This is a genomic window from Streptomyces cyaneofuscatus, assembly GCF_042718795.1.
GTDB lineage: Bacteria > Actinomycetota > Actinomycetes > Streptomycetales > Streptomycetaceae > Streptomyces > Streptomyces cyaneofuscatus_A.
Genome location: NZ_JBHXOX010000044.1, coordinates 1 through 50,331, shown reverse-complemented (window position 1 = coordinate 50,331; position 50,331 = coordinate 1). Strand labels below are relative to the sequence as shown.

At 68.4% G+C, this 50,331-nt stretch carries 43 protein-coding genes and 10 pseudogenes; 33 read left to right on the top strand and 20 right to left on the bottom strand.

Annotated features, from left to right (window positions below; all coding sequences use genetic code 11):
* The 3 genes from ACFWRT_RS35170 to ACFWRT_RS35160 all read left to right on the top strand — a co-directional run.
* On the top strand, positions 1-954 hold a 954-nt coding region (locus tag ACFWRT_RS35170; RefSeq protein WP_381121413.1), incomplete at its 5' end, for a helicase associated domain-containing protein.
* Between the two features lie 643 nt (positions 955-1,597).
* Positions 1,598-2,497 (top strand): replication initiation protein, encoded by a 900-nt coding sequence (locus ACFWRT_RS35165; RefSeq protein ID WP_380955003.1) that lies wholly within the window; start codon positions 1,598-1,600, stop codon positions 2,495-2,497.
* Positions 2,494-2,805 (top strand): hypothetical protein, encoded by a 312-nt coding sequence (locus tag ACFWRT_RS35160; RefSeq protein WP_380955001.1) that lies wholly within the window; start codon positions 2,494-2,496, stop codon positions 2,803-2,805. The genes ACFWRT_RS35165 and ACFWRT_RS35160 overlap by 4 nt, the downstream gene beginning before the upstream one ends.
* A gap of 13 nt (positions 2,806-2,818) precedes the next feature.
* Here the strand turns inward: ACFWRT_RS35160 and ACFWRT_RS35155 are convergent, their stop codons facing one another.
* The 5 genes from ACFWRT_RS35155 to ACFWRT_RS35135 all read right to left on the bottom strand — a co-directional run bounded on the left by ACFWRT_RS35155 (position 2,819) and on the right by ACFWRT_RS35135 (position 5,747).
* A complete protein-coding gene (locus ACFWRT_RS35155; RefSeq protein WP_380954999.1) occupies positions 2,819-3,343 on the bottom strand; it encodes a GNAT family N-acetyltransferase in 525 nt (174 codons plus the stop codon).
* Positions 3,337-4,221: a protein kinase domain-containing protein gene (locus ACFWRT_RS35150; RefSeq protein ID WP_380954997.1), complete on the bottom strand. Its 885-nt coding sequence runs from the start codon at positions 4,219-4,221 to the stop codon at positions 3,337-3,339. Before ACFWRT_RS35150 ends, ACFWRT_RS35155 begins: the two co-directional genes overlap by 7 nt.
* Positions 4,137-4,835, bottom strand: coding sequence for a DUF6875 domain-containing protein (locus ACFWRT_RS35145; protein WP_380954995.1), 699 nt, complete (start codon positions 4,833-4,835; stop codon positions 4,137-4,139). The genes ACFWRT_RS35150 and ACFWRT_RS35145 overlap by 85 nt, the downstream gene beginning before the upstream one ends.
* On the bottom strand, positions 4,832-5,236 hold the full coding sequence (locus tag ACFWRT_RS35140) for a hypothetical protein (RefSeq protein WP_380954993.1): 405 nt from the start codon (positions 5,234-5,236) through the stop codon (positions 4,832-4,834). Before ACFWRT_RS35140 ends, ACFWRT_RS35145 begins: the two co-directional genes overlap by 4 nt.
* A gap of 112 nt (positions 5,237-5,348) precedes the next feature.
* Positions 5,349-5,747, bottom strand: coding sequence for a DUF6415 family natural product biosynthesis protein (locus ACFWRT_RS35135; protein ID WP_380954991.1), 399 nt, complete (start codon positions 5,745-5,747; stop codon positions 5,349-5,351).
* Between the two features lie 178 nt (positions 5,748-5,925).
* Between ACFWRT_RS35135 and ACFWRT_RS37665 the strand changes: the two genes are divergently transcribed.
* Genes ACFWRT_RS37665 through ACFWRT_RS35125 form a run of 3 tightly spaced genes read left to right on the top strand, consistent with a single transcriptional unit; the run spans position 5,926 to position 7,577 of the window.
* Entirely contained in the window at positions 5,926-6,030 is a 105-nt protein-coding gene (locus tag ACFWRT_RS37665; protein ID WP_463288403.1) for a helix-turn-helix domain-containing protein, read from the top strand.
* 27 nt (positions 6,031-6,057) lie between these two features.
* Complete coding sequence (locus ACFWRT_RS35130; RefSeq protein WP_380954989.1) at positions 6,058-6,990, top strand: XRE family transcriptional regulator; 933 nt, start codon at positions 6,058-6,060, stop codon at positions 6,988-6,990.
* Between the two features lie 14 nt (positions 6,991-7,004).
* The gene (locus ACFWRT_RS35125; protein ID WP_380954987.1) at positions 7,005-7,577 is read left to right on the top strand and encodes an HD domain-containing protein; all 573 of its coding nucleotides are present in this window, start codon (positions 7,005-7,007) and stop codon (positions 7,575-7,577) included.
* Between the two features lie 109 nt (positions 7,578-7,686).
* On the opposite strand, the gene ACFWRT_RS35120 is transcribed toward ACFWRT_RS35125, so the two are convergent.
* The gene (locus tag ACFWRT_RS35120; protein WP_380954986.1) at positions 7,687-8,226 is read right to left on the bottom strand and encodes a hypothetical protein; all 540 of its coding nucleotides are present in this window, start codon (positions 8,224-8,226) and stop codon (positions 7,687-7,689) included.
* A 306-nt stretch (positions 8,227-8,532) separates the two neighbouring features.
* On the opposite strand from ACFWRT_RS35120, the gene ACFWRT_RS35115 reads away from it, so the two are divergent.
* Positions 8,533-9,009: a hypothetical protein gene (locus ACFWRT_RS35115; RefSeq protein ID WP_380954984.1), complete on the top strand. Its 477-nt coding sequence runs from the start codon at positions 8,533-8,535 to the stop codon at positions 9,007-9,009.
* 27 nt (positions 9,010-9,036) lie between these two features.
* Here the strand turns inward: ACFWRT_RS35115 and ACFWRT_RS35110 are convergent, their stop codons facing one another.
* The 6 genes from ACFWRT_RS35110 to ACFWRT_RS35085 form a co-directional block, all read right to left on the bottom strand.
* Positions 9,037-10,503 carry an NF041680 family putative transposase gene (locus ACFWRT_RS35110; protein ID WP_380954983.1) on the bottom strand — a complete coding sequence of 489 codons (1,467 nt, stop codon included), beginning with the start codon at positions 10,501-10,503 and terminating at the stop codon, positions 9,037-9,039.
* A 178-nt stretch (positions 10,504-10,681) separates the two neighbouring features.
* Entirely contained in the window at positions 10,682-11,164 is a 483-nt protein-coding gene (locus ACFWRT_RS35105; RefSeq protein WP_380954982.1) for a hypothetical protein, read from the bottom strand.
* A 29-nt stretch (positions 11,165-11,193) separates the two neighbouring features.
* Positions 11,194-11,472: a hypothetical protein gene (locus ACFWRT_RS35100; RefSeq protein ID WP_030594074.1), complete on the bottom strand. Its 279-nt coding sequence runs from the start codon at positions 11,470-11,472 to the stop codon at positions 11,194-11,196.
* A gap of 179 nt (positions 11,473-11,651) precedes the next feature.
* A complete protein-coding gene (locus ACFWRT_RS35095; RefSeq protein ID WP_380954980.1) occupies positions 11,652-12,464 on the bottom strand; it encodes a P-loop NTPase family protein in 813 nt (270 codons plus the stop codon).
* 105 nt (positions 12,465-12,569) lie between these two features.
* Positions 12,570-14,468, bottom strand: a complete 1,899-nt coding sequence (locus tag ACFWRT_RS35090; RefSeq protein WP_380954979.1) for a P-loop NTPase family protein — start codon at positions 14,466-14,468, stop codon at positions 12,570-12,572.
* A gap of 682 nt (positions 14,469-15,150) precedes the next feature.
* Entirely contained in the window at positions 15,151-15,312 is a 162-nt protein-coding gene (locus ACFWRT_RS35085; protein WP_380954978.1) for a hypothetical protein, read from the bottom strand.
* A gap of 131 nt (positions 15,313-15,443) precedes the next feature.
* On the opposite strand from ACFWRT_RS35085, the gene ACFWRT_RS35080 reads away from it, so the two are divergent.
* The 3 genes and pseudogenes from ACFWRT_RS35080 (at position 15,444) to ACFWRT_RS35070 (ending at position 18,811) form a co-directional block, all read left to right on the top strand.
* Entirely contained in the window at positions 15,444-15,836 is a 393-nt protein-coding gene (locus ACFWRT_RS35080; RefSeq protein ID WP_381121411.1) for a hypothetical protein, read from the top strand.
* Complete coding sequence (locus ACFWRT_RS35075; RefSeq protein ID WP_380954976.1) at positions 15,833-17,896, top strand: hypothetical protein; 2,064 nt, start codon at positions 15,833-15,835, stop codon at positions 17,894-17,896. The genes ACFWRT_RS35080 and ACFWRT_RS35075 overlap by 4 nt, the downstream gene beginning before the upstream one ends.
* A gap of 44 nt (positions 17,897-17,940) precedes the next feature.
* Positions 17,941-18,811 (top strand): annotated as a pseudogene (locus ACFWRT_RS35070) (IS5 family transposase).
* On the opposite strand, the gene ACFWRT_RS35065 reads toward ACFWRT_RS35070, so the two are convergent.
* Both ACFWRT_RS35065 and ACFWRT_RS35060 read right to left on the bottom strand, forming a co-directional pair.
* The gene (locus ACFWRT_RS35065; RefSeq protein ID WP_380954975.1) at positions 18,766-19,194 is read right to left on the bottom strand and encodes a cupin domain-containing protein; all 429 of its coding nucleotides are present in this window, start codon (positions 19,192-19,194) and stop codon (positions 18,766-18,768) included. The pseudogene ACFWRT_RS35070 and the gene ACFWRT_RS35065 overlap by 46 nt on opposite strands.
* Positions 19,195-19,264: 70 nt before the next feature.
* A protein-coding gene (locus ACFWRT_RS35060) for an IS5 family transposase (RefSeq protein WP_380955014.1) occupies positions 19,265-20,177 on the bottom strand; the annotation gives its coding sequence in 2 pieces (ribosomal slippage) (positions 19,265-19,831 and positions 19,833-20,177; 912 coding nt in all).
* Between the two features lie 36 nt (positions 20,178-20,213).
* Here ACFWRT_RS35060 and ACFWRT_RS35055 point away from each other — a divergent pair.
* The 6 genes and pseudogenes from ACFWRT_RS35055 (at position 20,214) to ACFWRT_RS35030 (ending at position 24,697) form a co-directional block, all read left to right on the top strand.
* Positions 20,214-20,843, top strand: a complete 630-nt coding sequence (locus ACFWRT_RS35055) for a class I SAM-dependent methyltransferase (RefSeq protein WP_380954973.1) — start codon at positions 20,214-20,216, stop codon at positions 20,841-20,843.
* Positions 20,844-20,927: 84 nt separating this feature from the next.
* Positions 20,928-21,110: pseudogene (locus ACFWRT_RS35050) on the top strand (hypothetical protein); the annotation flags it as partial.
* Between the two features lie 436 nt (positions 21,111-21,546).
* Entirely contained in the window at positions 21,547-21,735 is a 189-nt protein-coding gene (locus tag ACFWRT_RS35045; RefSeq protein ID WP_380954972.1) for a hypothetical protein, read from the top strand.
* Between the two features lie 304 nt (positions 21,736-22,039).
* Positions 22,040-22,582 (top strand): nucleotidyltransferase domain-containing protein, encoded by a 543-nt coding sequence (locus ACFWRT_RS35040; RefSeq protein WP_380954971.1) that lies wholly within the window; start codon positions 22,040-22,042, stop codon positions 22,580-22,582.
* 36 nt (positions 22,583-22,618) lie between these two features.
* The gene (locus ACFWRT_RS35035; protein ID WP_380954970.1) at positions 22,619-23,752 is read left to right on the top strand and encodes an IS630 family transposase; all 1,134 of its coding nucleotides are present in this window, start codon (positions 22,619-22,621) and stop codon (positions 23,750-23,752) included.
* Positions 23,753-24,247: 495 nt separating this feature from the next.
* Positions 24,248-24,697 carry a hypothetical protein gene (locus tag ACFWRT_RS35030; RefSeq protein WP_380954969.1) on the top strand — a complete coding sequence of 150 codons (450 nt, stop codon included), beginning with the start codon at positions 24,248-24,250 and terminating at the stop codon, positions 24,695-24,697.
* A 70-nt stretch (positions 24,698-24,767) separates the two neighbouring features.
* Here the strand turns inward: ACFWRT_RS35030 and ACFWRT_RS35025 are convergent, their stop codons facing one another.
* The gene (locus ACFWRT_RS35025) at positions 24,768-29,150 is read right to left on the bottom strand and encodes a nucleic acid/nucleotide deaminase domain-containing protein (RefSeq protein WP_380955013.1); all 4,383 of its coding nucleotides are present in this window, start codon (positions 29,148-29,150) and stop codon (positions 24,768-24,770) included.
* Between the two features lie 410 nt (positions 29,151-29,560).
* Here ACFWRT_RS35025 and ACFWRT_RS35020 point away from each other — a divergent pair.
* The 6 genes and pseudogenes from ACFWRT_RS35020 to ACFWRT_RS34995 all read left to right on the top strand — a co-directional run.
* Positions 29,561-30,088, top strand: a pseudogene (locus ACFWRT_RS35020) (esterase); the annotation flags it as partial.
* Positions 30,089-30,225: 137 nt separating this feature from the next.
* Positions 30,226-31,480 (top strand): annotated as a pseudogene (locus tag ACFWRT_RS35015) (IS256 family transposase).
* Positions 31,477-32,010, top strand: a complete 534-nt coding sequence (locus ACFWRT_RS35010) for an HAD domain-containing protein (protein ID WP_380954968.1) — start codon at positions 31,477-31,479, stop codon at positions 32,008-32,010. The pseudogene ACFWRT_RS35015 and the gene ACFWRT_RS35010 overlap by 4 nt, the downstream one beginning before the upstream one ends.
* Before the next feature lie 86 nt (positions 32,011-32,096).
* Entirely contained in the window at positions 32,097-33,353 is a 1,257-nt protein-coding gene (locus ACFWRT_RS35005) for an IS256 family transposase (RefSeq protein WP_380954966.1), read from the top strand.
* A 51-nt stretch (positions 33,354-33,404) separates the two neighbouring features.
* The gene (locus tag ACFWRT_RS35000; RefSeq protein ID WP_380955011.1) at positions 33,405-34,184 is read left to right on the top strand and encodes an alpha/beta fold hydrolase; all 780 of its coding nucleotides are present in this window, start codon (positions 33,405-33,407) and stop codon (positions 34,182-34,184) included.
* 64 nt (positions 34,185-34,248) lie between these two features.
* Complete coding sequence (locus ACFWRT_RS34995) at positions 34,249-34,503, top strand: hypothetical protein (RefSeq protein ID WP_380954964.1); 255 nt, start codon at positions 34,249-34,251, stop codon at positions 34,501-34,503.
* Here the strand turns inward: ACFWRT_RS34995 and ACFWRT_RS34990 are convergent.
* Together ACFWRT_RS34990 and ACFWRT_RS34985 are read right to left on the bottom strand one after the other, a co-directional pair.
* Complete coding sequence (locus ACFWRT_RS34990; RefSeq protein ID WP_380954962.1) at positions 34,475-35,041, bottom strand: GNAT family N-acetyltransferase; 567 nt, start codon at positions 35,039-35,041, stop codon at positions 34,475-34,477. The genes ACFWRT_RS34995 and ACFWRT_RS34990 overlap by 29 nt on opposite strands.
* 97 nt (positions 35,042-35,138) lie before the next feature.
* Positions 35,139-35,925, bottom strand: a pseudogene (locus tag ACFWRT_RS34985) (transposase family protein).
* A 161-nt stretch (positions 35,926-36,086) separates the two neighbouring features.
* Between ACFWRT_RS34985 and ACFWRT_RS34980 the strand changes: the two are divergent.
* From ACFWRT_RS34980 to ggt, 4 genes and pseudogenes are all read left to right on the top strand, one after another.
* Positions 36,087-36,209: pseudogene (locus ACFWRT_RS34980) on the top strand (IS5/IS1182 family transposase); the annotation flags it as partial.
* 146 nt (positions 36,210-36,355) lie between these two features.
* Complete coding sequence (locus ACFWRT_RS34975; protein ID WP_380954960.1) at positions 36,356-38,020, top strand: L-lactate permease; 1,665 nt, start codon at positions 36,356-36,358, stop codon at positions 38,018-38,020.
* 42 nt (positions 38,021-38,062) lie between these two features.
* Positions 38,063-38,254, top strand: coding sequence for a hypothetical protein (locus tag ACFWRT_RS34970; RefSeq protein WP_380954958.1), 192 nt, complete (start codon positions 38,063-38,065; stop codon positions 38,252-38,254).
* A 124-nt stretch (positions 38,255-38,378) separates the two neighbouring features.
* Complete coding sequence (gene ggt, locus ACFWRT_RS34965) at positions 38,379-40,034, top strand: gamma-glutamyltransferase (protein ID WP_380954957.1); 1,656 nt, start codon at positions 38,379-38,381, stop codon at positions 40,032-40,034.
* A gap of 291 nt (positions 40,035-40,325) precedes the next feature.
* Here ggt and ACFWRT_RS34960 read toward each other — a convergent pair whose 3' ends face one another.
* Positions 40,326-41,381: an AI-2E family transporter gene (locus ACFWRT_RS34960; RefSeq protein ID WP_380954955.1), complete on the bottom strand. Its 1,056-nt coding sequence runs from the start codon at positions 41,379-41,381 to the stop codon at positions 40,326-40,328.
* Positions 41,382-41,546: 165 nt separating this feature from the next.
* Entirely contained in the window at positions 41,547-42,914 is a 1,368-nt protein-coding gene (locus ACFWRT_RS34955; RefSeq protein ID WP_380955009.1) for a PP2C family protein-serine/threonine phosphatase, read from the bottom strand.
* A 498-nt stretch (positions 42,915-43,412) separates the two neighbouring features.
* Between ACFWRT_RS34955 and ACFWRT_RS34950 the strand changes: the two genes are divergently transcribed.
* The 5 genes and pseudogenes from ACFWRT_RS34950 to ACFWRT_RS34930 all read left to right on the top strand — a co-directional run bounded on the left by ACFWRT_RS34950 (position 43,413) and on the right by ACFWRT_RS34930 (position 47,400).
* Positions 43,413-44,426: an asparaginase gene (locus ACFWRT_RS34950; protein ID WP_380955007.1), complete on the top strand. Its 1,014-nt coding sequence runs from the start codon at positions 43,413-43,415 to the stop codon at positions 44,424-44,426.
* A 92-nt stretch (positions 44,427-44,518) separates the two neighbouring features.
* Positions 44,519-45,391 carry a polysaccharide deacetylase family protein gene (locus ACFWRT_RS34945; RefSeq protein ID WP_380954953.1) on the top strand — a complete coding sequence of 291 codons (873 nt, stop codon included), beginning with the start codon at positions 44,519-44,521 and terminating at the stop codon, positions 45,389-45,391.
* Between the two features lie 42 nt (positions 45,392-45,433).
* Positions 45,434-45,529: pseudogene (locus ACFWRT_RS34940) on the top strand (telomere-protecting terminal protein Tpg); the annotation flags it as partial.
* 258 nt (positions 45,530-45,787) lie between these two features.
* Positions 45,788-46,187, top strand: a pseudogene (locus ACFWRT_RS34935) (transposase); the annotation flags it as partial.
* 404 nt (positions 46,188-46,591) lie between these two features.
* A protein-coding gene (locus ACFWRT_RS34930; protein ID WP_380954951.1) for an IS5 family transposase occupies positions 46,592-47,400 on the top strand; the annotation gives its coding sequence in 2 pieces (ribosomal slippage) (positions 46,592-46,939 and positions 46,942-47,400; 807 coding nt in all).
* Positions 47,401-47,435: 35 nt separating this feature from the next.
* Here ACFWRT_RS34930 and ACFWRT_RS34925 read toward each other — a convergent pair.
* Positions 47,436-47,981 carry a DUF3885 domain-containing protein gene (locus ACFWRT_RS34925; protein WP_380954950.1) on the bottom strand — a complete coding sequence of 182 codons (546 nt, stop codon included), beginning with the start codon at positions 47,979-47,981 and terminating at the stop codon, positions 47,436-47,438.
* 457 nt (positions 47,982-48,438) lie between these two features.
* Here ACFWRT_RS34925 and ACFWRT_RS34920 point away from each other — a divergent pair.
* Both ACFWRT_RS34920 and ACFWRT_RS34915 read left to right on the top strand, forming a co-directional pair.
* Positions 48,439-49,543 (top strand): annotated as a pseudogene (locus ACFWRT_RS34920) (MerR family transcriptional regulator).
* A 375-nt stretch (positions 49,544-49,918) separates the two neighbouring features.
* Positions 49,919-50,331 (top strand): annotated as a pseudogene (locus tag ACFWRT_RS34915) (helix-turn-helix transcriptional regulator); the annotation flags it as partial.

The window sequence follows — 50,331 nt, the reverse complement described above, 5'->3', positions numbered from 1 at the left end:
GCCAGGATGGTGGAGTACAACCTGATCGAGCCGGAGCACGCGAACTGGCGGGCGGGACACCGCGCGGCGGTCGCGTACCGGAAGCGGGAGGGTGATCTCGCCGTCCCCTACAACTGGATTGAAGGCGGAGACGAGCGAGGTGAGGGCGGGTTCCCGCTGGGGCGGTGGCTGTCCGACCAGCGCCGCTCCATGCGGGCCGGGACGATGCTGCCCGAGCGGGCCGAGGACCTGGAAGCACTGGGCGTTGTGTGGGACCCGGCGGACGCGGCGTGGGAGGAGAACCTCGGCGCGGCCCGTGCGTACTTCGAGGCGTACGGGACGCTCGCGGCCCCGGTCACGGCGATGATCATGGACCGCCCGGTGGGGCAGTGGCTGGCCAACGCCCGCAAGAAGAACGGGCTCGGCAAGGACCCGCAGCGGGCGCAGCGGCGGGCGGCGGCGCTGGCCGCGATCGATCCGGACTGGAACCCGGACTGGCCCGTCGACTGGCAGCGGCACTGCGCCGCTCTGAAGGGTGCTGTGGCCCCGGGGAGCGTGCTCGCGTACGTGGAGCCAGGGGCGATGGTGAACGGGCTCGACGTGGGCACGTGGCTGGCCGCCCAGCGGGATGGGTGGGGGCGGCTGTCCGCAGGGCAGCGCGAGCGCCTGGTGCAGCTCGGCGTCCGGCCGCCGGAGAAGCCGGCCGCCGTCGGGGCGAAGGCGCGGCCGCGGCGGGCGGGCGGTACCCGGGCGGGGGCGTTCGAGCGGGGGCTCGCCGCGCTCGCCCAGTACACGGAGCGGGAGGGGACGGTGGTGGTGGCGCGGTCCTGGTCGGAGGAGTTGCCCGACGGGACGTCGGTGCGGCTCGGGGTGTGGCTGTCGAATGTGAAGAGCCGGCGGGCGGCGCTGACCGGTGAGCAGCTTGGGCGGCTGGCCGCTCTGGGGCTGGAGTGGGCGGAGGCGGAGGTGGCGTGAGCGGCGACGGCTTCGGGGAGGCGCGGGTCCGTACGGCGGCCGCCGGGCATGCTCGGCGGGATCGGCAGCTCACCGGACGCCGACTGAATCGGGCTGACGCCGGAGCGGGGCCGCGTGTCAGGGCCCCGCTCTCTCCTGACGGCATGTCAGGAATTGCGCATCGTACTGGCATGCGAGTGGGATCCCGAACCCGGCCCGACCACCGGGTCGGACACCTGCTCGCCGCCGCAGCACCGGCCGCCAACCACGCCCTCCGGCGGCGGTGGAGCGGCGACAGGACCCCGAGCGCACGGGTGCTCGGGGTCCTTCGCTGTCCGGGGCCAGCGGGGCCGCTCCCGCGGTGAGCTAAGCCGTGGCCCGGGTGGGTTAGGGGGTCGGCGGCTTGAGCCGGGGGGGGCTGGACGCGGGCTTTCAGCACTTCAGTTCCCACCGCGCGGGTGAGGACTGCGGGCGGGTGAGCTGAACCATCTGACTTGGTTGCTGACGGACTTTGAAGATGCGCTCATGGTCAAGTCCGTTTGCAGCGGGTGGGGGGTGTAGCAGGCGGGGGTGGATCAACCATCTGACTTGGTCTGTGACGGACTTTGAAGAATGTGCGGCGTGTCCAGCCCTTTCGGCTTGGCTGGCCCGGGATGATCAGCGCATGAACGTGGAGTTGCCCGGGGTGCAGTGGGATGAGTTGTGGCTGCCGTTGCGGCCGTACGCGACGAACTGGCTGCAGGAGGGGATCCGGTGGGAGCGGCGGCCGGTAGCGATGACGCGTCGGTACGTGGAGGCGAATCCGTCGGCGGTGAGCAATCTTCTCGTCGTGGACGTGGACCATTCCGACGCGGTGTTGCGGGCGCTTTCGTCCGTAGGGTCGCACCCGCTGCCCAACGCGGTCGTGGAGAACCCGGCGAATGGGCATGCTCATGCGGTGTGGGCTCTGGCGGAAGCGGTGACGCGGACCGAGTACGCCCGGCGCAAGCCACTGGCCTACGCTGCCGCTGTCACCGAGGGCCTGCGCCGCGCGCTGGACGGCGATGCGGCGTACTCGGGGCTGATGACGAAGAATCCGCTGCACGGGGACTGGAGCACCGAGTGGCTCCACGGCGGACTGCACACGCTCGGCGGCCTGGAGGAGGCGCTGAGCGGCCACATGCCGCCCACGCGCTGGCGGGAGACCAAGCGGTTCCGCACCAGCATCACAGGGCTGGGGCGCAACTGCTCGATCTTCGAGACGGCCCGGACCTGGGCGTATCGCGAGGTACGCCACCACTTCGGCAGCCCCGACACCCTCCACACCGCCATCCACACGGAAGTGCACACCCGGAACGCCGAGTTCACGGAGCCGCTGCCGACATCTGAGGCCCGTGCGATCGCCAACAGCATCCACCGGTGGATCACGACGCGCTCCAGAATGTGGAAGGACGGTGCGGCGGTCTACGAGGCCACCTTCGTCGCGATCCAGTCCGCCCGCGGCAAGAAGAGCGGCCAGGCACGCGCTGTCCGCCGGGACGAGCGCACCGAAGCCATGCTCGAGTACATGAGGGGGAAGCCGTGACGCAGGGACCCAGGCGTGAACGTCGCACCGCGACCGCCCGTGAGCTCGCGGACCGGTTCGGAGTGTCCGAGCGGACGGTGCAGCGCATGATCGCCGAGGAACGCACGGCGTACGAGGGCCGATCCCGGCAGCGACGGGACCAGATCGTCGAACTGCACCGGAAGGGGCTGAGGGGGTACGAGATTGCGCGCGAGCTGAATGTGTCCAGCGGTCTGGTGTCCACCCGGCTCAAGGAAGCCCGCTTGGCCGGTGTCGACCTCACCCGCTACGCCGTTGCCGGTGAGCCCAGCGGGCAGGGCCGTGCGTAGCGGGCCGGCCGGGTCAACTCTCGGGGCGCTCCCTCGCCTGCGCTGGCTCAGATGCCGTCGGCTCCAGCGCGTACACCTCGTAGGGGACGGTTCCGGTCTCGGTGTCTCGGTCGGATGTCCCGATGCGGGTGAACCCAGCTTTGGCCAGGACGCGGCCGGAGGCGGGGTTGTCGGGGTGGTGCATGGCCTCCAGCCGGGTCAGGCCGGCGGTGGTGAAGGCGACGGTGACGACCCGGTGGGCGGCGTGGGTGGCGTAGCCGTTGCCCCAGCTGTCGTCCCGGAGGATGTAGCTGATGGTGCCCATGACCGGGGTGCGGCGGCGCAGGGAGATCAGGCCGATCAGGTCGTCCTCGTGGAGGATGCCCCAGCTCCACTGTGCCCGCGGGGTTTCGGCGGCTCGGGTGAGGGCCGCGCGGATCTTCTCGTGGGCCTGGTCGAGGGTGAGGGGCTGGCCGGTGGTGTGCCGGATCGAGGCGGCGCTGTAGATGCGAGTGAGGGCGGCCGCGTCATCGAGGGCCAGGGGGCGCAGGGTCACCATGCGGTGGTCAGCTCCTTCGCGGTGGGCCGGTCGGCGGGGTCGGGGGCCAGGCACGCGGTGATGGCGTCCTCGAACGCGGGGAAGGGCCAGGGCCGGACGTCGCGCAGCGCGGTGGTGGTGCCCCGGGCGATGGCGGCCAGCTTGTCCAGCCGGTCGAGGTCGTCGTCGTAGGCGACGGGGCGCTGGCCGGTCCAGCACCAGAACAGGGTGGCGCCCAGGCTCCAGATGTCGGCGGCCGGCTGTGCCTGGATGTGGGTGTCGGCGGGGGTGTCGAGGATCTGTGCGGCGAGTTCGGGGGCGGTGGTGTGGGTGAGGGCGCCCCGGTAGGGGACGCGGCGGCCGTCGCCGGGGCCGCAGGCGAGGGCGTAGTCGATGATCTCCGCGTGGCCGGCGTTCGTGACGAGGGTGTTGGTCGGTTGGACGTCGGCGTGGGCCCACCCGGCGGAGTGCATGAGGGCGAGGTGCTCCGTGAAGGTGCGGGCGATGCCCGCGAGCCAGGGGCGGACCGAGGCGCGGTCTCCTTCCGGGCCGCGGGCGAGGGCGAGAGCCCGCCACAGGGGCACGCCATCGATCCAGTTGACGGCCAGCCACCGGCCTCCGTCCCATGTCCCGGCGCTCACCCGGTAGTCGGTGCTGACGGCGCCGGCGGCGGTGAGGCGACGGAGGTGGTCGTCCTCCTGGGCCATCTCGGCGGCCTTGTCGCGGGCGGTCTCGCCTTCGGGGCTGTTGGCCTTCAGCGCGACGGCGCCCTTGGGCCCCTGGACCTTCCAGGCCCGGGAGCCGCGCCGGTTGCTCAGGACCTGGACGGCGGTGGGCTCGCCGGTGTGTCCGGTGAGGAGGGCGACGGCTTCGCCGGGGGGAGTAGGTGCCTGGCCCATGTGCGGATCTCCGTCCACTCGGTGGGGATGTGCTGAAAGACGTCGCGGCCGTCGTCGTCGGCCGCGGCGAGCGCGGCGGCCAGGTCGGGGGTCGCGCTCAGGAAGCGGGGGTCGCGGCGACGGACGGCGGCCCTCACGGGAAGGAACGAGGCGGGGGCGGCCGGGATCCGGTCGCCGGCCGTGGTGACTTCCTCTTCTCCCGCGTAGAACTTGCCGACCATCACCCCGACCGGCCCGTAGAGGTTCTTCAGTACCCAGTGCGGCCAGGCGAGCAGGTCGCGGTGCCGGGTGTGGGGCACGTCGCCCAGCAGGACGATGTTCTCGCACCGCAGGGCGCCGTGCGGCCGGTTCAGCAAGGGCCGCAGCCACTCCGCGGCCTGGACGCCCGCGTGGAAGAGCTCCGCCTGGACGGCGTCGGCGTCGCCGTCGGCGCGGTAGACCGTCCAGGACGTCAGACCCCTCTGGAGGGAAGGGGCCAAGTAGGGGCAGTGGGCGGTCATCCGGCGTGCGTAGCCGCCGATGTCCACGGACCTGGGCCGGGTGGTGCTGGCCTCAACGAGGCGCAGCGCCCCGGCGGTGGGCCGGGGCGCTGCGCTGGTGCGGCCGGTCGTCACCGGCGGGCGGTCTCCGCCCGGTCCGGGGCGACGTCGTCGCCGTCGCCGCCGGCGGGGCCGCAGTCCCACTCCGAGACCACGGTGCCGGTCTCCCGGTAGCGGGCGACGGCGGCCTGGTCGACGTTGCCCTGGGCGTCGGTGAACCAGATCTCCGGCAGCGGCCCGTACGCCGCCTCGTACGCGGCGACCCAGGCGATCGGGCCGTGGCCGTTGTTCGCGACGTGACGGATCGGCTGCCCGGCGGTCTCCAGGCACAGGGCCTCGTAGCCGGGGGTGCCGAGCAGGTCGTGCCACGCCTTGTCCACGGCCGGGGAGAACATCTCGGGTGCGGACTGGCCGGTGCGGAAGCGCTGGCCGGTGATGGTCAGGAACCGTCCCAGTTCGGTGGTTGCGGTACTCACGGTGGTGCCCCTCTCGGTGTCGAGTGGTGCTCCCCCGGCCCGGGTTGGGCCAGGGGATGGTGCCGTGCACCGCGCACCCGGGGATCGTGTTCCGTCCGGGCGCGCGGTGGTCTCAGGGGGCCGTGACGGCCTGGGGTGTGACGCTCGCGAGGCGATCCAGGCGCTCGTACAGGGCGCGGACGAGCCGGGCCCGGTCCCGGGCGCAGCGGACGGTGCCCTCCGCCGGGACGGGCAGGCGGCGGTCGGCTTCCTCGAGGACGACGTCGGCCAGGGCGCGGGCGGCGTGGTCTTCGGGCAGCAGGTCGGCGGCGCGACGGACGTCGGCGGCGACGGCGCGAGCGGCGCCGGTGAGCAGCAGGGCGATCTGCTGGAGGTCCGCAGGCGGCAAGCCGGGGTTGCCGGTCCACCCCAGCACGGCCTTGACCAAAGCCTTGTGGAGCTCCCGGTCGAGGGGGAGTTCCGCGTCGAGGCGCCCCTCGGGGTCGTAGAGGGCCAAGTGTGTGCTGCTCATCGGGGCCTCGCCGGGTCGTGGATCGCGGGCGGCACGGTCTCGTTCGTCGGCCATCGACCGCATCCCGACCGTACGAGCGGACCCGATGCGGTAGGACTGACCGTGAGTACGGGTTTCGGCGCGCAGGGCGACCGGGGAGCAGGCCGGTATGGGCAGGCCCAGGCGAACATCAGCAGGCGTGGTGAGCGGGTTCGTGCTGCGCCTGGTCCGCGAGTCGATCCCGTGCACGCAGGCCGCCCTGGCGGAGGCCCTGGGCGTGGATGTGGAGACGCTCCAGGGCTGAGAATCGGGGCGGCGTCCACTGGCGAACATGCGGGCCGGGGCGCTGCTGGAGCTGCGCAGGCGGCTGCCGTCGCTCGGCGGCGACGTGGCGCTGGTGCCGTGGCTGGACGCGGCGATGGACGCGGACCGGGTCATCGCCGCCGGACTGGACGGCGACGGCAAAGTCGGCGGGCCGCACCCGCTGGCCGGGTGGGTGCACACCCGGGACACCGCGCACATGCTGGCCTGGGCACTGAACGGCACCGTCCCGCCCGCGCTCGCCGGGCGGTTACCCCGGCCGAGGCGTGGTCCGGTCGCCGTCGCCCCACAGCTGGCGGCCACGGACCGGGCGGTGTTCTTCGACCACCTGCGGGACACGACCGAGGCGGCGGCCCGACAGGGCGAGGGCGGGGTGCTGCTGCACCGCCAGGCGCTCTACCTCGCCTCGTACGACCGGGGGCCGGACGCGGCCGCGTGGACCGCGGACACCCTTCACCGGCGCCGTGACGTGCTGGCACGGCGGGGCTGGTCCCCACACTGGGCGGAGGCCCGCTCCACCGCCACCGCGCTCGCCCGGCTCGGAGACCCGCAGCCGCTGCTGGACTTCATCGACCGCGCCCTGGCCGACGACGACACCGCGGAGGCCGCGAACCTGAACTACTGGGCGCTGTGGCTCGGGGCGCTGCCCGTTCCGCAGCCCAACGACGCGTTCATGCAGGACCGGGACCTGACCGGCTGGGATCCGGTGACCCTGCTGCGGGGCCTTGCCCGCGGCCTGCACCTCGCGCCCGGCTACGTCGACCTGTACGCGCACTCGCTGTGGGCGCTGCTGACCGCGTTCCCGTGGCTTTCCCAGGCCGCCGGGCCCCTCTCGGACCCACTACGCGAGCAGGCCGGCCAACTCTTGGACGGGACGGCGCTGTCGGCGAGATCGCGGCGCGAACTGGCCCACGTCCACTACGTTTTCGATCACAACCGCTGACACCGGAGGACCGCATGGCCGACGACACTTACAAGGGCACCGCGAGCTTCATCTCCGAGATGGGCGTGCTCAAGCGCGTCGCACGGACCGGCTGGTGGTTCACCGGCAACAAGCAGCCGGAGTCCGTGGCGGAGCACTCCTTCCGTGTCGGGGTGATCGGCTCGGTGCTCGCCATGATGGAGGGCGTCGACCCGGCCCGGGTCGCCCTGATGTGCCTCTTCCACGACAGCCAGGAGACGCGGGTCGGGGACATCCCGCACATCGGCCGGAAGTACATCAAGGCCGCCCCAAACGGCGAGGTGACCGCCGACCAGGTCGCCAACGCCCACCCGGCCGTGCGCACCGGGGTTCAGGGCGCGGTCGACGAGTACGAGGCCGCCGAAACGCCGGAGGCGATCGTCGCCCGCGACGCCGACAAGCTGGAATGTCTGGTCCAGGCGGTGGAGTACCGGGAGCAGGGCTACAGCCTCACCCAGAACTGGATCGACACCAGCCTCGCCTCGCTCAAGACCCCGTCCGCGAAAGCGCTCGCCGATGCCGCGCTGAGCATAGACTCGCTCCAGTGGCAGAAGAACTTCCTGCGCTGATCAGTTCCAAACGATCGCTGGGGCCCACCCGCCTGCACGGGGTGAGCCCCAGATCGATTGGCGCCTCACCCAGCGCACCGTCGGCAACCCTGGAAGCGGGACAGACAGCTCAGGAAGCAGTGAGCGTCGTGACGGGCCTGAAGGCCGATCGCGAACCCCGGCGCCCCGGCATTCTTGCCGTCACCGGTCCCTCCTCCCCCTCCAGGGCCTGTTCCCCCATCTGTGCTCCCTTGTCGCGGCGCAGCACCGCCTGGGCGTACAGGCACTCCAGTTCACTGGCCTGGGCGCGCAGGCTGTCAGGTGTCGAGCCCGGATAGTCCTGGAGGATCTTCCACCCGCTGTACCAGTGGGCGCTGTCGACGCGCGCGGGAAGGACCAGGGCGGCGGCTTCGAAGGCGGCGAGTTCGGCGAAGCTGCCCTGTCTCTCCCTTGAGAGGGAGGCCAGCCAGATTTTCAGTGCCGCAGCTTTGCGGGGGCGGTCGCTGAATCGCGCGCTGAGCTTGCGGAGGCGTCTGGTGTGCTGGTGCAGGAGGAACGTGCCGAGCTGCGTAGCCAGAGCGCGGGCACGGGCGGCCTCGCCAGGCGTCAGGTATCGGCCCAGTTCGGTGAGTTCCCGGTCCCGGAGGTCTTCGAAGGGCGTGGTGTGCACGGCCCGTATTCTGCTTCGTCTATCGCGACTGCAGGCGACGCCACGCCCCTGCACAGGCGCCGTTCCTGCACGGGCTGAAGGCGCGGCTGTGCGAGGACGTCGACTAACTGGACAGCTACCTGCCGCCGCAGGTGGCGGCGATGGCCCGCAAGGTGGCCGAGGTTCTGGAAGTGCCGGAGCTGGCGACGACGTCGTAAGCTTGTCGTTTAACTCGGTCGGTCCGGATGCGCGTGCCGCGTCGGGCTTTATGGCCTGGTCCGGAACGTTCGGTAGGGATCGGAAGTTGAGGACATCGTGATCACTGGGATGGACCACGTAGTCCTCGCGCAAGGGCCGGCCTCCGCCACGGTGGAGCGGTTTCTCGGGTCGTGGCTCAGTCGCTGGCCCGACCTCCGGTGTGCGTCCGCTGAGGACGACTCCGATGGGATGTTCTCGCCGTGGGTTTCCCGCCAGGTCGGGACATCCGCTGACCGCAACGGTCTCCTCATCGCTCGTGACGAGGAGATGGAAGCGAACTGGGACGCGTCCGGCTACGCTCTCGACGAGCGTGGCGAGGGCCCCCTGGCTCTCTACTACGATCCGGCGGGCTGGCAGTCGCTCACGATGGTCCCCCGGAAAGATCCGTACGGCCGCGTCGGCTTCCACTACGAGCCATACGACATCACGGTCGTAGGAGCGGGGCTGTATCTCTTCACCCTGGTCACTCCCGGAGACAGCGCCTTCACCCGCACCGCGCTGGACACGCTGCTACTTTCCGCCGGCCCGACCGCGCTTCATCAATGACCTGGGAGTTCGGCCAGCAGTCATCGTTCAGTCGCTGACACGCCTGGGCTTGGTTCCCTGCTTGTGATGAGCGGGCCGAGAGTACGGTTCGCCGGTCTTGAGGACTCGCCCAACGTCCCTGACCGCAGCTGGTCTGCGGTTCTTCAAACCGGGTGGGCGCCCAGGGCCGGCTTTGGTGGGTTTGGGCGCACCGGCTGGAGAGCCCACCGCTGTGCGGAGGTTCCTGAACCCCCGCCGTACCCGAGCCGGGGTGAGCTTGTTCGGCGGGGCCGGGCGTTCCCAGGGGCGCCGGAGGTCCGCGGCCAGGCCGCGGACGAGCCGTAGTTGGGTATGGGCTGCGATGACGAGCCAGGTCCACCGGTCAGCGGCTTCGGGACTGCGGAGCTTCGGGCGGGTCCAGCCGAGCGTCTGCTTGATCATCCGGAAGGTGTGCTCCAGGTCGAACCGGCGGAGGAAGGCGTGCCAGAGCCGATCCACGTCGCCGGCGTCCGCATCGGTGCCGGACCACCACAGCCAGACCGGCTTGGGCTCACCGCCTGTTGGCAGGCGATCGACTTTCAGCCGGATCACAGTTCCCTCGATGATGGGGAGTTCAGCGTCGTGGGAGAGCCAGGCCGCGCGGCGGGTGAGTCTCGGGTGGAACCGGTCGAAGGCGGTGGCCACCGCGGTGCCGTACCGCGAGGTCTCGGTGGTCGTCCGGACGTCGGGCTCACCCCAGGTGTCGGGCTGCCCGAAGACGAACTCACCGCCGTGCTTCGGCGGCCGGCCTCCTTTTGGTGCGTAGACCCTGGGCGGAGTCGGCCGGCGCATCACCCGATCCGACCGCAACCGCCCCAGCAGCTCAAGTGGCAGGTCGGCCAGGAGGAACGACAGTCGCTGAACGTCATAACCGGCGTCGAGGACGAGGAGGATGTCCGGGTCGCCGGCTTTCCACTGCCCGGCCGACATCAGTCGCTCGACGACTTCGCGGACCTGGACGGTGGTGACCGCGGCGGCGTCGGCTCCGGGTTCCAGCCGGACGGCGTCCAGCAGCGCGGTCCACGAGGTGCGGCCCACCTCCAGCGCTGCGATGACCGAGTACGGCCAGCCTGGGATCATCTTGTGCTCGTTCTTCCCGCGCCCGTAGGTGTGACAGAAGGAGCGGTCCGGTGAGGTGTTCGCGTCCGGCCGCAGCCACGGGCTGACATCCGCCGCCAGCACCAGGCGCCCGTCCACGGCCCGCGGCAACGGCAGGCCAGCTACCGTCCGGCGCAGCCGCTCGAAGTCGATGCGTCCGCGGTTGAGGCCGGCATACAAAGCACCGTGCCCGCGGCGGTGTTCGGGCGCCAGGGCCAGGCCGACCAGAGTCCGGACCGGACCGTCGGTACACAGCACTGCGTCGGTGAGTTCGAACAGCGCGTCCGCGCGACCGGTCAGACAGTCGTGGAAGTCGGTCCGGAACTGGGACAACGCGGCTAACGATCCGACATGGCCAGCGGGATCCAGAAGACTCACTCCTTGTGGCCTCAGTGGTGATCACGAACGTCTCATGATCACTCGAGGGCCATCCACCTGTCCCGCGAAGGCCAAAACCCGAGGTCGGCTCGATGCACTGACCACGGGTGAACGTTAAACGACAAGCTAATGTCGGAGCCGTGCTGTTGGTGAACAGCACGGCTCGGCGGTCGTCGGCTCAGGCGATGGCGTGGTCCACCAGGGCCCACATCCGGGACAGTTCGCCGGTCGTGATGGCCGTGCCCGGGTCTTCCGCGAGAAGCCGTGCCGCCCCGGTGATCAGGGAGGCGACCGCCACGATTCGGATCTGCTGGTCGGGGGTGAGCCACCGCGCGTCCTGGACCGCGCACGGCACGGCCACCAGCGCGCTGCGGGTCTCTTCATCGATGCCGCCCGTGCCGTCGACCATCACGCCGTTGGATTCCATGCGGTCGCAGTCCTGCGGGTCCAGGGAGGCCGTCGCCGTCTCGATCGTCTCCGGCAGGTCCCTGAGAAGCCAGGTGCCGACCGGGCCGGGGGCAGACGCCTGGGGCAGGGAGCGGACCCATTCCGCCGCGCGGCGGCCGGCTGCTGCTGCCGCGGCGAGGGCTTCCTCCTCGCCGTCCCACGGCGCGTAGGGAACATCGTCGGTGGGCCCGGCGGGCAGGTGCGTGATCGTCACGCCGGGCTACCGACTTATCTCCTCTTAGGTCACCGTGCGCCCGCCGTCTCCTCCGGGCCGGGGTCGCGCAGCGGGTTGGGGTGGGGGCAGTCCCAGCACCGCACCGTTTCGGGGAGGTTCTCGAATCGTGTGCCGGAGACGCCGAAGGAGCCGTCGATGCGGAAGCCTCCGCAGTTCTGGCACGGGGTGGCGTGGAAGGGCTTGTCGCAGCGGAAGCAGGTGCCTTCCGCGCTGGTGGGGTCAAGGCGGGTAACTCGGGTGTCTGCGCTGCCGCATCGGACGCAGAACACCTCCTGGGTTGTCTCCATGGTTCTGGTGTAAAGCAGGTTCGGCGCTTCATTCCCCCTGCTCCGGTCCGGCGGTGTCGCAGGCGGTCGCGGAACGCGTGACCGGCGGGGAGCTCCACTGTTGTTGAACCGTGCGAACCCGACCGGGCCCCGGGGGTGTCGTGGCGGCCCCCGGGGCCCGTGGTGTTTCGGTCGTTCGGTCAGGCGGCGGGGTCGTCCGGGTCGGTGAGCCAGGTGACGACGTCGGCGTCGGTCATCCGGATCGCCTGTGTCTCGTCGACCTCGCCGTGCTGGATGACGTGGAAGTGGCCCTGCTGGGGGTGGCGCTGCTTGGGGGCGGGGCCGGCGTCCGGGGCGAGGACCTGCCAGGTGTCGGCCGTGAACCGCGCCAGGATCACCGTGGCGAACAGTTCGCGGGCCGCGCCCTTGAGGACGGTGGCCTGGGGGCGTCCGTCGAAGATGACGTGGACGCGGGCCGCGCGCCCGACCCAGAGCGCTTCCTCAAGGGCGGCGATGGCCGGTGACGTCTTCGGGTCGTCCTTCTGCCGGAAGGTCTCCCAGTAGCGGGCGAGGCGGGGCAACGTGGTGTTCGCTTCGTCGATGGCGACGATCAGGCGGGGCACGGTGTCCAGGTCGCCGTCGAGGTCGAGGCGGCGCTCCAGCTCGGTGGCGAGGTGGACCAGGGCGTCGTGGATGCCGGCGATGTTGCCGCGGTGAGTGACCGTGGGCAGGGCCTTCGCCCACAGGTGGGAGATCCGCTTGGTGTCCAGGACCAGTGCGTGGGCGCCCTGGTGGAGGAACTGGGCGGTGAGGGAGCGCAGCATGGTGGTGCTGCCGCCGCCGGCGGCGGTGCAGACCAGGACGTGCGGGGATTCGCCGTCCAGGTCGACAGCGATGGCCTGTCCGGTGGTGCTGATGCCGATGAGGGCGGTTCCCTCGGGCATGGCCTCTATCTGCTCGCGCAGGTCGGGGTCGGCGAAGCTGAGCATCGTGAGGAGCGCGGTCTTCTTCATGGCGGGGGTGTTCCTGTTCTGTGTGGTGCCGGGGAGAGCCGGGGGTTCTTCCGGGTCCTGGGGATCGTGTCGGTGAAAGCGGACAGGTCCGGATCGAGGGGCGGGTCAGTCGAGGTCGGTGGGGGAGCGGGGCCGGTTGCGGCACCACTTCTTGAGGTCGTGGACGCTGTAGAGGAGTTCGGTACCGCGCTTGGCGGCCGGGGTGGGGAAGGTCGGGTCGTTGGCGCGGGCGAAGCGCAGCGCGGCCAGGGTGATGCCGGGCAGGTGGTGCTCGGCGGCCTGGCGCAGTCCCACCGCCTGGTCGTCGTCACCAGGTGGCGCCGGCGACGTCGTCGCCGGGACGGTGACGACGTCGGCGGCCGGGGCCGGGTCGGGGGCGATCGGCGGCAGTACCGTGTCGCTGCTCCAGGCGTCGGGGGGCGGGGAGTCGGCGAGGGGGGCGGGTTTGTGGAGCACGGGCAGGCCCGGCTGTTCGGGGAGGCCCGGGTGTTGCGGTTCGGCCGTGGTCGTCTTGCCGGTGCTGGCCCACTCGTGGGCTTCGGCCTCGGTGAAGAACAGCACCTGCGTCTCGGTGGCACTGCCGCCTGTGACGACCTGGGCGCGCCCGGCGTGCTTGGTGGACTTCGGCGCGGGGTGGACCTCGGGGGCGAGCATCCGCCAGGCGTTGACGCTGTAGCGGGCGAGGATGCGGGTGGAGAACTGCTCGCGGACCTCCGGGCCCCCCAGGGCGCGGGCGGTGGCCGACTGGGCGACCAGGAGGACATGCATGCGCAACTGGCGGCCCATGTAGAGGATCTCGTTCAGCGCGTCGACGGCCGGGAAGACCTTCGGGTCGCCGGACTCGCGGATCTTCTCCCAGTAGCGGGCCAGCTGCTTCATCGTCGCGTTGACCTCTTCGAGGAGGATCAACAACCGCGGGCCGATGTCCTTCGGATCGGCACCGATACCGAGCTCGTCGGCGACCCGCGTACGGCGCCGGCCTTCCCTGCCCAGCGCGATGAGCTGGTCGTGGATGTCGGCGACGTCGGCGCAGTAGGTGACGCCGGGCAGGCCGCGCGCCCAGAGGTGGGAGATCCGCTTGGTGTCCAGGACGAAGACGCGTGAGCCGTGGTGGAGCATCTGGCACGCGATGCACCGCAGGATCACCGACTTCCCCCCGCCGGTGGAGGCGTTGACGAGGATGTGCGGGGATTCGGCGTCCAGGTCGACGGAGACGATCCGCCCTCCGGCCCCGAACCCGATGACCGGGGCGGACTCCTTCGCCCTGGCGACCAGGCCCCGCATCTTCGGGTCCTTGAAGAGGGACAGGGCCGGGGGCTTGCGGGTCTTCTTCACCAGCACGTACGGCTTGCGGCCCTCCGGGTGCCAGGAGAACGTCACGCCCTGGAGGGCGAGCTTCTGCGTGATGAGGTCGGCCACCACGTCGCGGGAGAACCCGAGCCGGGTGGGCAGATCGACACGGATCTGCGCGTCGTCGTCGGAGAAGTTCTTCGGGACGTGGAGGTAGCGGCGCGGGTCGGTCTGCTCCGCCAGCCCGAGCGGCTGATGCAGGGCCTCGTGCAGCGGGCCCACCCACTCACGCATCAGCTCCCGGCGCTCCCGGGTCAGGACCACGTACGCCGCGGTGCCCACCGTCAGGACGGAGGCCGCGCCGATCCCGGCGGGCTCCAGCGCGGCGAGCGCCGCCTCCCGGTTCTCCCACAGCTCCGTGAGCTCCCGCAGGGTTTCGCGGGTGGCGTCCAGGTCCCGGGTGGTCAGGTAGCCGCTCTCCGCGACACCGCCACCGAGAGCGAGGCGGAAGGACAACCGGCGCCACCCAGGCTTGTACGAGCGGCGGCGGACCTTGCCCTCCACCGTCGGCAGGACCCGGGTGCCTGAGCGCCAGAACGTCGCGTCCGTACGGCGGACCCCGTCCAGGTCCCGGCCGGCCAGTACCCGGGCGATCCCGCGCGCGAGGGAATCGGCGGACTCATCCACCTGCTTGTCGAACTTCGTCCGTGCCATGGCCGTGCCCTTTCGGTGTGCGTCCCGGCACCTCACACCCGGAAGCGGACACCGAACGTAAAAGCGTTGGCCTGTGCATAAGTTCTGGCGGTCGGCGGGCCCTGAGCTGCGGACCTGTGGACGCCTTCGCGGCAGAAACCCGTGCGGGCTCCACTTGGGCGGCACGGTGAGGTGGCACCGGTGCGCGCTCGTACGATGAGCTCCGTGACCACTCGCCGCACCCCTGGCACAGGACCCCAGGTCCCCGCGCCCAGCAGCATCCGCGCGGCTGAGGCCGACATCCTCGATGCGCTCCCCGGCATACGCCTGCCGGACCTTCACGAACTGCGGGAGCGCGGCGTCGTCGGGTCCCCTCTCCCTCGCCCCCTGGGCACCCGTCGGGCCCTCGGGGCCGGTGCTCTGACCGAGGAAGACGCAGAGACTTCTGGCTGATTGATCTGCAGGAATCGGGGCCGGTTTCAAAAACCGGCCCCTCAATGAGGCGGGTCGGGGTGAGCCCCGGCGAGGACTTGGCCCTGCCTGGTTGACGAGCCCTTGCGCGTTCCAACCGGACCGAGCGGAAGGAAGCCGGACCGTCTCTCCGCTGGAAAGGCACCTCCCCACCACGGCAGACCGCGCTCCAACGAGCGGCGCCGTGTTGGAAAATGCCTGGTCACCGCGTTCCAACGCCGCCCTCCCTATGTTACGCGGTCGCCTGGCCGGCGGCGGTGGGCCCGGCCTGGGGGCGTCCGTCGAAGAGGACGTGGACGCGGGCCGGACGCCCGGCCCAGAGCGCTTCCTCGAGCGTGACGATGGCCGTAACGAGTTCGGTGAGACGGTCCAGCCGGGTGTAGAGCGACCGCACGAGCCGGGCGCGGTATTGAGGCCGGCCGATACCCTGCCCTTGGGCTCAGGCCCCGCACGGGGGCCGGGTGGCGACGGGGAGGCGTGAGGGTGCTGACGGAAGCGATGACAGCAGCAGCGACGGTCGGTGGGATGACGGTGGTGCAGGTCGCCAGCACGGACGCCTGGGCGTGGTTCCGTACCCGGGCCGCGCGGCTGGTGGGGCGGGGCGACGCGGCGCGAGAGGGCGAGGCACTGGACCGGCTGGACCGGACGGCCGCCAGTCTCCTTGCCGCCGGCGACGGCGAGCGGGACCGGGTCCGTGAGGTCCACGCGCGGTTGTGGCAGGGGGAGTTCGGCTCGCTGCTGGAGTCTCTGGACGAGGCCGACCGCATCCGGCTGGCCGACGCACTGCGCGAACTGGAGGCGGAGTTCGCCGCGCCCCCCAAGGGCGGCACCCTGCAGGGCAACACCTTCCACGGCCCCACCGCCGTGCAGACCGGCGACCACAACCAGCAGACGAACGACTTCGGGTCCGCCCGATGAGCGAGCCCGCCCCGGCGGCGGACGACCGGATACCCGGCGGTACCTTCCACGGGCCGACAGCCGTCCAGGTCGGCGACCACAACACCATGCACAACCGCTTCGTCACCGAGAAGCGCTCCCCGGCCGACGCCGCCGCCGACAACCTGGCGCAGGCAGTGGCCGCCCAGTGGCAGGCTGAGGCCGGGCTGCGCCGGCTGCTCAGCCCAACCCTCCCGATGCGCTGGGCGCTCAGCGGCCGCCGGATCGCCGGCCGTGCCGCGGGCGCGGTCGAGAGCTCCCGAAAGGCGGGCTTCGATCCGTTACCCGGCCTGGCCCCCGTCACCGAGGAGGTACCGCGGAACGGCGGCGAACTGGCCGCGCTGCACGCGGTGTACGGAGGACTGCCCGCCGGCCGGCTGCTGCTGGTCGGCCCGCCCGCCGCCGGCAAGACGGCCGCCACCGTGCTGCTGCTGCTCACCGCCCTGCACTACCGGCAGCGGGCCGCGCCCGCGGACCGGCCGCACATTCCTGTGCCGGTGCTGCTGACACTGGAGGGCTGGGATCCGGCCGCAGAGAGCGCCGTGGAGTGGGCGGCCGGCCAACTCTCCCGCCAGTACACCTCGCTCTTGGGCGCGCGGGGCCGGGAGAGCGCCCGTATGCTGCTGAATTCCGGCCGGATCGCGCTCTTCCTCGACGGACTCGACGAGGTCACCGCCAAGCTCCGCGCCGCCATGGTGGCCGCGCTGGAGCCGGCGCCCTGCCGGCTGGTCCTGGTCTCCCGCAGCAAGGAGGCTGTCCTCACCGGCAAGAAAGCCCGGCTGGCCGGAGCCGCCGCAGTCGAACTTCAACCGGTCCGCCCCGAGGACGCCGCCGACTTCCTGCTCGACCCGCTGCCCGAGCCGGCACCAAAGCCCTGGCGCACGGTCGCCGACCGACTGGTCACGGAACCGAAGGGCGTCCTCGCCCGGGCACTGTCCAGCCCGCTGGCCGTCGGCCTGGTCCGCGAGGTATACGCCGAGGACGGCCCAGTCGACGAACTCCTCGACACCACCCGCTTCCCCCACCCCCGTGCCATCGAGGACCACCTCCTCGACCACGCCGTCACCGCCGCCTACACCCCACGCTCCGGCTACCGGCACCCCGACCACACCCCCGAAGAGGCCGAGCGCGCCCTGCGCCACATCGCCACCCAGCTCACCGCCGAGAACACCCACGACCTGGCCTGGTGGCACATCCCAAGCTGGGCCGAACCCCGACCACGCGCACTCACAGTAGGAGCCATCATCGGACTGATCAACGGGACGGTGGCCACCTGGGCCTTCTGGCCGAGCGCTAGTGCGATTTCATCGTGTCTGGTCGGGATGTTGATCGCAGCCGTGTTCGGCCTGCTGACCTATAAGGGAATCGTGCAGCTGAGACGGCCAGCGCCGCTCTCCAGCAGTAGTTGGCGAGACATCCTCCCGCGCGGGTCGATTGTGAACGGGTTCCTCAACTGGCTGCTCACCAGCGTAGTGATGGCCGTCATCTTCTGGGCCATGACGGAGTCCGGTCAGGTGCCGCTCTGGCTGTGCGCAGCCGCCGGCGCGCCGTTCGGTTTCGCCGCCACTATGGCCCACGGCCGCGGCTACCGGCTGACGGCGGGAGGTTTTCTCTACATCAACACCCGTGCTATCGATCTTCTCCGCCGACAGACGGTCCCAGCCTCCGAGAGCCGCTCCATCGGCCCTCGCACCGTATGGCACCACCACACCCGGCTGCGGGTGCTGCTCGGGTTTATGAACGGAGTGGCCATCGGACTGCTGGCCGGAGTGTTCGGGTTCCTCTGGTCCTACGAGCCGGAGCAGGTGCTGCGCCTGGTTGCCGCCGCCGCAGTCCCGCCCGCCCTCTTCTCCGGCCTGGTCACGAACATCGCCTTCTCCACCACCCTCACCGCCGTACAACTGAAGGCCCGCGCGGGCACCCCCGTACGGCTGGTCCGATTCCTGGAGGACGCCCACCAGCGCAACCTGCTCCGCGCCGTAGGTCCCGTCTACCAGTTCCGCCACGCCCGACTCCAGGAACGACTGACCCGCGACCACTAGGGCCTGTTGCGAAAGTGGATCTTGTTCGTGGATGATCACGCTTTGTGGGACGTGGGGATCTGACGAACGGCCAGTGGGCCCGGCTGGAGCCGTTGCTGCCGAAGGGCGTCAAGCCGGGCCGTCCGCCGGTGTGGACGCGGCGACAGCTGATAGACGGCATACGGTGGCAGACCCGGACCGGCGCTCCCTGGCGCGATGTGCCGGAACGCTACGGTCCCTGGGACCGGGCCTATGACCTGTTCCGGCGCTGGCAGCGCGATGGCACCTGGGCCAGGATCGTCACCCGGCTGCAGGCCGAGGCCGACGCGAAGGATCTGATCATCTGGGACGTGAACGTCGACTCCACCGTCTGCCGGGCCCATCAGCATGCCGCCGGGGCATCGAAAAAGGGGATCTACAGAAGGAGCCGCCCGGCGGCATCACCGTCGAGCCGGCCGACCACGGGCTCGGACGCTCCCGGGGCGGGCTGACCACCAAGATCCACCTCGCCGTCGAGCAGGGGCAGAAGCCGCTGTCGGTGGTGATCACGGCCGGACAACGAGGGGATTCCCCGCAGTTCGAGCCGGTCCTGGAGGCCATCCGGGTACCCCGGATCGGCCTGGGACGGCCGCGCAAGCGCCCGGACCGGGTGCGGGCCGACAGGGCGTACGACTCCCGCAAGAACCGCGCCTACCTGCGCCGACGTGGAATCAAGGCGACGATCCCCGTCCCGGCGGACCGGGTCCGCAACCGCAAGAGGCTCGGCTCTCACGGCGGTCGGCCGCCGAAGTTCGACAAGACCGACTACCGCGAACGCCACGCGGTTGCGGGATCAATCGCCTCAAGCGCCACCGTGCGGTGGCCACCCGCTATGACAAGTTGGCCGTCCGCTACGAGGCCACCGTGCTGGTCGCGGTCCTGAACGAATGGCTGTGACCAGCAGCAGAATCGTCCTCATCGGTCACCTTGTAGCCAGGGACAGAGGGCCAGCGGACCGTCAGAACCACGGACTCTTCCTCCGCGAACCAGGAGTGATCGACGCCCCGGCCCCATACAACGTAGTCCCCCTGCTCGGCCAGGAGAACACCACGCCCGGGCAGTTCCACCCGGAAGCGCCCGCTGATCAGGACCAGCAGGGCGGTGCGCTCTTCGCCGGTCACCCACTGAGCCCGCTCATCGCCCTGCGGGTGGACACCCCACTTGATCTCCACGTCCTCGCTATGCCGAGGATCGGAGACGTCCTTGAAGTGCCCCAGCAGCCACCCCCGGTCCAGAGCCGCGTCCTTGCCGGCATTACCCACATACACGCTGTCGGTCATGGCTCCGGAAGGTAGCAGCCAGCCGCATCAGCACTCACAGCAGCAACTACCGCCACTTTCACAACAGGCCCTAGGGCCTGTCTGACAAATGATCACCCGTGGACTCGCGGAGCCAGAGGATCAAGGAAGCCAGGACAACTCCGGCACGGTAGCGGTCGCCGAGCTTGTCGAACCGGGTCGCGATCGCGCGGAACTGCTTGAGGCGGGCGAAGCATCGTTCGACGACGTTGCGGTCGCGGTAGGTGACCTTGTCGAAGGTCGGCGGCCGGCCGCCGAGGGCTCCGCGTCGGTGGCGGTTGGCCGCCTGGTCGCGGCGCTCGGGGATCGTGGCAGCGATGCCCCGGCGCCTCAGCAGATGGCGGATGGACCTGCTGGAATACGCCTTGTCACCCAGCACACGATCTGGTGTCGTGCGCGGGCGGCCCGTGCCGAGGCGCGGGGTGCGGATGCCGTCGAGGACCTGGCCGAACGCCGTAGCGTCGTTGACGTTGCCGGGCGTGAGCACAATCGACAGGGGCAGGCCCCGGCCATCGACGGCGAGATGGACTTTGGTGGTCAGTCCGCCTCGGGAGCGGCCGAGGGCCTGGCGCGCCTGCGAGCGGCCCGGATCTTCTAGTTCGTCCCCGTTCGCACCCCCTCTTTTTGCGGGCGCCGACTGCGTGTTGGTGGGCTCGGTTGATGGTGGAGTCGACGGAGACCGTCCATTCCACCCGGCCCACCGCGTCATCGCGGACCTGAACGTGCTCCAGCAACCGTGCCCAGGTGCCGTCCGCCTCCCAGCGGGCGAACCGCTCGTAGACGGTCTGCCACGGCCCGAACCGGTCGGGAAGATCCCGCCACGGAGCCCCGGTCCGCAGCCGCCACAGCACCCCGTTGACCACCTGCCGGTGATCACGCCACGGACGGCCCCGTCTGTCCACCTGAGGCAAAAGGGGCTCTATCCGCCTCCATGCCGCGTCCGTCAGCTCACCTCGACCTGCCACAAGATCAATTATCAGACCGGCTATAGAGTCCTGCCCGTGGTGAATCATCAGGACGAGACCAGGACGGCCTACGACGGTGTCGTTGAGCTGTACGCATCGCTGTTCGCAAACCGGCTGGAGACACAGCCTTTCTCCCGGGCCATGATCGGCACCTTCGCCGAACTGGTGCGCGCGACGGGCAACCCGCGGGCAGCGGACGTCGGGTGCGGGCCCGGACATCTGACAGCCATGCTGCACGAACTCGGCCTGGACGCCTTCGGACTCGACCTTTCCCCCGGCATGGTCGACCACGCCCGGCAGGCCCATCCGGCGCTGCGCTTCCAAGAGGCGCGGATGGAATCCCTGCCGATCGAGGACGCCGCGCTCGGCGGCGTACTGGCCCACTACTCAATGATCCACACCCCTCCTGGAGAACTTCCGGAACTGCTCACCGAACAGGTGCGCGTCCTGGCGCCGGACGGTCTGCTCCTGGTCTCCTTCTTCGGGACCGACGGACAAGAACCGGTCCGGTTCGACCACAAGGTGGCGCCCGCCTACAGCTGGCCGGTGGATCGCCTCGCCGAACTGCTGGGCGATGCTGGGCTCGATCCCTTCGCCCGGCTGCTCCACGATCCAGCCTCTGATCGGGGCTTCCTCGACGCCCATCTACTGGCCCGCCGTTCGTAGGCACTGCCCAGTCCCCCAGCCGATCGGCGCACCTCCAGATTGCCAGCTCAGCCGAATCTCGCTGATCAGACTGGAATTGTCAGACAGGCCCTAGCGGGTCATGCGTACTGGTGGAGCGTGTCGCCCTTCCACGCCATTGTCTTCGGCGGCATGACCCGCAACATCACCCACGCCGCACAGCGCCGGAAGAAGCTTCAGCGGACCGGCGCCGTTGGCTGCGACGAGAGGAACTCGCTCAGCAGCCCCGCCGGTGAAGCGGAGCGGTGAGCAGCAACTCGGGGCGCGCCGCGCCGATCGAAAGCAGCAGATACACCCCGGGCGAGGCACCCACCCACACCGCATCACCCACCGGGCACCCTGTCAGAGGAGGCTGCCGTTCGTCGCTGGGGGTTGTCCATGAGTCAGCGTTCTGATGCGGGCCATCCTGCCCGCAGGGCAGAGTGGCCCTGGTCATGGCAGTTGTTCAGGGAGGGTGTGCTTGATGCGTGCAAGGAACCTGTCGGTAGGAGCGCTGCTGGCGGCCAGTGTGACGGTCATGGCTGGTGCCGGACCGGTGACAGCGGCTGGTGGTCTTCTTCCTCATCCGGGTCCAGAGGGTCTTGTGTGGGTGCAGGAAAAGACTGGTGATGGAGGTGTGGCTTCGGGCGGGGCGTGGGAGGGGCTTCCTACGGTGTTGACGGTGGCGTGCGAGGGAGGGGGTTCCGTGGACGTGACGATGGAATCGCAGGGGTATCAGGTCGCCGGCTTCCCCGTGCATTGTCCCGTCGGCACCCCGGGCACGGGTTCGGTGGTCATGGACGCGGGGGTGGTGCGGTCCGGCTCGTTCACCATCGGCGTAGAGGCCTCTGACGACAGCATCCGCTGGGCCTTGACGGTGACCCAGCCCGAGTGACCCTCGCCAGCCTTCGCCATGACCAGCCTGGCCCACCCTGGCGGGCTGGTTCCGGAAGCGTGGCCGGAGGAGCCATCTCGTCGGCAAGCGCAGCGAACCGACTCAACCCGGCCCTTCTGCCGAGTTACCCCCGGCGGGAGGGCCGCCACCCGCCACCGGTGAGCATCTGCGCCCTGCCCACCGGCCCGTAAACCTGCCCGGGCACCGCTTCACCGAGCTAGTGCCGTATCAGGCAACGTTCGCCCGTTCTTGAAGCCGGAAATCGAGCTGCTGCCGTGGCGATTGCCGCATAGCCTGCTCGGCTGTGGACAGAGAGCGCAGTGCTCGGCAGCTTCGGCTGATCGGCGAGACGGTGGAGATCGCGAAGGCCCTCGGTGCGGAGGTGTGGCTCCGCGGGGGCTGGGCCATGGACTTCTTCATCGGCGAGATCACCCGTGACCACGTGGACATTGACTGGTTCGCCTGGGCGGAGGATGCTCCTGCTCTGACCGGCCGCCTGCTGTGTTCCGGCTATGAGCCTCTGTCCGGGCCGCCTGCCGATCAGCAGCTCGATTTCTGCAAGCAGGGCGTGGAGAGCAGCTTTGCTCTCTTGAGCAAAGACCGGTTCGGGCGCGTTGTGGTCGCTGGCGGTCCCTGGGCAGGGGAGGTGTGGCCGGAGGGCATGCTCGATGCTCCTGTTGGCCGTATCGGGGCGCTGCGGTGCCCGATCATCAGTCCGCGCGCCCAGATCGAGATCAAGCAGATGATGCCAGTCTGGGTTCCGGGTCGGCCCCGCCGGAGGAAGGACACTGAGGACATCGCCCGGCTGGAAGCGACCCTGCGAGAGCAGGGCGCCCGCCCGGCATGAGGGCGTGAACACGGGTGCAGCCGCTAACGTCTGCGCGTGGCAGAACGGGTGCGCTTACGCGAGATTGATGACGACGAGGGCCGGCGGCTGCTGAGGATCATTCGCCGCGGCTCCGGCTCAGTGGTGACCTGGCGGCGCGCGCAGATGGTGCTGCTGTCCGCGCAGGGCATGCTCGTTGCGAAGATCGCCGAGGTGACGTTCACCAGCTCGGACCGGGTCCGTGATGTGATCCACAACTTCAATGCCGACGGCTTCGACTCGCTCTACCCGAAGTACAAGGGCGGGCGGCCGAGGACCTTTACCCTCCCCGAGCGGCGCGAGATCAAGAAGATCGCCAAGTCCAAGCCGGGCGAACACGGCCTGCCGTTCTCGATCTGGAGTCTGGCCAAGCTGGCCGACTTCCTGGTCGCCGAGGGGGTGGTCGACGACATCAGCCACGAGGGCCTTCGGGTCCTGCTCCGCGAGGAGGGCGTGTCCTTTCAACGCATAAAGACCTGGAAGACCTCCCGCGACCCGGACTATGCCGCCAAGAAGGCCCGCGTCGAGCACCTCTACGCGATCGCCGACGGCGAGGTCATACCCGAGGAGGGCGAGCCCGAAGTCGTCTTCTGCCTGGACGAGTTCGGCCCGCTCAACCTCCAGCCCTACCCCGGCCGGCAGTGGACCGAGCGCGGCGGGAAACACAAGGCCCCCGACCGGGAGCCGAGGCCCCGCAGGCGGGCGACCTATACCCGCCCGCACGGGGTCAGGCACCTGTTCGCCGCCTACGACCTGGGCAAGGACAAGCTCTATGGCCACATCAAGCCGAAGAAGAATCGGACGAGGTTCCTGGAGTTCTGTCGCTACCTGCGCAGCCTCTACCCACTGTACATCCGCATCGCGATCGTGCTCGACAACTTCTCCCCGCACCTGACCACGAAGAAGGACACCCGGGTCGGTGAGTGGGCCGCAGCCAACAACGTCGAGTTCGCCTACACACCGACCAACAGCTCCTGGCTGAACCGCATCGAGGCCCAGTTCACCGCCCTGCGCTACTCCGCGCTGGACGGCACCGACCACGCCAGCCACGAGGAGCAGGGCAGCATGATCCGGCGCTACATCATCTGGCGGAACAAGCACGCCGCCGACGAACGACTACGTGAAGTGGTCGACAGGGCGAACGTTGCCTGATGCGGCACTAGTCTCCGGGTCCCTGAATACCGGGGTCCCCCGCTCCTCCCTGGCCCTTTACGGTGAGACCTTCTCCCAGTCCCGCCCCACCGCCGAAGCGATCGAGAGATACCCGCGCTCCCGCAACACGACGTCCGCCGCGTCCAGATCAGTGGCCGCGAACGAATCACGCACCTCACCGCCGCCCGCAAGGAGACTGACCCCAGGACCAACTGCGGCTCTCACCGGTCTCGCTGGTGACGGTGAAGGACCACTGGTCCGTGGGCACGTGCGGGGTCGGCCCTGCCGACAGCACGGGAAAGGATTCGGTGGGGTACTGGCCAGGGGGACCTCCTGAACTCCTCCGGATACGGAGACCTCCGTCCCACCTGGACATCCCTCCCTGGACGCGCGAGATCCTTCGCCGGGCGGCCGCGTATTTCGCTCGGGAGGTGAAGTGGGCCCTCACCAAGAGCCATTGTCAGGGTGTCCACTCCAAAGGATCAGCCTCACACCTTGCGACGTATCAGGTCATGGACGCGGGCGGAAAACAACCAGATGAAATCAGCTGACGACGCGGATCAGGAAGGGGTCCATATCGTCGTTGTCGACATCAACGGCCCGGAATCCCGCAGACTGCAGGACAGAAATAAGGGTTGCGTGCATGCGACTATTAACGAAGCCATAGTGCTGAAGAGCGTGTGCCTTATTTCCTTCTTTCTGGGCGCCCTCTATCGCGGCGCTGGCGAAGTCATGCGCAACGCTCCACCAGACGAAAACTCCGCCCTCAAGACCTTTACTTGGATCGACCGAAAGCAGGACGCCACGCGGGTCCTCCTGGCTCTGACCCTCCTGATGCACCGTGAATCCGGCTGCCTCCAAGGCATCGCAGACTCTGCGGGCCAGCTGCTCCCGGGTACGCAACTCATTTTCGTGCGCTCGCTCTATCATCACTCTTCTTTGTGAGGTTGAAGTGAGGGACGGGATCATCATAGTGCCCGCCCCTCACCCTAAACAGATCATCTGCTTCCGAAGCTCAGGGGCGCCCCTGCGCTTGGATCATCTGGAGAAGCATTCGCTTTGTCGCCGAATTCAGCGTCCTGTCAGACCCGTACATTACAGACCACGAAATTTTTGTTCCTTCCTCCAGGACGTTCTCTAGGTTAGGGCCACACACGGCGCACGGCTGCCTCTCGCTGTAGAGAGCGGTGATCTTCTTCGGCGACACGTCGGCCTTCGCAAGCTGAGCGAGGATGTCGCTCTCCGCATGCAGCCCTTGCTCATACTTGCTGAAGCCGACGACAAAGTCACCGTACTCCGGATGGTTCCATCCCGGTACATGGGCAACCGCGACGTTCTTCTGACCGAAGGTTCCGAATCCGGCCTTGATCCTTGCCTTGAACGCCATGTTCGCAAGGGGAGTGCTGTTGTAGGCGATCAGTCCGTCACAGGAGTACTCGGGAACCGGACTCCCGATAGTTCCCATCGGAACGACAGTCGCAGCGTGCGACATCGGTGCGGCATGGGCGCCCCGCGAAACCTTCCGACAGGAAGAGTGAAACTTTTCCGCCATCTTTCCGGCGATTCCGGCGACAGCTTCATCGGACAGCTTGAGGACGCTTAGCGCTCTCCACGCGTCAAGGAAGCCGATACCGGTCCGGGCGGCACCGTCCACAGCCCGGATGGCATCGGCGATGGGACGGATGACCTTTCCGACGAACAGTGCTGCTACATCCACAGCGGCCCAGACGCAGCCGCCCCAGCTTCCGTTCGCACCTCCAGGGGTGAGCTTCTGGGCGCAGCGGATCCAGCTACCGAAGAGGATGTCAACGGGGTCGACGCCTTGCTGGTACTCCCCGATCGTGATGGTGTGTGTGACCTTGGTGGTCAGGGTGTCGGTCTTGGTCTCGCCCAAGTACAGCGTGTCGCTTGAGAAGCACGTGTTGTCGAATACCTCGACGGCGCACAGGAACAGGTCGAGGTCTGCCTTGTAGCTGATCTCCTGGGTCATCGTGCAGTCGCCCTTGTAGGCGAGCTGGTCCCACCAGCCGTCGCAGCCGCCGGTCTTCTTCAGGACCTTCGGCTCGCCGACCTGCTCGATGCGGTCGATGACATAGAAGACTCCACCGACGGATCCGCCAGATGTGTCCGGGACAGTTCCGGTTTCGATCTGGACCGCGTTCCCCGCATCCTCCGCTTGCTTTGCGGCTTCTTGGGCGGACTCGGCGTATGCCTGGGCGTCCTTGGCGGCTTCCTCGGCGGCCGTGGCGGCGGCGTCGGCCCGCTCGGCGGCGACTCTGGCCTGGTCGGCGGATTCTTCCGCCCGGGTGGCCGCTACGCGGGCGGCCGCGGCGTCGAGAGCGGCGGCGTCTGCGGAGGTGCGGGCTGACTCGGCGTGACCCTCTGCGCGGCCGGCAGCCTTGTCCGCAGCGGCCGCGTCGGCGGTGGCCTGGGACTGGTACCCGATGGCGCGGGCCAGCGACTGCTGCGCCTTCGCCGCCGCAGTCGCCGCTGCGGCTGCGTGGTCCAGTGCCTCCTTTGAATAGCCGCGGCCGTCCGCGGCGTGCTTGGCGGCGTTCGCCGCATGCTGGTAGGCAGCCTTGGCGTCACCCTGCGCCTGGTCGGCAATGGTTTGGGCGGCTGATGCCTCCTGCGCGGCGTTAAGGGCGTGCGCGTTCGCGACGGCCTTCTGCTGCTCGGCAATGCTCTTCGCCGCCTGGCCGGACAGAACCACGAGTGAAGCGGCAGAATCCTTGGTGACGTACGGCGAGCCGAGCTGGATGGCATCGTTCGCGGGGGCCGCCACCTGCCCCGCCGCCTGCCCGGCATCCATCGCGGCCTGAGCGGTGACGTAGGCGAATCCGGCTGCCTTGGCCGCTGCGGCGGTGGCTTTGTTGGCCTCGGTTTTGGCCGCGTCGGCCTGAGTTTTGGCTGTCTTCGCCTTCGTCTCGGCCTCGTTGGCCATCTTCACTGACAGGGCGGCATCGGCTGATGCTCGCTCAGAGGCGTCGATGGCGTCCGCGGCTGCGCTGGTCGCGGTACTGACCGCGGCGTCCGCCTGCAGCTTCGCCGCCCGTGCCCCGTCCGCGGCGGCCCGGGAGCTCTTCGCCGCCGCCTCCGCACGGGTCGCCGCGGCGTCCGCGTCAACCGCGGCCTTCGTGGCCGCGTCGGCGGCGTTTTCAGCCCGGCCTGCTGCCGCCTCGGCGTCGTTCGCGTGACGGTCGGCTTCATTGGCCGCCGCCCGCGCGGCGTCCGCCGCATCGCCCGCGTCCAGGGATTCGGCGTAGGCGTTTTTGGCGTCCGCCTTGGCCCGGGCCGCTTGCGCCTTCTGCTGCGCGTCCCAGGCGTCGTCGCGCAGTTCCTTGGCGCGGTCGCGGGAGGTTTGGGCGTCCTTCTGCCGGGCCACCGCGGTGGCCTCCGAGGCCTCGGCCTTGCCCTTGGCGGTCTCGGCCTTGGCCGCTTCGGCATCCGCCGTCTTGCGGTGCTGCGCCGCCTCCGTCTTCTTGAGGTCGGCGGTTTCCTTCTCCTTCTTCGCCGTGGCCTCTTCAGCCTCGGCCTTCAGCCGTTTGGCATGCGCGTCGGCCGCCGCTGCTTTGGCGTCCCCCTCCGCCGCCAGGGACACGGTGAGCTTAGCCTCGGCCAGCTCCTTTTCCTTCTTTGCACTGTCACGATGCGTTTTGGCCGCGTCCGCCGCAGCCTTGGCCTGCAGTTCGGCCCGGTAGGCCGCCTGTTTACGGAACTCAGCCTTGCTTTGCGCGGCCTGCGCCAGCGCCCGCTGAGCAATCGCTTCACTGTCCGCAGCAGCCGCACGGGTGGCCGCCTCAGCAGTCTCGCCCGCCTTCGACAGTGCGATGACAGCAGCAGCCGCACCTTGGGTGACCTGAGCCTTCTGCTGGCCCACCAGCAGACCACGGCCCCTGGGCGCCCCGTTGGCGTCTGCGATCGCATACGCCGCCTGCTCAGCGGTGACGGTCGCGGTCTGAGCGGCCGTGGCCGCCGTGACCTGACGCTTCAACTCAGCCAGCTCAGCCTTCGCCCCCGCCCGCGCCGAACTCAGTCGCGCCGACGCCTTAGTAAACTGCGCCGCAGGCGGAACGGATCCGTTATGGCCACCATCTGGGCTGTTCGCGAGGACCGTGAATTGTACCTGCTGCAAGGGATCATTGGCACGGCAGGTGCCCGTTACCGCAGTTCCGGCGGCTGCGCCGTAATGCTTCAGGCAACTTCCCGATCCCAAGTTCTCCAGGTTTGCCTTCGTCCGGACGCTGAATTTCCATGCCTGAGCGAGTGTGCCGTTACAGGATGAGATCTGCATTCTTTGATTAGTGGCGCGGTCGAGGCATTTCCCCGACTTCACGTGCTTAAGGCTATAGCCGCCACCGTAGCCCCCGTTGACGCTCCACGTGTGGCCGTCCGTCGCGGCGCAGTTGATGACCCCGACGCCAGTGCCGTTCGCGGCGCTGGAACCCACTGTGCCAAGGCACTTGCCAGACGTGCCCGGGATAAGAACGTTCATCGGGGAGGAGCCGATCCAGCCGATACCGCCCGACGACCAGTAGTCCTGCCAGCGCGTGATGTGGTCGGCGACCCATGAGTGGCCAAGCAACTGTCCCATGGACTCGGATGCCTTGGTGAGAGCCTGGACGGCGTTCCTGTTAGCGCTCAGAATTTCGTTGCGCTTCGCGGCCTGCGAGCCGATCTCCTGCTGCCATTCCGCCCCGGCGGTCGCGGAGACCTCGCCCAGAACCTTCTCCGGATCCATCGGATCACGCCAGGAACAGGCCGCGAAACGGGATTTGAGGTCCTCGACCGCGACCCGGTGCTCCGCGGTACCCGGCACTGGACCCCTATTCGGAAACCCCCCCGAGCTCAGAAAAGAGCGTGCATTGTCCGCACCCATCGGCTCAAAGGAGTCGCCCAGAAGGTGCTTATAGGCTTCGTTCAGGGCGCTCTGACGGTTCCAGTCGGGGGAGGACCTGTCGGGCTCGCTGCCGTACAGTGATTGCCCCACAGCCTTGACGGCAGCGATGGTCTGCTCGTCGGCCAGCGGGGTCGCGTCCTCGTAGAACTCGCTCTCGCTCTTCCAGAATCTGTCGGCGATCCACCCTGTGAGACCGGTCCGGTAATGGAAGCGCTCTCGAGCGTCACCTCTTGTCCCGGGCGGCCACTCGAAGTCGGCCACAGACTGAAACCCACCCGGCGACTCGAGGCCCGTGATCGTCCAGCTGTCTTGGAGCGTGTGCAGCCGCTTCAGCTCGACGTCTGCGACGTCCTTGTCTGTCTGGTAAGCGGCGCCGAGCGGTGTTCCCCTCCAATAGTTCCGATCCGCCAGCTCACGCAGCCGCTCGGGACTCTGATTCAGTCCATCCTTCGCCGTAGCGGACATCGACGTTCCGCCCAGCCGCAGCACATCACTCATCAGGCACTGGTCCTGCCGCAGTTGCTCGGCGGGGGTGTCCTCGTTCCAGTCAAAGTCGGCGGCCAACTCGACAGGGGGTGTATGGGGGCTGCTACCCACGCCTGCTCCAGCCAGCAAAGCGATGGCAAGCAGAGGCGGGAGCAGACGGCCGGTCAAACGTGAAGCTCGAAGCAGGGGCCTGTACGACCCTGCGGGTCTGTAGCGCAAAGGAGAACCGTCTCTGGTAGGGAAGGCGACCGGCAGAATTCGCGCGGCCGATATGGCCCCACGGCCTCGGTCCCCCCGAACCAGATGGTCCCTCAAACTGCTGGCCGAATGGAACAAACGTCCGACCTGGAACTGGATACTACATAGAGGACCGGATCTTGGACAGACGGTTATGAGGCTAATTCAGAGGCTCAGCAGGGAGGGCCGGCCACCGTCCCACCAGCATCGGTGGTCTCGACCAGGACAACTCCGCCGTCACCGGTTCCGCCGAGGCCGGCGACGAGTTCGGGGCGGCACTGGCCATGACCGCCTACCGCCCCTCCGGCGCCACCGCTGCGACCAGTTCGCTGCTGGCCATCGGCTCGCCCGGCGAGACCACGGCGGTGGGCGGTGCGGACAAGACCGAAGCGGGGCGTGTCGTTCTCGTGCAGGTCAACCCCGATAAGTCCTGGACCTACCTGCGCGAGCTGCGCCAGGGCGATGTGGGCGACTCCGTCACGGGAGCCTCGGAGACCGGGGACCGGATGGGAGAGAGTCTGACCGCGATCAACACCGCTCCCCGAGCCGTCGGGACCGCCGCCACCATGGTCGTCGCCGTGGGCACGCCCGGTGAGCAGATCGGTACCGCCACCACGGCGGGTGCGATCCACACGTTCTCCATGCTGGGAGCAGCCGGCGACAACGACCTGTGGATCGAGGCCGGTGACGGTTATGGCATTCCCGGCACCCCAGCCGAGCAATGCTCAAGATCTGTGGATCGGGCTCGGGAGGGGTGCCTCGCGGAACGCGGAGGGCGTACCTTCCCGAGTGATCGACTTCTGGTCATCGAGTAGGCCCGCGTTGCAGCGCGGGTCGGGAAGGCACGCCCGTGCTGAGCGTAGTCAACGAGGACGGCACCACCCACAGCGGCTCCCTGATGGACGACATCGTCCGTGAGGGAGCCCGTCGGATGCTCGCCGCGGCCTTGGAGGCTGAAGTCAACCAGTACATAGCCGAGTTGGCGGGCGAGCGGGACGAGGCCGGTCACCGTCTGGTGGTCCGCAACGGCCACCACCGCGAGCGGACGGTGACCACCGCCGCCGGGCCGATTGTGGTGAAGGCGCCGCGGGTGAACGACAAGCGGGTCGACGGCGAGACGGGCGAGCGCAAGCGGTTCTCGTCCAAGATTCTCGCCCCCCCCTGGTGCCGGAAGTCCCCGAAGATCAGCGAGGTCCTGCCCCTGCTCTACCTGCACGGCCTGTCCTCCGGCGACTTCGTGCCCGCGATGGAGCAGTTCCTCGGCTCGGCCGCCGGGCTCTCGCCGGCCACGGTGACCCGGCTGACCAAGCAGTGGAGCGAGGACCACTCCGCCTTCCAGGACCGGGACCTGTCCGGATCCGACTACGTGTACGTGTGGGCCGACGGCGTCCACCCCAAGGTCCGCCTCGGCCAGGCCCGCTCCTGCGTCCTGGTCCTCATGGGCGTGCGCACCGACGGCAGTAAGGAGCTGATCGCGCTCGCCGAGGGCCTGCGCGAGTCGACCGAGTCCTGGGCCGACCTCCTGCAGGACTGCCGCCGGCGCGGCATGCGCGATCCCGAGCTCGTCGTCGGCGACGGAGCCATGGGACTGTGGCGGGCCCTGGCGGAGGTGTTTCCGCAGGCCAGACATCAAAGGTGCTGGGTTCATAAGACCCGGAACGTGGTCAATGCCCTGCCGAGATCGGCCCAGCCCGGCGCGAAGAAGGCACTGCAGGAGATCTACAACGCCGAGGACCGCGATCACGCCGAGAAGGCGGTGAAGGACTTCGGGCGCGCCTACGGCGCGAAGTGCCCAAGGCCGTCAAGAAGATCACCGACGACGTCGATGAACTCCTGGCGTTCTACGATTCCCGGCCGAGCACTGGGTCCATTTGCGCACGACGAATCCGATCGAGTCGACCTTCAGCACGGTGAAGCTGCGGACCAAGGTCACCCGCGGTGCCGGCAGCCCGGCCGCGGCCCTGGCGATGGTGTTCAAGCTCGCCGAGTCCGCCCAGGCCCGCTGGCGCGCGATCACCGCACCCCACCTCGTCGCCCTCGTCCGCAACGGCGCCCGCTTCGAACTCGGCGTCCTGGTCGAGCGTGAGCGGGAGGTTGCGGCATGAGTGAGCCCAAGGAACTCCCGCTGCTGTTCCTGGACGTCGACGGGCCTCTCCTGCCGTTCGGTGACGGCCCGCAGCGCGAGCCGTCAGGCACCGCGACAGATTCGCACCTGACGCGGCTCGACCCGCACCTCGGGCCTCGCCTCGCGGCACTGCCGTGCGAGCTTGTCTGGGCCACCACCTGGGAGGAGACGGCGAACACCGACATCGCACCGCTGCTCGGCCTGCCGCCGCTGCCGGTCGTGCACTGGCCGGAACCCTCCGACGCGCAGGAACGCGAGGACCAGTGGTTCGGGCTCCACTGGAAGACCCGAACCCTGGTGGCATGGGCGGACGGACGCCCGTTCGTCTGGGTCGACGACGAGATCACCGACGCCGATCGGGACTGGGTGTCCACCCGCCACCCCACACCGGCCTTCCTCCACCGCATCGCGTCGTCCCGCGGCCTCACCAACGAAGACTTCGCAGTCCTCGATCAATGGCTGCGGGCCACTTGGAGGGAGCAATGCTCAATACCTGTGGATCACTCCTGACGGAAGGAGGCGTACCTTCCCGATGGATCGATCGATAGGTCATCGAGCAAGGCCGACGTTGCCGCGTCGGTCGGGAAGGCACGCCCGTGCTTACGGTAGTCAACGAGGACGGCAGCACGCCAAGCGGCAGCTTGCTGCTGGATGAGATCGTCCGGGAGGGTGCGCGGCGGATGCTGGCCGCCGCGCTGGAGGCCGAGGTCAACGCCTATATAGCCGAGTTGGCCGATGAGCGCGATGCCAACGGGCGCCGCCTGGTGGTCCGCAACGGCTATCACCAGCCCCGGCAGGTCACCACCGCGGCCGGCGTGGTCGAGGTGAAGGTGCCGCGGGTGAACGACAAGCGCGTCGACGAGGCCACGGGCGAGCGCAAGCGGTTCTCCTCCGCGATTCTGCCGCCGTGGTGCCGCAAGTCGCCGAAGATCAGCGAGGTACTGCCGCTGCTCTACCTGCACGGACTGTCGTCCGGCGACTTCGTGCCCGCCCTGGAGCAGTTCCTCGGCTCCTCCGCCGGGCTCTCTCCGGCGACGGTCACCCGGCTGACCCAGCAGTGGCAGGCCGACCACGCCGCCTTCATGGACCGTGACCTTGCGGAGGTCGACTACGTGTACGTGTGGGCCGACGGCATCCACCTCAACGTCCGCCTGGAGGAGACCAAAGCCTGCGTCCTGGTGCTCATCGGGGTCCGCGCCGACGGCTCCAAGGAACTGGTCGCGCTCAAGGACGGCTACCGCGAGTCCGGTGAGTCGTGGGCCGACCTGCTGCGGGACTGCGCCCGCCGAGGCATGCGCGCCCCGTTGCTCGCGGTCGGGGACGGTGCTCTGGGCTTCTGGAAGGCGCTGGCCGAGGTGTTCCCCTCCACCCGCGAGCAGAGGTGCTGGGTCCACAAAACCGCAAACGTGCTCGACTCCCTGCCGAAGTCCGCGCAGCCGGGAGCGAAGAAGGCCATCCAGGACATCTACAGCGCCGAGGACAAGAAGCACGCCGAGGCGGCGATCAAAACGTTCGTGCAGCTCTACGGGGCGAAGTTCCCCAAGGCCGTCAAGAAGATCACCGACGACCAGGCCGAGCTGCTGACGTTTTACGACTTTCCGGCCGAGCACTGGATCCATCTGCGGACCATGAATCCGATCGAGTCCACGTTCGCCACGGTCCGGCTGCGGACCAAGGTCACCCGCGGCGCCGGCTCCCGCACCGCCGCCCTGGCGATGGTCTTCAAGCTCGTCGAGTCCGCCCAGCAGCGGTGGCGGGCCGTGAACGCGCCCCACCTGGTCGCCCTCGTCCGGGCCGGAGCCCGCTTCGAACGCGGTCGGCTCGTCGAACGCCCCGAGGCGGTTGCGGCATGATCGAGGCCAGCCGATTCCCTGGGGGCCGACGTGACATGGTCTGAACACGTGGTGGTGCGAGACGGCGTCCGGCTTGCCTGCCGGGACTGGGGCGGGCCGGGACTGCCCATCGTGCTGCTGCACGGCCTGGCCGGTCACGCGGGGGAATGGGACGTGCTGGCAAGGCGCTTGAGCTCCCGGTATCGGGTCGTCGCGGTCGACCAGCGCGGGCACGGCGCCAGCGAGCGCCACCCGCGGGACGTCTCCCGCGCCGCCTACGTCGCCGACGTCATCGCCGTTGTCGATCAGCTGGCGCTGCAGCGGCCCGTCCTGGTCGGCCAGTCGCTGGGCGGGCATACGGCCATGCTCACCGCCGCCGCACATCCCGGGCTCGTCCGCGCGCTCGTGCTCGTCGAGGCCGGCCCCGGCGGTGCAAACCCGAACAGCCCCGCGGACATCGGCGGATGGCTCGACTCATGGCCGACACCGTTCCCCTCACGCGAAGCGGCAGCCGCGTTCCTCGGTGGCGGACCGGTCGGCGCAGGCTGGGCGGCCGGGCTGGAGGAACGCGAGGGCAGATGGTGGCCTCGCTTCGACCGGGACGTGATGGTCCGCTCGCTGGCGGAGAACGCCCAGCGTTCCTTCCGACACGAGTGGGGGCAGGTCGCGTGCCCCACCCTGGTCGTCCTGGCCCAATCCAGCTTCATCCCTGCGCAGGAAGCCGACGAAATGCTCCGGCAACGACCCGCCACCATGGCCATGAGCATCCCCGGCACCGGCCACGACCTGCACCTGGAACAGCCCGAGATCCTGCACACCGCGCTCTCGGACTTCATCGAGGGCCTCGCCTGAAACTCCTGCGCGGTCACAACGACACCGAAGGCAGGCCCCGCACATAGCCACCGATCCACAGGTCTTGACAATTGCTCGCTTCGGGCCGGTAGAGGTCCTGCCGTCGGTCCGTAGCATCGGGCACTTCCGCTCCAGGGCGATCGGCCCCGACAGCAGCCCCGAGCCGTACCGCTCCGCACTCGCGACGGCGTGGTTCCAGCACACCACCGACGTGCCGTCCGAGGACCGCGCGGAGCCCGGACCGCTGCGCATCCCCTGGGACGAACCGGCAAGGGACTTCGAGCTCCAGGTCAGCGCTGCTGCCACTGCTCCCGGGTGATCCCGTAGCGCACTCCCCCCTGGTCCGCACCGTCGAGCACCTGCATGTCCTCCGGAACCGGGATCTCGCCCGTAAGCGTCAGGCCGGCCTTCTCCATGACGCGGCGGGAGCGGCTGTTCACGACTAGCGTCTCGGCCCAGACCGAGCGCATGCCGAGCTCGGTGAACCCCTTGTGCAGCAACGCCAGCGAGCCCTCGGTGGCGTAGCCCCTGCCCCAGGCCGCCTTGCGCAGACGGTAGCCCAGCTCGGCATCCTCGCGCGGTCCTTCGCTCTCGGGCCACAGCGAGAACCAGCCGATGAACGCGCCGCCGTCCTTCTCGTGCACGGCGAACAGACCAAACTCACCCTGCCACCGCCGGTACTCCGCGACGATGGCCGGCATGACGAGCTCGCGCATCTCCGCGGCAGGCCTCTCCGCCTCGCCGGGGGGAAGGTAGCGCATCACCTCGGGGTCGCTGTTCAGCTCGATCAACAAGTCCGCGTCCTCGAGAGTGACATGGCGCAGGATCAGCCGCTCGGTCTCCAGGTAGGTATCCACGGGCGCGGATCCTGCCCGAGACGGGCAGCCCAGCTCAACAGGTTTTCGCCGCGCCCCGCCGGTCGGGAACGGACCCGGCACTCAGGGTTCTCCGGTCTCAGACCGATGCGGTCAGGTGGAGCGCGAGGACTGCCCGGACGATGGCGGTGATGCGGGTGGTGCTGCGTGATGCGGGTGGTGCTGCATCGGAGTTTGCGCAGGAGTCGCCAGGTCTTGAGGGTAGCCATGGCCTGTTCGCCGAGCGCGCGGATCTTGGCGTGAGAGCTGTTGACGGCCTGCTGACCTGCGGACAGCTTCTCCCAGCGGCCACGGTAGGGAACCCGCACCGTACCGCCCGCTCCCTGATACGCCTTGTCGGCCCAGCAGAGGATGTCCGCCTGGGCGGCCAGGGTGTCGATGATGCCGTGGGTGCGGGCGGCGCGGATGTCGTGCACCGCGCCGGGCAGGGCGTCCGAGGCCCACAGCAGACGCCCGAACGGATCGGCGATGACCTGCACGTTCATCCCGTGCTTCTTGTGTTTTCCGGAGTAGTACGGGCGGTCAGCGGCGATGCGGTCGATCGGCAGCAGCGTCCCGTCGAGGATCACGAACGCCTCGCGCGCTGCCGTCCGGACGGCCGTGGCGAGGTCAGGCGCGAGAGCGGTCAGGACCTCGACTGCCTCGGCCACATACCGGTGGACCGTGCTGGTCCCGACGCCGAAACCGGCCGCGAGCTGCGCGTAGGTGTGTCCGCACCGCAGGTGGGCCAGGACCAGCAGGGCTTGGCCGTCCGCCGGAAGCCGACGCCACCGCGTACCCAGTTCACGGCGCCGGGCAACCAGCAGGCGGGACAGGAACCGAAGGGCCGAGCTGGACAGATCGATCCCCGATGGGTAGACAAGCACATGAAGCTCCGGGCAGACAGGTTGATCTTGGTCAACAACCCATACACCAGGAGCTTCACCTCTTCCCGCACGCGGCCCCACACCAACTCACGCCGCTGTCAGCCAGGTTGGAAAAGGCTCCGTAACGCGATATCACTGAGGTGTCCTGGTCGGCCGAGATCGGCAGGCTGCTGTGGGCCTCACCCGCTCTGCCCGGCTCCACTCACGACCTGACCGCCGCCCGCACCCATGGGATCCTCGACAGCCTGGCCGACGCGGGGCTCAGGTGCTGGGCCGACGGTGGCGAGCAGGCCCAACCCGATCCGCGCGTTCGCCTGAAGACGCTCCGCCGACTCCTTCAGCGCGGCGTCCCGCGCAACGACCATCCGCTCGCCCTGCGTGATGGCCACGGCACCGGCTTCCGCGGTGTTCCCGGTTCCCGCAGACGCGCTTGTGGAAAAGGCTCAGTCATACGCATGCCGCTAAATCCACAGAGGGGTCCGTACCGGTCGACCTCAGCAAGTGGCTACTGGCGATCACTCCGATCGTCCTGTTGCTTCTGCTGCTGTCGGTATTTCGGTGGAAGGCACCGCAGGCAGGGCCTCTGGGCATGTTTCTGGCTGCCGCCGTGGCTGTGATTTTCTTCCGTACGTCGTGGGAAACGGCCGCCGTCGGTATGGGAAGGGGGCTATGGGACGCCGTCTTCATCCTCCTTGTCATCTGGCCGGCACTGCTCCTCTACCAAGTAGGGGTGGCATCCGGCGCATTCGAGGGTCTGCGCCGCGGTCTCTCCCGTTACAGTCGCAACCACGTTTTCCTGGTCCTTGCCTTCGGCTGGGTCTTCGTGTCCTTTATGCAGGGAGTCGCCGGCTTTGGTGCGCCCATCGCGATCGTCGCTCCTCTGCTACTGGCCATTGGTGTGCGGCCGGTGTACGCGGTGGTGATTCCGCTCATCGGGCACGCATGGGCAAGCATGTTCGGCACGCTCGGTATCGGCTGGATCGCACTGCTTCAGGTCGTCGACATCCAGGACGAACTGGCGACAGCGCTCGCAACGGCCGCTCTGCTCGCGCCGGTGACGCTGGTGTCCGGCGTGACGATCGCCTGGATGGCCGGCAAGGGGCCTGCTTTGCGGCTGGCATGGCCATTCATTCTGATCATTGCCGTTCTCCACGGCGGAATCCAGTTCGTGATCATGTACTGGGAACCCTTGCTGTCCAACTTCCTGGCCGGTGCGGTCGCACTCGTCGCGCTCTACCCCTTGTCCCGCTGGTCGCGATACAGCGAACCCGCTCATGACGTCAAGGACGCCCCTGCGATGCGGGAGCGCGGTGGTGAGCAGGAGCAGTCGGAAGACGGTGCCGATGCTGCCGTGATGGGGTTGTCGTGGGCCCTGCTGCCCTACGTCGTCCTAACCGTCGTGTCCGTACTGACACTGGCCATCGGCCCAGTGGAAGACCTGCTGGGGAAGTGGGAGTTTGGCCCACCCCTCCCTGAGGTGTCCACCGGATACAACGTCGTAACCGAAGGCGAGAATTCGTACTCGCCCATCGCGCCGCTCACCCACCCCGGCTTCGCGCTGCTGGTGGCCGTACTGGTCAGTTGGTTGGCGTTCCGGGCGAAGGGCTTTTTCGAGGCGCAGGAGCGGCGCGAGGGCCGCACCTCTTTCTGGGCCGAGCTGGCGGCCAATGCCACTCCCGCATCGGTTGCCATCATGTCCTTCCTGGTCCTGGCGAGCATGATGCAAGTCTCCGGCCAGACAGAACTGCTGGCTCAGGGCGTCGATGAAGTGCTGCCCCCGATGGTCTGCGCCTTTGCCTCTGCCTACATCGGAATCCTGGGCGCCTTCCTGACTTCCAGCAGCACATCGGCAAACGTACTGTTCGGCCAGCTCCAGCAGGACATCGGCGTTGGTGCCGGACTGCAGCCGAGTGGCTTCCTCGCTGCCCAGGGCGCAGGCAGTTCGCTGGGCAACGTGTTCGCGCCGGCCAACATCGTGCTCGGTACCGGCACGGCCGGAATCATCGGCCAGGAGCATCAGGTGTTGCGTAAGACCCTGCCATGGACGCTCGCGGTCGGCGCCCTCGTCGGTCTGCTCACGCTAGTGCTGGTGTAAAACCCACACCGCACCACCTATCCACAGACTCCAGGAGGAACCATGAAGGAAAACGACTGGCTGCTCGTATCCCTAGTGCTGTTCCTGGTCGCACTGCCCGTGCTGAGCCTGGGCACGTATCACGACGTGCCGCCACTGTGGATCTTCGGGCTCGTGCTTGTCGTCGTGGCCGGGCTCGTTCCTGTAATCCTGCGCTTCGCTCCTTCACCTGGCGACAACGGGAAGGACGAGTAAGCCGCTCTGCACGGCACGTCGTGCAGATGAGATATCTGGACGCTGCCGTGACGCCCGTCAGCTACTCGTTCCTCCCCCACCCTCACGCGTCAATGGAACGCGTCGATACCATCGGAAGGTTGACATGGCTGCGCCCATTGGTCCCCGCACTGGACGGCCCCCCACGCGCGCCCGGCGCGGAATGGTTGCCACGCCCCACGCTCTCGCCTCCAGCGCGGGACTACAGGCACTGCGCCGCGGCGGCAGCGCCGTGGACGCTGCCATCGCGGCTAACGCGGTGCTCTGCGTGGCCTATCCGCACATGGCCGGCCTGGGCGGGGATGGCTTCTGGCTGATCGCAGCGCCGGACGGTGAGGTCACCGGCGTGAACGCCTCGGGCCCCGCCGCGATGGCGGCCACCCGCGACTATTACCGTGAACGCGGACACGCGGATGAGATGCCCCTGCGTGGGCCCCTGGCGGCTGTCACTGTGCCAGGTGCGATCGACGGCTGGCGGCTCGCACACGAACGGTACGGCAAACTCCCTTGGGCCGACCTCTTCGACGACGCGATCCATTGCGCCCGGGAGGGGGTGGCGGTGGGCCGGTCGCTCGCTGACTGGCTGGTGGACGACCTCGATCTGCTCAAGGCCGAAGGGAGTATGGCGTCGGTCTTCACCCCTGAAGGCAAGGCCGCCCGTGAAGGCGAACTGCTACGACAGCCCGACCTGGCCCGCTCCTTGGAGATCCTGGCTGAGCGGGGTGCGCGGGAGGGCTTCTATGAAGGAGAGGTGGGCCGGAGGTTCTGTGCAGCGCTGGAGGCCGGCGGTTCGCCACTGCGGACCGGCGATCTGGCTGCTTACCAGGCACATTGGGAAACGCCGTTGTCGGCCGACTACCGCGGGCACACGGTCTATCAGATGCCGCCCAACACACAGGGCTTCACCGTCCTACAAATCCTCGCCCTCGTAGAGGGATACGACGTGGCCGGGTGGGGTGACAACACACCGGACTACTACCACCACATCGCGGAAGCGGTGAAGCTCGCCTTCGCCGACCGGGACGAGTGGCTCAGCGACGGTCACTGGGTCGACATCCCACTAAGCGAAATGCTCGATCCCGCGTACGCTGACCGACGGCGGGAACTGATCCACCCCGACCGGGCCATGGTCATGGACGAGGTCGAGCCAGGACTGCGCTTCGGAGACCAGCACCGCCGGTCCCCCTCAGGCGACACCTGTGCGTTCAACGCCGTCGACGCAGACGGACTGGTTGTCTCGGTGATCCAGTCGATCTACCACGACTTCGGCTGCGCCTTCCTCGCCGGGGACACCGGGATCATTCCCCAGAACAGGGGCTCCTTCTTCTCGCTGGACGACAACCACGTCAACCGCATGGAACCTGGCAAGCGCACCTTCCACACGCTGATCCCTGGCATCGCGCTCCGGGACGGCAAGCCGTGGCTCGCTTTCGGCAGCATGGGCGGGGAAGGACAGCCCCAGAGCCATGTTGCACTGCTCACGCGGCTGATCGACTTCGGCTACGACGTGCAGCAGGCCATCGAGGCACCACGCTGGCTGATGGGACGTACCTGGGGCATCGTGGACCGCGATCTTTCCCTGGAGGGACGCATCCCCGACGAGGTGATCCGTGAACTGATGCGGCGCGGCCAGCCTGTGAAGATGCTGCCCGACTGGGACGACAACATGGGCCATGCCCAGGCGATCCGCATCGACCACGAGCGAGGACTGCTCGAGGGAGGGGCCGATCCCCGGGGAGACGGTGCGGCGCTGGGCTGGTGACCCTCAGCGCGCAGGACCTCTGAGGTGGGAACAGGCGCCGGGCGTGTGCTTCGCGCCCCCGCCTCCTGTCCGGCGGTGTGTCGATGCATGTGCGTGCGCGGGTATAGCAGCACCGGAAGGACCGGCAGGATGCTGGTCTTGGCCGTGGTGGAGCAAGCTGCGGACCGGCAGTAACAGCAGGGCGGACGAGCAGAGCCGTACGTCGGCCGCCGGCGCCTGCAGAGACGACACCGAGAAGCGTGTTTCGTCGCTTGGGACCACCGGCTGACGGGCGTCCCGGGGGCGTCCGGTTCATTCGTCCCCGGCAGGCTCCTCTTCCGCGTTCCGGTCCTCCGCCAGGACCTGCCAGACACGGTAGGCGGCAGCGAGCACCGGAACAGCCAGAACGGCCCCGGCGATCCCCGCGAGCATCGTCCCGGCGGTGACCGCTACGAGAATGACGGCACCATGCAGTCGCACCGCCTGGCCCATGATGACCGGCTGCAGCAGGTTTCCCTCAGCCTGCTGCACAAGGAGCACCGCACCCAGCACCAGCAGGGCGTCGGTGAGACCGTTGCTGACCAGTGCGATGAGGACGGCCACGGCACCCGACACCAGCGCGCCGGCGATGGGCACGAACGCGGTGATAAAGGTCAGGGCCGCCAGGGGGAGCGCCAGCGGCACCCCGACCAGCAGCAAGGCCAGTCCGATGCCCACCGCGTCCACACCGGCGATCACCAGTTCGCCGCGGATGTAGGAAACCGTTGTCCGCCAACTGGCACGGCCCGCCATGTCCACCCGGGATCGTACGCCGGTGGAGGCGGCGCGCAGGACCCACTGCCACATGGTCGTCCCGTCTTTGAGGAGGAAGAACAGCAGGACCACCGAGAGCAGGGTCGCGGTCATGACCTGGGTCACTACGCTCGCGCCGCCCACCGGGTCCGGTGCGGCCTCCAGTACGCTCGTTCGCAGGCTCTTAAAGATCGACTCCATCCGCTCGTCGCTCACCGGTAGCAGTTCGGCCAGCCGGTCCACGCTCTGCGAGAGGCCGCTGCTGAGCTCAGGCCACTGATCGACCAACTGGCTGATGATCACGAAGAACGGCAGTGCCACCACCACGAGCAGGGTCACCACACCGATTAGGGCCGCGAGCCAAGGTGGCAGCCCGACACGGCGCAGGCGGCGCGGTACCGGCTCGATCAGTGCAGCCATCAGCAGGGCGACTACCACGGCCAGCGTCACCGGGGCCAGTTCGACCATGAGTGCTAGGACCAGGCCCGCTGCGGCGGCCAGGACCAGCAGACAGGCGGCCGTCAGGGCTGCTTTGCGAAGCCGTGGTGACGGATTCGCTCGGTGAGGAGAGCTCATGAGATGGAAACAACCCCTGCCTTGAATGCCGATGGCTCATCAGGTGAACCGTTGGGACGATTTCTCGCGTGGGGCACGAAGCCGGAGAGTGGTGACGGCTGTCCCGTCCACGGATCCTTCGCGCCAGTGCCGAAGGGCGGGCGCGGTGCCGGACATCGGTACCCGTCAGCCGGTGGGGAGGGACGGGTTGTGCGGAGGTACGCGCTGAATCGCCAGAAGGGTGGCGTCGTCCTCGGAGGCGGGGCCGGACATGGCGGCTCCGATGACGCGGACGAGTTCGTCGAGGTTGCGGTGCGAGGACGCCTGGGTCGCAGCGTCGAGCAGGACTTCCAGCCGTTCGCCGAGGTCCTCATCGCGCCGCTCGACCAGACCGTCGGTGTAGAGAAGAACGATGTCGTCCATCTCCATCACGGTCTCCACGGCGTGGTAAGACATCTTTTGCAAGGTTCCCAGGGGCGGACCGGTCAGCGGATCGAGCAGTTCTGCTCGTCCCCGCCTCAGGCGTACGGGTGGCGGATGGCCGGCGCAGGTCCACCGCAGCAGATGATGGTGCGGGTGGTACCGCGCGATGAGGGTGGTCGCGGTGGACTCCAGGCCGTCGTCATACGTGATCTCGTTAAGCCAGGCCGTCAGTTCCTCGACGCGCGCTCCGGTGAAAGCAAGACCGGCCAGGGCGTGACGCAACTTGGACATGAGGGAGACGGCGTCCAGACCGTGCCCTCGGGCGTCACCGACAGCCAGCAGGGCCAGCTCTCCCGGCAGGGCCCGCACTTTGTACCAATCGCCCCCCACACGTCCCTCGGCCGGCCGGTAGTGCACCGCGGTACGCAGACCTACGGCGCGACCGGAGAAGGCAGCCCGGGGCTGCACCGCCTCCTGAAGGCGGCGGGCGACGAAGTGGTCATGCTGCGCCCGCTGTTGACTGCTCTCCAGTTCAGTGATGTCCTGAACGATCAGACGAGCTCCGAGCAGGGGTGCCCCTTGAGGGGGATACAGTCCCTCAGCGGCCAGACTCACTTCCTTACCGTCCGCGATTCGGGTCTGGGCACGCGCCTGCGACGAGGTCTGCAGACCTAGGAGAAGCTCGTGGAGGGCTGCGGGCAGCGATCCGGTCGTCAGCGCGCCCTGACGTGCGGGCCGGTACCAGCCTTCGGCCCCCAGGCCGAGCATCCTCCCGAAGCCTGCCGACGCCCACAGCGTCCCCGTCAGAATGTCATATTGGGCCCAGCCCAGGCCGGCGGCACGCTGCGCTTCGTTCGCCATCTCCTTGTCGGAGACGGTCGTGGCGAGGCCCACAATGCCCCCCAGTCCGGGACCGAGCGGGTAACCGCGCACGGTACAGGCGTCTCCCGGGTCTTCCGCCGGCCCTATCGGCAGGACCAACGGGCGGCCCGACGTGACGGCGTCCCGCACAGCTTCTTGCCAACGCTCACCACTGGCGCGGGCGACGTCGAAGGCCGCGGTCGTCGCGGGCGTAGCATGCACCGCGCCGACGGATGCCGTCTTGCTCCCGCTAGGCCGGATCACGTCCATCACCACAGCGTCCACCTCTCCGGCCCCCAGCCCTCCCGTCTCCACCCGATGCCGTGCATAGGCGCGGGCACGGCCACGAAGGCCTGCGATCTCCCTGAGAAGCCGGAGAGAAGTCACGTTCACCCTCGTCCCGTACCGCGGAGAAATACCGAAAATTTCAGGCACGAACTCACACTAGACGAATGGATTCGCAAAAAAGAAAACTTGCGTGGCGAAAGATCAGAATTCCCTAGATCCCCAGCTTCATCCTTGCAGCCTTCGCACCGGTCCCCCGCCGCACCAGTGCGAAGGCTGCAAGGAGATCGACCACTCAGCTTGCGCCTACGGCGTCTGGCACCGATTCTGGAACGGATGTGCTGCGCAGGTCCATTTAGGCATATCAGCTTGCGCCTCTCCTCAGACCCGATTCCACGGCCTCGGCGGTTGAGGGGTATGAAATCAGCGTGACAGAACCCGGTCTTCGCCAGTCCCGACACATCGGCCTGAGGGGAACTCGTGATGCCCGACGTCGCTCTGGTCGCCACAGGCGGCACCATCGCTTCGACGCAGGAGCACGGCGGTCGAACTCCCACCTCGTCCGGTCGCGACCTGCTCGCACAGGCCGGACTGAACGCCTCTAACGTCCATGACCTGGACCTGGGCGGGTCGTTCGCCTGGAGCCTGGAAACCATGCGCCAGGTGGTGGAACGAGTACGGGACGTTCTCGGCCCTTCGGCCTCCGGAAGCGGGAGCACCCGGCCGACCGGCGTGGTGGTCACGCATGGCACTGACACCATGGAAGAAACGGTCTTCCTGGCCTCCCTCCTCCTCGACGAGCGGCGCCCCGTCGTCTTCACCGGCGCGCAAGAACCGTACGACTCACACGCACCGGACGGTCCCGGCAATCTCAAGGACGCCTTCGCCGTGGCCTCATCCCCCAAGGCGCGGGGACGGGGGCCGCTGCTGTGCTTCGATGGATCCGTCTTCACCGCACGAGGCGTCAGCAAGGTCGAAACGCTGTCCAAGCATGCGTTCGACGCTCCTGGTCGCGGCCCCGCACTGCGCGTTCATGACGGCCGGGTGACGGAGCTGCACCCCATGCGCCCGCTTCCCCCGCTCCGTAACGTTCCCCCTGACACTGGTCTCCCCCGGGTTGACATCGTCGCCTCGTACCCCGGAGCGGACGCCGTCACGTTGCGGGCCTCAGCGGACGCCGGGGCAGCGGGCATCGTGCTGGCGGCACCTGGGACGGGAAACACCACACCAGCCGTAGTGGCCGAGGTCGCCCGCCTGACAGCGGCGGGCACTGCGGTACTGGTCTGTTCCCGCGTGCCGAGCGGCCCAGTGCTTCCCCTCTACGCGGGTGGCGGCGGAGCGGACCTCCTCGCCGCTGGAGCAGTATTCGGCGATGACCTGAGCCCCTGGCAGGGACGGCTCCTGCTTTCCGTCGCGCTGGCCGGTTCCGGAGGAACCACGAACGGAGTCGTTCGCGCAGCACATACCGTCGGCGACTGGGCGAAGAACCCCAGCTGACGAAAGCCGAACCACCTGAAGACTGGCCGGAGCGTGCCACTTCGCATCCGGTCCGCACGTAGGCAACGGCCGAGGAAAGGAACGTGAGGAAAATGCCCAAAGAAATATTCGTCGGTTTCGGCGTAGACGTCGACGCGGTCGGTGGCTGGCTCGGCTCCTACGGCGGGGAGGACTCGCCTGGTGACGTATCGCGGGGAATGTTCGCCGGCGAGGTGGGCGTACCCCGGCTCGTGGAGCTCTTCCGACGAGCCGGGATCCGCCAGTCCTTCTTCTGGCCCGGCCACTCCGTCGAGACGTTCCCTGAACAGTTCGAGGCCTGTGTCGCCGCCGGACACGAGATCGGAGTACACGGCTACAGCCACGAGAACCCCATCTCCATGTCCCCGCAGCAGGAGCGGGACGTTCTCAACTACTCTGTCGATCTGCTGACCCGCCGCTCGGGCAAGGAGCCGACCGGGTACGTGGCACCGTGGTGGGAGTTCAGCGAATCCACAGCGGATCTACTGCTGGAGCACGGCATCACCTACGACCACTCGCTGATGCACCGCGACTTCCAGCCCTACTATGTGCGCTCGGGCGACTCCTGGACGCGTATCGACTACGACGAGCCGGCCTCCTCGTGGATGAAGCCGCTCCAGCGCGGTGAAGAGACCGGCCTGGTGGAGATTCCGGGAAACTGGTACCTGGACGACCTGCCCCCCATGATGTGGATCAAATCCTCACCCAACAGCCATGGCTACACGAATGCACGAGATATCGAATCGCAGTGGCGTGACCAGTTCGACTGGGTGTACCGGGAGATGGACTACGCGGTGTTCTCCGTGACCATCCACCCCGATGTCTCGGGTCGCCCCCAGGTACTGCTCATGCTGGAACGGTTCATCGACTACATCAACGGTCACGACGGCGTGCAATGGGCCACCTTCGACGAAATGGCCGCAGACTTCAAAAGCCGCCGGACCTGACTGGCGCCGAAGGCCCGACGTCATCCTCGAGCCAGCGCAACGCTTGGGCGCGTCTACTTCCAGGACGGCCCCCGCCGCGCCGGGAGCCTGGACGAGGTTCGGTTCACCGACATCGAGCACCTTGAGTTCGACCTGTAGCGGTCACTCACCGGCCGTGCCGTACGCTCCCAGCGCCGAGGGGGCCTGGTGCCGGGGGCAGTTCCGCCACCGGCACCAGGGGTCCGAGCCATACTCCAGGAGACCCGGACCTGTCCCGCGCACCCATACGGCACGGTCTGCACCAGACCCTATCCAGCGCGGCCGGGAGGTCGGCTACCGGTGGCGCGGGGCGGTGGCCCGGCCACGCGTGGAGGGCCGGCACCGAAGTGCCTGCCCTCCACGTCATGGCGTTGCTCTGCTTCTCACTACCGGTACTCCACCAACCACCAGGTCGTCATTGACGCCGGCACCCGCCTGGTCGTCGTGGTCAGCTGGCCGCTTGCCGGGAACCGCAATGACTGCAAGGCATGGGAGGAATCCGGCGCCAAAGCCGCCGTTGGCAAGACGCTCACCATCGCCGACGGCGGCTACCCAGGCACCGGATTCGTCATGCCCCACCGCCGACGCGCAGGCGAAGACCTGCCCGAGTGGAAGCAGGCGCACAACAAGTCCCACAAGCAGGCCCGCGCACGCGTCGAGCACATCTTCGCCCGCATGAAGACTTGGAAGATCCTCCGCGACTGCCGCCAAAGGCGACGGTGTCCACCACGCCATGCTCGACATCGCCCGGATGCACAACCTCGTCCTCGCCGGGTAGACCGGCGGCCACACCGCGACTGGTCCTGCCCAGGAGGACCCGGAGATCATTTACGGGGGACAGCCCTTTACCCGAACCACGGACGTCATCCGCGCTCAACGTCGATACTGGCGGCTCCGACGACGCTACGGCCCAACCGTTACCGACACCTGCCAGGAAGTCACCAGCAAGCTCTGGAGCGGCCTGGCCCACCGCCACTACCAGCTCCACCGCCGTGTCGAACTCCCCCACGAAATGGTCCGGGTCAAGGGACTAGAGGTGGAACCGGACAGGACTGCCCCCTGGCGGATCGCAGATGGATACCCCGAACGCGTCACGCTGATCGTCCTGTTCGCATCGGCCCATTGGAGACGAGCGGTCCTTAGACATCGTTTCTTATGGCGTGATCGTTCGTTGATCCGTGCATGACGGATCTGGTGGAGCGGTTAGTGCCGGAGGAGTTGTGGGTGCTGTTCCGGCGTGTGGTGCCGCCGACTGAGGTGAAGCGCCCGCAGGGTGGGGGCCGCCGCCGGGCGGGTGACCGTGAGGCTCTGGCCGCGATGATCTTCGTGGCGACGTCGGGCTGCACCTGGCGGCAGTTGCCGCCAGTGTTCGGTCCGGCCTGGCAGACGGTCTACCGGCGGTTCGCTCAGTGGAGCCGGGACCGGGTCTGGGCCAGGTTGTATCGGGTCATGCTCGACGAACTCGGAGCCCGGGGTGAGCTTGACTGGTCGCGGTGCGCAATCGACTCGGTCAGTGTCCGGGCTGCAAAAGGGGGCCTTTGACGGGACCGAATCCGACCGATCGCGGCAAGCTGGGATCGAAGATCCACCTGATCACCGACCGCAACGGACTCCCACTGTCTCTGGGTATATCCGGTGCGAACATGCACGACAGCCTGGGCCTGGAACCGCTCGTGCGCGGCATCCCACCCATCCGCTCCCGTCGCGGCCCGCGCCGCCGACGCCCGGCGAAGCTGCACGCCGACAAGGGCTACGACTACGACCACTTGCGTCGGTGGCTCCGCAGCCGCGGCATCGGCCACCGTATCGCCCGCAAAGGGGTCGAGTCCTCACAGCGGCTCGGCCGTCACCGGAGGGTGGTCGAGAGGACCGTGTCCTGGCTGGCCGGCTGCCGACGGCTCCACCGACGCTACGAGCGCAAAGCCGAACACTTCCTCGCTTTCGTCGGCATAGCGGCACTCCGCATCTGCTTCCGTCGGCTGACTACCTGAATCCGGCGACGGGGCGGGGTGGTGAGCTGGCCACGTCAGAGACCCGACGGGTGGCTGGAAAGCCAGTCGGCATGCCGATCGCTCGTCCGATCCCGTTCCCCGGGCGTAGCAAGGAAGACATCGGCGCCGCCGTCGTAGGGGTGGTAGATGCGTCGCATCTGGGTGTCGGTGATGAGGACTCCCGCCACCTTGTCGTCAGCGATGTCACGGAGCGGCTCGTCGAGGCAGCCATATCGCCAGGGTCGGCGGGCGGCGAAGAGGTGGCAGTAGGTACAGAACTCCGGGTCTGGATCGTCCTCCACCAGCAGGGTCTGCCAGTAGCCATCGCCTGGCTGGGATGGCGGAACCTCGGCTTCGGTCGCCCAAACCGGGGTGATCACGTAGATATCCCCACCGGCGAACAACTCATCAAGGACGGTGTTGTACCGCTCCAGGACGACGCCGTATTCGCTTTCAACCTCTGCGTATCGCTTCGACTCCGGCAGGCTGTGGAAGCGCACCCAGAGATCCCGGTACGGGTCGCGGAGCTTGTACCCGACCGGAGGACAGTCGGGCCAGTGCTGCTGCCATAGCTCGGTCAAATCCGCTTGTACGCCTCCAGACACTTGCCGCACCCGTCCTCTCGCCATCGGCTCCCATCGACGACCATGATGCCCGGCACTCATCCACCAATAGAAACGACGTCTTAATGACGAACTTCTCGTCGTCGCCCAGGCCCTCGACGAATTCCACCGCCGCGGCCCGTTGCAGACGCCCCTTCGGCGCACCAGCCGCACGTGGCTCAGCACCACCATCGAGGCCACAGCCAGGCAGATCGAAGGCCTCCTGAACCCTTCAAGGGGCGCAACCCGCGTCTACGGCCCGGTAAGGCATCGATGTCCACCGACGGTCGGCGTCCTTGACTGATCACTCAGCCGACGAGCGAGTGGGAGACCATCTGCCCGAGCCGGAGCAGGACTCTGGTTGACCTTCACCTTGGGGGAGGCCACAGCATCGGTGAGGCCGGGCGACATGCTCGGCATGAGGAGGAGAGCGGGCATGGAGTTGCTGACTATCGGGACGTTCGCGAGGGCATCCCGGCTGTCACCGAAGGCGCTGCGTCTCTACGACGAGCTCGGTCTGCTAACTCCCGCTCGCGTCGACCCGGTGACCGGCTACCGTCTCTACGCCCCGGAACAGCTGGAGCAAGCCCGGCTGGTCGCCTGGCTCCGGCGCCTGGGGATGCCCCTGGCCCGCATCCAGCAAGTCTGCACGCTGGAGGCAGGGCCGGCAGCTCGGGAGGTCCGCGCGTTCTGGGCCCAGGTCGAGGCCGACACCGCCACGCGACGAGACCTCGCTTCCTTCCTCATCGGCCATCTGTCCTGGAAGGACCCTGCTATGTCTCCGACTGCTAAGCCCCTAGGAATCCGTTACGCCGCTCTTTCCGACACGGGCCTTGTCCGTGAGAGCTAACTCAAGAACAGTCGGTGAGAGCAACCAGGACACCGCCTACGCAGGGTCCCGCCTGCTCGCAGTCGCCGACGGCTTCGGCAGCGGAGGAGCCCCCGCAAGCGCCGCCGCCGTCGACGCGCTCAAGTGCCTCGAAACCGACAGCATCCCGGCAGGCGAACTCCTCAACCTCCTCGAGGTCGCCATCGAACAGGCCAAACAGGCCGTCAACGGCGTCGCCGAAACCACCTCGTCGCCCGAAGAGGCCGGCACCACACTCACCGCGATGCTCTGGACCGGCTCACATCTGGCTCTCGTCCACATCGGCGACTCCCGCGTCTACCTCCTGCGCGACGGAGAGCTGTTCCAGATCACCCACGATCACACCATGGTGCAGTCGATGGTCGACGAGGGACGCCTCAGCCCGGACGAAGCCGCCTCCCACCCCCAGCGGTCCCTGTTGCTACGAGCCTTGGGCCAAGGAGCCGATGGCACCCCCGACATGCGTCTGCACGACGCCCAGCGGGAAGACCGCTACCTGCTCTGCTCCGACGGCCTGTCGACCGTCGTGCCGACTCAAGAGATCCACCGGGTGCTCTCCGAGATCAGTGAACCCGAGCAGGCGGTCCGCGAATTCATTGCACTCGCCAATGGCTCCGGCGGCCCCGACAACGTGAGCTGCGTGGTCGCGGACGTCATGGAGCTCCAGCAGTAGGAGCGAGCTGCATGTACTTCGAGTTGCAGCAGATCCGCTCCCATGAACTCATCCGCGAGGCGGACGAATACCGACTCGCCCAACAAGTCAGGAAAGCCACATCGGCTCCCCGATCCATGCCGGCCAGCACATGGCGACCTACTCCACGACGCCTGCTGGCTTGGCTCCGCGGGTGAACCATCACGCTGCCTACGGTTGAGCGGGACACCGACCGCCAACCTGTCCCACTCAACCGTAGGCACCGCAGGTCAGAGCCTCCCCCTGCCCGAAGATATCTGGGACAGGACAGGACCACTGCACCGTTCGTGCCATCGAACCTTGACCGCCCAGGTCGCCTCACGAGGCGGTGTCATTCCCCTGTTGGATGATCCGGCCATGCTGATAGCGACCAACGAACTCGGCCACGTGGTGAAGCGCGCCACCAAGCCCGCCATCGGAACGATGCTGGCCGACCCCGGCGCGGCGGTGAGCCTGCTCCGGTCCCTGCTCGGCCGCCCCGACCTTCCCGCCCGTGCGGCCGGGCGGCTCGCCCTCGGCCTGACCCGCAACGCCCTCCTCACCCTCCCCTCGGCCGGCACCGTCGACGTTCTGGGGCAGATCCTCGTCCTCTCCCAGCTCGCCGACGAGGTCCGCGGGGAGATCCGGCTGGAGCGCGGGCTCGTCCTCAACAGCCAGCTCTGCAGGAGCGAGGGGAAGGCCGAGACCGAGCGTGCCGTGTCCGAGCTGCGCTCCCGGCCCGACCTGCGCGTACGGGCCCTGGCCGCGCTCGCGAACCCGTTGTCCGCCGT

Coding starts and splice junctions, on each gene's coding strand:
- ACFWRT_RS35165 (WP_380955003.1), top strand. CDS start 1,598: ATGAACGTGGAGTTGCCCGGGGTGCAGTGGGATGAGTTGTGGCTGCCG.
- ACFWRT_RS35155 (WP_380954999.1), bottom strand. CDS start 3,343: ATGGTGACCCTGCGCCCCCTGGCCCTCGATGACGCGGCCGCCCTCACT.
- ACFWRT_RS35150 (WP_380954997.1), bottom strand. CDS start 4,221: ATGGGCCAGGCACCTACTCCCCCCGGCGAAGCCGTCGCCCTCCTCACC.
- ACFWRT_RS35135 (WP_380954991.1), bottom strand. CDS start 5,747: ATGAGCAGCACACACTTGGCCCTCTACGACCCCGAGGGGCGCCTCGAC.
- ACFWRT_RS35130 (WP_380954989.1), top strand. CDS start 6,058: ATGCGGGCCGGGGCGCTGCTGGAGCTGCGCAGGCGGCTGCCGTCGCTC.
- ACFWRT_RS35125 (WP_380954987.1), top strand. CDS start 7,005: ATGGCCGACGACACTTACAAGGGCACCGCGAGCTTCATCTCCGAGATG.
- ACFWRT_RS35115 (WP_380954984.1), top strand. CDS start 8,533: ATGGACCACGTAGTCCTCGCGCAAGGGCCGGCCTCCGCCACGGTGGAG.
- ACFWRT_RS35100 (WP_030594074.1), bottom strand. CDS start 11,472: ATGGAGACAACCCAGGAGGTGTTCTGCGTCCGATGCGGCAGCGCAGAC.
- ACFWRT_RS35095 (WP_380954980.1), bottom strand. CDS start 12,464: ATGAAGAAGACCGCGCTCCTCACGATGCTCAGCTTCGCCGACCCCGAC.
- ACFWRT_RS35090 (WP_380954979.1), bottom strand. CDS start 14,468: ATGGCACGGACGAAGTTCGACAAGCAGGTGGATGAGTCCGCCGATTCC.
- ACFWRT_RS35080 (WP_381121411.1), top strand. CDS start 15,444: ATGACGGTGGTGCAGGTCGCCAGCACGGACGCCTGGGCGTGGTTCCGT.
- ACFWRT_RS35075 (WP_380954976.1), top strand. CDS start 15,833: ATGAGCGAGCCCGCCCCGGCGGCGGACGACCGGATACCCGGCGGTACC.
- ACFWRT_RS35065 (WP_380954975.1), bottom strand. CDS start 19,194: ATGACCGACAGCGTGTATGTGGGTAATGCCGGCAAGGACGCGGCTCTG.
- ACFWRT_RS35025 (WP_380955013.1), bottom strand. CDS start 29,150: ATGAGTGATGTGCTGCGGCTGGGCGGAACGTCGATGTCCGCTACGGCG.
- ACFWRT_RS35010 (WP_380954968.1), top strand. CDS start 31,477: ATGAGTGAGCCCAAGGAACTCCCGCTGCTGTTCCTGGACGTCGACGGG.
- ACFWRT_RS34970 (WP_380954958.1), top strand. CDS start 38,063: ATGAAGGAAAACGACTGGCTGCTCGTATCCCTAGTGCTGTTCCTGGTC.
- ggt (WP_380954957.1), top strand. CDS start 38,379: ATGGCTGCGCCCATTGGTCCCCGCACTGGACGGCCCCCCACGCGCGCC.
- ACFWRT_RS34960 (WP_380954955.1), bottom strand. CDS start 41,381: ATGAGCTCTCCTCACCGAGCGAATCCGTCACCACGGCTTCGCAAAGCA.
- ACFWRT_RS34955 (WP_380955009.1), bottom strand. CDS start 42,914: ATGGACGTGATCCGGCCTAGCGGGAGCAAGACGGCATCCGTCGGCGCG.
- ACFWRT_RS34950 (WP_380955007.1), top strand. CDS start 43,413: ATGCCCGACGTCGCTCTGGTCGCCACAGGCGGCACCATCGCTTCGACG.
- ACFWRT_RS34945 (WP_380954953.1), top strand. CDS start 44,519: ATGCCCAAAGAAATATTCGTCGGTTTCGGCGTAGACGTCGACGCGGTC.